At 70.5% G+C, this 45,250-nt stretch carries 31 protein-coding genes and 1 tRNA gene; 17 read left to right on the top strand and 15 right to left on the bottom strand.

Features of this window, described 5'->3' with window-relative positions:
- Nucleotides 1–59 precede the first annotated feature (59 nt).
- From ACFUN8_RS20415 to ACFUN8_RS20400, 4 genes are all read right to left on the bottom strand, one after another.
- Entirely contained in the window at nucleotides 60–1,448 is a 1,389-nt protein-coding gene (locus tag ACFUN8_RS20415; RefSeq protein WP_383639323.1) for an OFA family MFS transporter, read from the bottom strand.
- 183 nt (nucleotides 1,449–1,631) lie between these two features.
- A complete protein-coding gene (locus tag ACFUN8_RS20410; RefSeq protein ID WP_383639331.1) occupies nucleotides 1,632–3,731 on the bottom strand; it encodes an acetate--CoA ligase family protein in 2,100 nt (699 codons plus the stop codon).
- 47 nt (nucleotides 3,732–3,778) lie between these two features.
- Entirely contained in the window at nucleotides 3,779–5,053 is a 1,275-nt protein-coding gene (gene frc, locus ACFUN8_RS20405; protein WP_383639318.1) for a formyl-CoA transferase, read from the bottom strand.
- Nucleotides 5,054–5,064: 11 nt separating this feature from the next.
- Entirely contained in the window at nucleotides 5,065–6,747 is a 1,683-nt protein-coding gene (locus ACFUN8_RS20400; protein WP_382572395.1) for a thiamine pyrophosphate-binding protein, read from the bottom strand.
- A 180-nt stretch (nucleotides 6,748–6,927) separates the two neighbouring features.
- Between ACFUN8_RS20400 and sucC the strand changes: the two genes are divergently transcribed.
- The 6 genes from sucC (at nucleotide 6,928) to ACFUN8_RS20370 (ending at nucleotide 12,224) form a co-directional block, all read left to right on the top strand.
- Nucleotides 6,928–8,061: an ADP-forming succinate--CoA ligase subunit beta gene (sucC, locus tag ACFUN8_RS20395; RefSeq protein ID WP_383639314.1), complete on the top strand. Its 1,134-nt coding sequence runs from the start codon at nucleotides 6,928–6,930 to the stop codon at nucleotides 8,059–8,061.
- Nucleotides 8,062–8,072: 11 nt separating this feature from the next.
- Complete coding sequence (sucD, locus tag ACFUN8_RS20390) at nucleotides 8,073–8,960, top strand: succinate--CoA ligase subunit alpha (protein WP_383639312.1); 888 nt, start codon at nucleotides 8,073–8,075, stop codon at nucleotides 8,958–8,960.
- A 505-nt stretch (nucleotides 8,961–9,465) separates the two neighbouring features.
- Nucleotides 9,466–11,007, top strand: a complete 1,542-nt coding sequence (locus ACFUN8_RS20385; protein ID WP_383639309.1) for an aldehyde dehydrogenase family protein — start codon at nucleotides 9,466–9,468, stop codon at nucleotides 11,005–11,007.
- 113 nt (nucleotides 11,008–11,120) lie between these two features.
- The gene (locus ACFUN8_RS20380; RefSeq protein WP_383639306.1) at nucleotides 11,121–11,561 is read left to right on the top strand and encodes a helix-turn-helix transcriptional regulator; all 441 of its coding nucleotides are present in this window, start codon (nucleotides 11,121–11,123) and stop codon (nucleotides 11,559–11,561) included.
- 10 nt (nucleotides 11,562–11,571) lie between these two features.
- Nucleotides 11,572–11,982, top strand: coding sequence for a VOC family protein (locus ACFUN8_RS20375; protein WP_383639303.1), 411 nt, complete (start codon nucleotides 11,572–11,574; stop codon nucleotides 11,980–11,982).
- 154 nt (nucleotides 11,983–12,136) lie between these two features.
- A tRNA-Leu gene (locus ACFUN8_RS20370) sits at nucleotides 12,137–12,224 on the top strand.
- A gap of 204 nt (nucleotides 12,225–12,428) precedes the next feature.
- On the opposite strand, the gene ACFUN8_RS20365 is transcribed toward ACFUN8_RS20370, so the two are convergent.
- Nucleotides 12,429–13,304 (bottom strand): LysR family transcriptional regulator, encoded by an 876-nt coding sequence (locus ACFUN8_RS20365; RefSeq protein WP_383639300.1) that lies wholly within the window; start codon nucleotides 13,302–13,304, stop codon nucleotides 12,429–12,431.
- Between the two features lie 256 nt (nucleotides 13,305–13,560).
- Between ACFUN8_RS20365 and ACFUN8_RS20360 the strand changes: the two genes are divergently transcribed.
- The 3 genes from ACFUN8_RS20360 to ACFUN8_RS20350 all read left to right on the top strand — a co-directional run bounded on the left by ACFUN8_RS20360 (nucleotide 13,561) and on the right by ACFUN8_RS20350 (nucleotide 16,518).
- Nucleotides 13,561–14,202, top strand: coding sequence for a disulfide bond formation protein DsbA (locus tag ACFUN8_RS20360; protein WP_383639297.1), 642 nt, complete (start codon nucleotides 13,561–13,563; stop codon nucleotides 14,200–14,202).
- A 54-nt stretch (nucleotides 14,203–14,256) separates the two neighbouring features.
- Nucleotides 14,257–15,210 carry an EamA family transporter gene (locus ACFUN8_RS20355; RefSeq protein ID WP_383639294.1) on the top strand — a complete coding sequence of 318 codons (954 nt, stop codon included), beginning with the start codon at nucleotides 14,257–14,259 and terminating at the stop codon, nucleotides 15,208–15,210.
- A 171-nt stretch (nucleotides 15,211–15,381) separates the two neighbouring features.
- Entirely contained in the window at nucleotides 15,382–16,518 is a 1,137-nt protein-coding gene (locus ACFUN8_RS20350) for an MFS transporter (RefSeq protein ID WP_383639291.1), read from the top strand.
- 95 nt (nucleotides 16,519–16,613) lie between these two features.
- Here ACFUN8_RS20350 and ACFUN8_RS20345 read toward each other — a convergent pair whose 3' ends face one another.
- Nucleotides 16,614–17,141 carry a hypothetical protein gene (locus ACFUN8_RS20345; protein WP_383639288.1) on the bottom strand — a complete coding sequence of 176 codons (528 nt, stop codon included), beginning with the start codon at nucleotides 17,139–17,141 and terminating at the stop codon, nucleotides 16,614–16,616.
- Between the two features lie 405 nt (nucleotides 17,142–17,546).
- Here ACFUN8_RS20345 and asnB point away from each other — a divergent pair, with 405 nt between their 5' ends.
- From asnB to ACFUN8_RS20325, 4 genes are all read left to right on the top strand, one after another.
- Nucleotides 17,547–19,382, top strand: a complete 1,836-nt coding sequence (gene asnB, locus ACFUN8_RS20340; protein WP_383639286.1) for an asparagine synthase (glutamine-hydrolyzing) — start codon at nucleotides 17,547–17,549, stop codon at nucleotides 19,380–19,382.
- 253 nt (nucleotides 19,383–19,635) lie between these two features.
- The gene (locus tag ACFUN8_RS20335) at nucleotides 19,636–21,288 is read left to right on the top strand and encodes a PP2C family protein-serine/threonine phosphatase (protein ID WP_383639283.1); all 1,653 of its coding nucleotides are present in this window, start codon (nucleotides 19,636–19,638) and stop codon (nucleotides 21,286–21,288) included.
- On the top strand, nucleotides 21,285–22,412 hold the full coding sequence (locus ACFUN8_RS20330; RefSeq protein ID WP_383639280.1) for a B12-binding domain-containing protein: 1,128 nt from the start codon (nucleotides 21,285–21,287) through the stop codon (nucleotides 22,410–22,412). Before ACFUN8_RS20335 ends, ACFUN8_RS20330 begins: the two co-directional genes overlap by 4 nt.
- Nucleotides 22,409–22,807, top strand: a complete 399-nt coding sequence (locus ACFUN8_RS20325; protein WP_383639277.1) for an STAS domain-containing protein — start codon at nucleotides 22,409–22,411, stop codon at nucleotides 22,805–22,807. Before ACFUN8_RS20330 ends, ACFUN8_RS20325 begins: the two co-directional genes overlap by 4 nt.
- Before the next feature lie 63 nt (nucleotides 22,808–22,870).
- On the opposite strand, the gene ACFUN8_RS20320 is transcribed toward ACFUN8_RS20325, so the two are convergent.
- Nucleotides 22,871–23,887, bottom strand: a complete 1,017-nt coding sequence (locus ACFUN8_RS20320; protein ID WP_383639274.1) for an alpha/beta hydrolase — start codon at nucleotides 23,885–23,887, stop codon at nucleotides 22,871–22,873.
- A 260-nt stretch (nucleotides 23,888–24,147) separates the two neighbouring features.
- On the opposite strand from ACFUN8_RS20320, the gene ACFUN8_RS20315 reads away from it, so the two are divergent.
- The 4 genes from ACFUN8_RS20315 (at nucleotide 24,148) to ACFUN8_RS20300 (ending at nucleotide 28,280) form a co-directional block, all read left to right on the top strand.
- Nucleotides 24,148–24,669 carry a hypothetical protein gene (locus ACFUN8_RS20315; RefSeq protein ID WP_383639271.1) on the top strand — a complete coding sequence of 174 codons (522 nt, stop codon included), beginning with the start codon at nucleotides 24,148–24,150 and terminating at the stop codon, nucleotides 24,667–24,669.
- The gene (locus tag ACFUN8_RS20310) at nucleotides 24,666–26,243 is read left to right on the top strand and encodes a class I adenylate-forming enzyme family protein (protein ID WP_383639268.1); all 1,578 of its coding nucleotides are present in this window, start codon (nucleotides 24,666–24,668) and stop codon (nucleotides 26,241–26,243) included. Before ACFUN8_RS20315 ends, ACFUN8_RS20310 begins: the two co-directional genes overlap by 4 nt.
- A gap of 6 nt (nucleotides 26,244–26,249) precedes the next feature.
- Nucleotides 26,250–27,062 (top strand): SDR family NAD(P)-dependent oxidoreductase, encoded by an 813-nt coding sequence (locus tag ACFUN8_RS20305; RefSeq protein WP_383639265.1) that lies wholly within the window; start codon nucleotides 26,250–26,252, stop codon nucleotides 27,060–27,062.
- A gap of 324 nt (nucleotides 27,063–27,386) precedes the next feature.
- On the top strand, nucleotides 27,387–28,280 hold the full coding sequence (locus ACFUN8_RS20300; protein WP_383639261.1) for a LysR family transcriptional regulator: 894 nt from the start codon (nucleotides 27,387–27,389) through the stop codon (nucleotides 28,278–28,280).
- A 73-nt stretch (nucleotides 28,281–28,353) separates the two neighbouring features.
- On the opposite strand, the gene ACFUN8_RS20295 is transcribed toward ACFUN8_RS20300, so the two are convergent.
- The 8 genes from ACFUN8_RS20295 to ACFUN8_RS20260 form a co-directional block, all read right to left on the bottom strand.
- The gene (locus tag ACFUN8_RS20295; RefSeq protein WP_383639258.1) at nucleotides 28,354–31,803 is read right to left on the bottom strand and encodes a CARDB domain-containing protein; all 3,450 of its coding nucleotides are present in this window, start codon (nucleotides 31,801–31,803) and stop codon (nucleotides 28,354–28,356) included.
- A 284-nt stretch (nucleotides 31,804–32,087) separates the two neighbouring features.
- Entirely contained in the window at nucleotides 32,088–34,316 is a 2,229-nt protein-coding gene (locus tag ACFUN8_RS20290; RefSeq protein WP_383639255.1) for a DEAD/DEAH box helicase, read from the bottom strand.
- 379 nt (nucleotides 34,317–34,695) lie between these two features.
- A complete protein-coding gene (locus tag ACFUN8_RS20285; protein ID WP_383639252.1) occupies nucleotides 34,696–35,835 on the bottom strand; it encodes a ricin-type beta-trefoil lectin domain protein in 1,140 nt (379 codons plus the stop codon).
- A 299-nt stretch (nucleotides 35,836–36,134) separates the two neighbouring features.
- Nucleotides 36,135–37,433, bottom strand: coding sequence for a D-arabinono-1,4-lactone oxidase (locus ACFUN8_RS20280; protein WP_383639249.1), 1,299 nt, complete (start codon nucleotides 37,431–37,433; stop codon nucleotides 36,135–36,137).
- A gap of 72 nt (nucleotides 37,434–37,505) precedes the next feature.
- Nucleotides 37,506–38,999 carry a membrane-associated oxidoreductase gene (locus tag ACFUN8_RS20275; RefSeq protein WP_383639246.1) on the bottom strand — a complete coding sequence of 498 codons (1,494 nt, stop codon included), beginning with the start codon at nucleotides 38,997–38,999 and terminating at the stop codon, nucleotides 37,506–37,508.
- Nucleotides 39,000–39,048: 49 nt separating this feature from the next.
- On the bottom strand, nucleotides 39,049–41,928 hold the full coding sequence (locus tag ACFUN8_RS20270) for an NHLP bacteriocin export ABC transporter permease/ATPase subunit (RefSeq protein WP_383639328.1): 2,880 nt from the start codon (nucleotides 41,926–41,928) through the stop codon (nucleotides 39,049–39,051).
- Between the two features lie 112 nt (nucleotides 41,929–42,040).
- On the bottom strand, nucleotides 42,041–44,161 hold the full coding sequence (locus ACFUN8_RS20265; protein ID WP_383639326.1) for an NHLP family bacteriocin export ABC transporter peptidase/permease/ATPase subunit: 2,121 nt from the start codon (nucleotides 44,159–44,161) through the stop codon (nucleotides 42,041–42,043).
- Between the two features lie 194 nt (nucleotides 44,162–44,355).
- Nucleotides 44,356–45,162 carry a hypothetical protein gene (locus ACFUN8_RS20260; RefSeq protein ID WP_383639243.1) on the bottom strand — a complete coding sequence of 269 codons (807 nt, stop codon included), beginning with the start codon at nucleotides 45,160–45,162 and terminating at the stop codon, nucleotides 44,356–44,358.
- Nucleotides 45,163–45,250: the final 88 nt, after the last annotated feature.

The raw sequence follows: 45,250 nt of genomic DNA, 5'->3' as shown, positions 1-45,250 counted from the left end.
GTACGGCTGTTGGCCGTACGGGGAGCCGCCGTCTGTGCGTCAGCGGTTCTCCGACCCGCTCAGGCGTCCTCCCGCCCGATCGGGTTGGGATTCGCCTGGATCTTCTTGATGTCGGGCCTGCCCGGCGCCTTCAGGAAGGTCGCGAGGCACGCCGAGAACAGTCCGACACCACCGGCGATGATGAACGCCGTGTTGTAACCCCAGTTGCTCACCACGACTCCACCCACACCGGCACCGACGAGTCCGGAGATGAGCTTGGAGCTGTAGACCATGCCGTAGTTCGACGCGTTGTTGTTCTCGCCGAAGTAGTCCGCCGTCATGGCCGCGAACAGCGGGAAGATCGCGCCACCGCCGAAGCCGGAGATCATCGAGCAGATCAGGAACAGCGGCATGTTGCCGATCGATCCCGAAGCCAGCACGCCGAACTGCGACATGCCCAGGACCAGACAGACGAAGATCAGTGTCTGGCGGCGGCCCACCTTGTCGGATATCCAGCCGATGACGCCGCGACCCGTGCCGTTCACGATGGCCTTCAGCGACATGGCCGTGGCCACGATCCCGCCGGCGAAGCCCATTTCCTTACCGAACGGCACCTGCATCGCGATACCGAAGATGTTGATGCCCGCCGTGCAGAGCAGGCAGAACCACATCATCCACAGGACCGGGACCCGTGCCGCTTCCTTCGGTGTGTACTGCCGGACGGCCGGCGGGTTCTTCTCCAGCGCGCGCCGGATCCTCGGGTCGTCGGAGACCTTCAGCGGGTCGGCGCCCTCGGGCCACCAGAACTTCGGCGGGTCCTTGAAGAACCAGCCGGAGATCGCGACCATCGCGCAGCAGACCAGACCGGTGAAGACGAGCACGCCCTGGTAGTTGCTCAGGTCCATGTACGAGGTGAACAGGAACACGAACGGTACGGAACCGTAGGCGAAACCGCCGTTGACGAGACCGGTCTTGCCTCCCTTGCGCTCCGGATACCACTTGCCGACCATGTTCACGCAGGTCGCGTAGACCAGACCCGCGCCGATACCGCTGAACATTCCGAAGCCGATGTACGCCACGATCACGTGCGGCGCGTAGGCCAGGGAGAGGTAGCCCAGCACGGTGCCGAGCGCGCCGAGCATCATCGCGTAGCGGGCGGGCAGCTTGCCGCTCTCACGGAGCTGCCCCGCGGGGAAGGCCACGGCCGCCTGGAAGAAGATCCAGACTCCCATCAGCCAGAAGATGTGCCCGCTGTTCCATGCGTGTGCCGTGTGCAGGGTGTCCTCGGCCGCGGTGAATGCGTACTCCGAGGAGCTGATTCCCATCATGCCGATCCACGGGAAGAGCACCATCGTCCATCGCGGCCGGCCCATGATCTGCCGGTCGGACTGCCCGATCCGGTAGATACGGCCGTTGCGGTCCGTCACCTCCCTGAAGGGGACGGATGCGGAGATGTCAGTTGTCGCCATTGTCGATCGAACCCCTTGCGTCGAAGAAGTCAGGCCAGCGCCCCCTGTCCGTTCTCTTCGTGCGGGGGGCCTGCGATGAGCGGAATCCACAGGCCCCCTGGGTCGCACCGTCAGCTCATCCGGTGCCTCCCCACAGCCGCGCGATCGGTGCGGCGATCACAGAGCCCAGCCGCTGTCCGTCCCTCACAGCAGCCCCGCCGCCCGTGCCCAGCGATACTTCGCGCCGAGCACCTCGACCGGCTTCTCCGTGGTGTACGGGTACGCCACGACGCCCCGTTCGTAGAGGTACTGGCACGCGGCCTCCACCTCGACGTCGCCCGCCAGCGACGCCACCACGGGCTTCTCGATGCCGCGTTCCCTGAACTCGGCCACCACCCGCGCCGTCAGCTCGGCGAAGACCATCGGCGGGGTGACGATCGTGTGCCAGTAGCCCAGGACGAGGGAGTGGATCCGGGGATCCTCCAACCCGAGCCGGATCGTGGCCTCGTACGTCGACGGCGGTTCGCCGCCCGTGATGTCCACCGGGTTGCCCGCCGCCCCGAAGGGCGGGATGAAGGCGCGGAACGCCTCGTCCAGGTCCGGCGGGATCTCCATCAGCGACAGGCCGTTGTCCACGATCGCGTCCGACAGCAGCACACCCGAGCCGCCGGCGCCCGTGATGATGACGACGTTGTCGCCCTTGGGGGTGGGGAGTACGGGCAGCCCGCGCGCGTACTCCAGCATCTCGCTCAGCCCCGGCGCCCTGATGACGCCGGACTGCTTCAGGATGTCCTCGTACACCGCGTCGTCGCCCGCGAGGGCCCCGGTGTGCGAGCCCGCCGCCTTCGCGCCGGCCGCCGTACGCCCGGCCTTGAGGACCACCACCGGCTTCTTGGGTACGGTGGCGCGCGCCGCGGCCACGAAGGCGCGGCCGTCCTTGAGGTCCTCCAGGTGCATCGCGATGCAGTCGGTGTTGTCGTCCTCACCGAACCAGGTCAGCAGGTCGTCCTCGTCGAGGTCCGACTTGTTGCCGAGTCCGACGATGGCCGACACACCCGTCCTGGTGGTCCTCGCGAAGCCGAGGATCGCCATCCCGATGCCGCCGGACTGCGAGGTCAGCGCCACGCCGCCCTTGACGTCGTACGGGGTGCAGAACGTGGCGCAGAGGTCCTGCCAGGTGGAGTAGTAGCCGTAGATGTTCGGCCCGAGCAGCCGGATCCCGTTCTCCTCGGCGATCGTCACGATCTCCTGCTGGAGTTCGTGCTCGCCGGTCTCGGCGAAACCGGAGGGGATCAGGACGGCGTTGGGGATGTTCTTGCGGCCGACCTCGGTGAGCGCCGTGGCGACGAACTTCGCGGGAATCGCGAATATCGCCACATCAGGCTCACCGGGAACATCCATCACGCTCTTGTACGCCTTACGGCCGAGTATGTCATCGGCTTTGGGATTGACCGGGTAGATCTCGCCGGCGAAACCTCCGTCGATGAGGTTCCGCATGACCGAATTGCCGATCTTGCCGTCCTCGTTGGAGGCACCGATCACCGCCACCGAACGCGGCTCCATGAGCCGGCGCATGGAGATCAGGATCTCCTCGCGCGAGTAGGTGCGCCGTACGGCCGGCAGCTCGTCGGTGAGCAGGATCCGTACGTCGGCCGCCATGACCCCGTTCTCGGAGGCGAAGACCGGGTTGAGGTCCACCTCCGCGATGTTCGGGAAGTCGGCCGCCAACTGCGAGACCCGCACCACGAGATCTGCCAGCGCGTCCCGGTCGACGGCCGCGCCGCCCCGTACGCCGCGCAGGATCTCCGCCGCCCGGATGCCGTCCAGCATGGACAGCGCGTCGTCCTTGGTGGCCGGCGCGAGCCGGAAGGTGACGTCCTTCAGCACCTCCACCAGGACACCGCCGAGACCGAAGGCGACGACCTTGCCGAAGGTGGGGTCGGTGACGGTCCCGATCAGGATCTCGGTGCCCGCGGGCACCATCTGCTGCACCTGGACGCCGAGGATCCGCGCCTTCGGGTCGTACTTCCGGGCGTTGGAGACGATCGTGGTGAACGCGGCCCGCACCTCGGCCGCCGACTTGACGCCGATCTGCACGCCGCCCGCGTCCGTCTTGTGCAGGATCTCCGGCGAGACGATCTTCATCGCGACCGGGAATCCCAGCCGGGCCGCCACGGCCACGGCGTCGTCCGCCGACTCCGCGAGCGCCTCACCCGGCGTCGGGATGCCGTACGCGTCCGTCACCGCCTTGCCCTCGGGTGCGGTGAGGGAGGTACGCCCCTGTGCCAGCGCGGCCTTGATGATCGCGTCGACGTTGTCCTTGTCGGGCTTGAACGTACTGCTGTCCGCCACTAGATGACTCCGTTCGTCTTCAACAGGCGCAGTTCCTCGTCGCCGAGACCCAGCTCGCCGACGTACACCTCCGCGTTGTGCTCACCGAGCAGCGGAGATGCGGTGATGGTGACGGGGGAGTCGGAGAGCTTCAGCGGGCTCCCGACCGTGGTGAAGGTCCCGCGCTGCGGATGCGCGACCTCGACGACCATGTCGTTGGCCGCGAGGGATTCGTCCTCGATGATCTCCTTGGTGGAGAGGATCGGGCCGCACGGGATGTTGTGCGCGTTGAGCTTCTCCAGCACTTCCCACTTGGGGATCGTGGCGGTCCACTCCTCGATGAGCTGGAACATCTTGCCCAGCTTGGTGAGGCGGGCCTCGGGGGTCGCCCAGTCCGGGTCGTCGGCCAGTTCGGGCCGGCCGATCAGCTCGCTGACGGGCTTCCAGCCGACCGGCTGCACGATCACGTACACGTAGTCGTTGGGGCCGCCGGGCGCGCACTTGACCGCCCAGCCGGGCTGACCGCCGCCGCTGGCGTTGCCCGAGCGCGGGACCGCGTCGCCGAAGTCCTCGTTCGGGTACTCGGCCAACGGGCCGTGCGACAGGCGCTGCTGGTCGCGGAGCTTGACCCGGCAGAGGTTGAGCACCGCGTGCTGCATCGCGACGTTCACACGCTGCCCGCGCCCGGTGGCGGTCCGCTGGTAGAGCGCGGCCAGGATGGCGGCCACCGCGTGCATCCCGGTGCCGGAGTCGCCGATCTGCGAGCCCGTCGCGAGCGGCGGGCCGTCCTCGAAGCCGGTGGTCGACATCGAGCCGCCCATCGCCTGGGCGACGACCTCGTACGCCTTGAAGTTGGTGTACGGGCCCTCGCCGAAGCCCTTGATCGAGGCGTACACGATCTTCGGGTTGATCTCCTGGATCTTCTCCCAGGTGAATCCCATCCGGTCGACCGCGCCGGGGCCGAAGTTCTCGACCATCACGTCGGAGCGGCGGATGAGTTCGGTCAGGATCTCCTTGCCGCGCTCGGTCTTGGTGTTGAGCGTGACGCTGCGCTTGTTGCAGTTGAGCATCGTGAAGTACAGCGAGTCGACGTCGGGGATGTCGCGCAGCTGCTTACGGGTGATGTCGCCCGTCGGCGCCTCCACCTTCACCACGTCCGCGCCGAGCCAGGCCAGGATCTGGGTGGCCGACGGACCGGACTGCACATGCGTCATGTCGAGGACACGGACACCGCTCAGGGCCTGCGGGCTCGCGGCGTCGGGGGAGTTCTCCGGGGCTTCCACAGCCTGGGTCATCATGGCCTCCCTTACTTGTACATGGTCTGGTTCATGGTTCCGGGGGCGTACGCGTCGGGGTCGACCCAGACGTTGATCAGCGAGGGCAGTCCGGACTCGCGGGCCCGCTGGAGGGCGGGCGCGATGTCGGCCGGGTCCCGGACCTCTTCGCCGTAACCGCCCAGCATCTGGGCGAACTTGTCGTAGTGGACGTCGCCGAGGGTGTTGCCGACCCGCTCGCGCTCGTCGCCGTACTTGGCCTTCTGGCCGTAACGGATCTGGTTCATCGACGAGTTGTTGCCGACGATGCCGACGAACGGCAGGTTGTAGCGGACCAGCGTCTCGAAGTCCCAGCCGGTCAGCGAGAAGGCGCCGTCGCCGAAGAGCGCCACGACCTCCTTGTCCGGCCGTGCCTTCTTCGCCGCGAGGACGAAGGGGATGCCGACGCCGAGCGTGCCGAGCGGGCCCGGGTCCATCCAGTGGCCCGGCGACTTGGGCTGTACGACCTGGCCGGAGAAGGTGACGATGTCGCCGCCGTCGCCGATGTAGATCGAGTCCTCGGTGAGGAAGTCGTTGATCTCGCTGACCAGGCGGTAGGGGTGGATCGGCGAGCTGTCCTTCTTGAGATTCGGCAGCCGCTTCTCGATCGCCGTCTGCTCGGCGGCGCGCAGCTCCTCCAGCCACGCCTTGCGCTTGACGGAGCCGCCGTTGATCCGGCCGCTCGCCGCCTCGGTGACCGACTTCAGGACGAGGCCGGCGTCGCCGACGATGCCGAGGTCGATGTCACGGTTCTTGCCGACGGTGCGGTAGTCGAGGTCGATCTGGACGACCGTGGCGTCGGGCGAGAGCCGCTTGCCGTAACCCATCCGGAAGTCGAAGGGGGTGCCGACGATGATGATGAGGTCGGCGTTGGTGAAGGCGTAGCGCCGGGAGAGCTGGAAGTGGTGCGGGTCGCCGGGAGGCAGCGTGCCTCGCCCCGCGCCGTTCATGTACGCGGGTACGTTCAGCGTCCGTACGAGTTCGATGGCGTCGTCCGTGGCCCGTGTGGTCCACACCTGGCTGCCGAGCAGGATCGCCGGCTTCTCGGCGTGCACCAGCAGATCGGCGAGCTTCTCGATGGCCGCGGGGTCACCGGCCGAACGGGTCGAGGCCCGGTACTGGCCGGCCTTGGGTACGCGTGCTTTGTCGACCGGGACCTTCGCGTCGAGGACATCGCGCGGAATCTCCAGGAAGGACGGACCGGGAGCGCCGTTGTAGCACTCGCGGAAGGCCATGGAGACCATGTCGGCCGCGCGGGCCGTGTCGGGGACGGTGGCCGCGAACTTGGTGATCGGCGTCATCATGTCCACGTGCGGCAGGTCCTGGAGCGAACCCATCTTGTGCTGGGTGAGCGCGCCCTGGCCGCCGATGAGCAGCATGGGTGACTCGGCACGGAACGCGTTGGCGACACCGGTGACGGCGTCGGTCGTGCCCGGTCCGGCGGTGACGACGGCGCAGCCGGGCTTGCCGGTGATGCGCGCGTAACCGTCGGCGGCGTGGGCGGCGACCTGCTCGTGGCGTACGTCGACGACTTCGATGCCCTCGTCGACGCAGCCGTCGTAGATGTCGATGATGTGGCCGCCACAGAGTGTGTAGATGACCTCGACACCTTCTGCCTTGAGTGCCTTGGCGACCAGATGACCACCGGAGATGAGTTCCTGGCTGTCGTCGGGCATGAGGTTGTCTTGTCCCTTCGTAGGGGAGGCCGGGGGCTCTTGTGGGTGCGCCCGAGTACTCCCGCGATGGATTGCATACAGTCTACGAATACTGTATGAAGCTTGTTATCCCGCATTCGGCGGGTGGTGTCCAGGGGGCGTGCGGCACTTTCATTCCTTTCTGTTGCAGTGGGAGCCGGCATGGATCTGTACGAGCACCAAGCCAGAGACCTGTTCGCGGAGTACGGCATCGCCGTGCCGGAGGCCGAAACCGTCGAGTTCGCGAGGGAGGCCGCGTTCGCGGCCGAACGGCTCGGCGGCCGGGTCGTCGTCAAGGCACAGGTGAAGACCGGAGGCCGGGGCAAGGCCGGCGGAGTGAAGCTCGCGGCCGACCCGGCCGCGGCGGAACTGACCGCTCGCCAGATCCTCGGGATGGACATCAAGGGCCACACCGTCCGTACGGTGATGCTGGCCCAACCGGTGGACATCGAGACCGAGTTCTACGTCAGCTACGTGCTCGACCGCGCCGCGGGGACCTTCCTCGCGATCGCGTCCGCCGAAGGCGGCATGGACATCGAGGAGGTGGCGGCCACCCGCCCCGATGCGGTGGCACGGATCCCCGTCGACCCGGCCGAGGGCGTCACGGCGGCCAAGGCGGCGGAGATCGCGGCCGCCGCCCAACTGCCCCCGGAGACCGCCCCCGTACTCGAATCCCTCTGGCAGGTGCTGGTCAGGGAGGACGCCCTGCTCGTCGAGGTCAACCCGCTCGTCAGGACAACGGACGGCCGCATCCTCGCACTTGACGGAAAAGTGACCCTGGACGACAACGCCCAGTTCCGCCAGAGCCGTTGGGGCGACGACCAGCAGGACCCGGGCGCCGACCCGCTGGAGGCCGCGGCGGCCGCCAAGGGCCTCAACTACGTCAAGCTCGACGGCGAGGTCGGCATCATCGGCAACGGCGCGGGGCTCGTCATGTCGACCCTCGACGTCGTCGCCGGCTGCGGGGCCCGCCCCGCCAACTTCCTCGACATCGGGGGCGGCGCCTCGGCGCAGATCATGGCCGACGGACTCTCCGTCATCCTGTCCGACCCCGACGTGAAGTCCGTGTTCGTCAACGTCTTCGGCGGGATCACCGCCTGCGACGCCGTCGCCGACGGCATCGTCCAGGCCCTGGAGACCGTCCGGCTGACCAAACCGCTCGTCGTACGCCTCGACGGCAACAACGCCGCCCGGGGCCGCGCGATCCTCGCCGACCGTGCGCATCCGCTCGTGGAGCAGGTCACGACCATGGACGGCGCCGCGCGCCAGTCCGCCGTACTCGCGAACGCCGGATAAGGAGCAAAGCAATGGCGATCTTCCTGACCAAGGAGAGCAAGGTCCTCGTCCAGGGCATGACCGGCGCCGAAGGCATGAAGCACACCCGCCGCATGCTGGAGGCCGGCACCGACGTCGTCGGCGGCGTCAACCCCCGCAAGGCGGGCCGGAGCGTCGACTTCGACGGCCGGGCGGTCCCCGTCTTCGGCTCCGTCGCCGACGCCATCGCGGCGACCGGCGCGGACGTCACCGTCGTCTTCGTGCCACCGCCGTTCGCCAAGGCGGCGGTCATGGAGGCGGTGGACGCGGGCATCGGCCTCGCCGTCGTCATCACCGAGGGCATCCCCGTCCATGACGCGGTCGTCTTCCAGGCGTACGCCGAGAAGACAGCCACCCGGATCATCGGGCCCAACTGCCCCGGGCTCATCAGCCCCGGACAGTCCAACGCCGGCATCATCCCGGCCGACATCGCCACCAAGCCCGGCAGGATCGGGCTGGTCTCCAAGTCGGGCACGCTCACGTACCAGTTGATGTACGAGCTGCGCGAGATCGGCTTCTCGTCGGCGGTCGGCATCGGCGGAGACCCCGTCGTCGGCACGACACACATCGACGCCCTCGCCGCCTTCGAGGCCGACCCGGACACCGAACTCATCGTGCTCATCGGCGAGATCGGCGGCGACGCGGAGGAGCGGGCGGCGGCGTACATCGCCGACCACGTGACGAAGCCGGTGGTCGGCTACATCGCCGGCTTCACCGCGCCCGAGGGCAAGACGATGGGCCACGCCGGAGCGATCGTCTCCGGCTCGTCGGGCACCGCGGAGGCGAAGAAGCAGGCGCTCGAAGCGGCGGGCGTACGTGTCGGCTCGACGCCCTCGGAGACGGCGCGTCTGGTACTCGACAGGATCGCGATCAGCGCCTGAGCCGCACGACGGCGCGAGCCCTCAGGGCCCGGCCCGGCCGTCCTCGGCCGTCGCCGGGCGACGGCTCGCCGCCGGGCCGGCCGTCGGCGCGCGGTTCTGTTCCCGGTCGCGGGGCGGGAGATGCCTCTCCTCGTCATCGGTCACCGGCCGGGTGCCCGCTCGGTGGTCGGCCGCCGACGGGTGACGTCCGGTGCCCCCGGTCGTCGCACGACGCCGTTCCGCCCTCGGCGGCCCGGCCCGCACGGCAAGCCTGCCCGGCGCCCGAGGGTGGAGCGCGGACCCGTCCGGCGGCCACCCCGCCTTGTCCGGCGTTTGAGGACGAACCGGCCGGCACAACAGGCCCACCGCACGACACCGCGACACCGCACGACACCGCAGCACCGCACCACACCGCGGCACCGCTCCACGCCGTGGCACCGCCCCACCCCGCCATACCGGACGACCCGTGCACCTCGTCCGAGAACCGCGCTCACGCGCCCCGCCCCATCACGAGCGGAGAAGACCCATGGCACCCACCCTCATCCTGAAGCCGGGCACGGCCTGGTCCGACGCCTGGCAGCAGTGCCTCGCCGTCGCGCCCGAGGCATTCCGGGACGACCACGTCCTCAACCTCTGGTCCGCGTCCTGGCAGTCCGGCGGACGTACCCTCCCCGCCTGCAGCCCCGTCGACGGCAGCCCCGTCGTCGGCCCGCCACGGCTCGACGCCGACGCCGCCCAGCAGGCCGTACGCGCCTCGCTCGACCAGCACCGCGCCTGGCGCCATGTCCCGCTGGCCGAGCGCCGCGCCCGCGTCGGCGCCACGCTCGACGCCCTGACCGAGCACCGTGAACTCCTCGCCCTCCTCCTCGTCTGGGAGATCGGCAAGCCCTGGCGGCTCGCCCAGGCCGACGTCGACCGCGCCATCGACGGCGTGCGCTGGTACGTGGACGGCGTCGAGTCCATGCTGGAGGGCCGCAGCCCGCTGCCGGGCCCGGTCTCCAACATCGCCAGCTGGAACTACCCGATGTCCGTCCTGGTCCACGCCATGCTGGTGCAGGCCCTGGCCGGCAACGCGGTGATCGCCAAGGCGCCCACCGACGGCGGCGTCGCCTGTCTCACCCTCGCCTCCGCCCTCGCCGCCCGCGAGGGGCTGCCGATCACCCTGGTCAGCGGCAGCGGCGGGGAACTCTCCGAGGCGCTGGTCCGCTCCCCGGAGATCGGCTGCGTCTCCTTCGTCGGCGGCCGCGACACCGGCGCCCGGATCGCCACCACCGTCGCCGACCTCGGCAAGCGCCACATCCTCGAACAGGAGGGGCTCAACACCTGGGGCGTCTGGAACCACACCGACTGGGACGCGCTCACCGCCGTCATCCCCAAGCTGTTCGACTACGGCAAGCAGCGCTGCACCGCGTACCCCCGCTTCGTCGTCCAGCGCTCGCTGTTCGCGGACTTCCTCGGGGCCTATCTGCCCGCCGTACGCTCCATCCGGCTGGGTCACCCCCTGGCCGTCGAGCACCCCGACGACCCGCTGCCCGAACTGGACTTCGGCCCGCTCATCAACGCGGCCAAGGCCAAGGAACTGGACGACCAGGTGGCCGAGGCCATCGACCGCGGCGCGGTCCCCATCCACCACGGATCGCTCGCGGACGGGCGCTTCCTGCCCGGCCAGGACACCTCCGCGTACCTCGCGCCGGTGACGCTGCTCAACCCGCCGCCGTCCTCGCCGCTGCACCACGCGGAGCCCTTCGGCCCGGTCGACACGATCGTCCTGGTCGACACCGAGGCGGAACTCCTCGCGGCGATGAACGCCTCCAACGGCGCGCTGGCCGCGACGCTGGCGACCGACGACCCGGAGACGTACGCGCGCCTGTCTCCGCAGATACGCGCCTTCAAGGTCGGCCACGGCAAGCCGCGCTCACGAGGCGACCGCGACGAACTGTTCGGCGGCTTCGGCCACTCCTGGCGGGGCGCCTTCGTCGGCGGGGAACTGCTCGTGAAGGCGGTCACCAACGGCCCGGCCGGGGAACGCCCGCCGGGCAACTTCCCGGACTACCACCTCATGCCGTGACGGTGTACCCGGCACGGCCCTGAACCGGAATCGGCTGAGGTCGCCCGGACCCCTCCTCAGCCGATTCCCCCAGGTCAGCGGCGCTGTCAGTGCGCCGGTGTAGCGTCGTCACCATGAACCAGAACGATCTCGCCAACCTCGCGCACCTGCGGCGGGCACGGGATCTCATCGACCGGGAGTACGCGCGTCCCCTCGACGTGCCGACGATGGCCCGCCACGCGCTGATGTCGCCGGCCCACTTCTCCCGGCAGTTCCGCGCGGCGTACGGCGAGACGCCGTACAGCTACCTCATGACCCGCCGTATCGAGCGGGCCATGGCGCTGCTGCGCGCGGGCACGAGCGTGACCGACGCGTGCATGGCCGTGGGCTGTACGTCGCTGGGCTCGTTCAGCTCGCGCTTCACCGAGATCCTGGGCGAGACGCCCAGCGCGTACGCCGCCCGCGAGCACGGCGCCGTCACGGCCATGCCCGCGTGCGTGGCGAAGGCGCGCACCCGCCCGACCAGGGACGCACCGAGCAGGATCCGAGAAGCGGGCCGCGAGACCGCCGCCTAGCGTTGGTGCCATGACCATCGCACTCCAGTACAGCCACATCACCGTCAACGACCCGGACGAGGCGCTCACCTTCTACCGTGACGCGCTGGGCCTCGAAGTACGCAACGACGTCGCCTCGGGCGGCTTCCGCTGGGTCACCCTCGGCAGCCCGGACCAGCCCGGCCTTGAGATCGTCCTCTCGGAACCGCACGCCGGCCGCTCCCAGGCCGACGGCGACGCCCTCCAGGAACTGCTCACCAAGGGCGTCCTGACCATGGCGGTCTTCCGCACCGACGATCTCGACGCCACCTTCGAACGGGTCAGGGCCTCCGGCGCCGAGGTGCTCCAGGAGCCCATCGACCAGCCCTGGGGCCCACGCGACTGCGCGTTCCGCGACCCCTCGGGCAACATGGTCAGAATCTCGCAGGAGCCGAAGGAGTAGCCGCGGCCGAGCCGGGGCGCACGCGCCGTGGAACCAGGTCCGCGCGCCCCGGACCACACGCCCCGGACCACGGAATATGCGGGTGAAGAGCACCCCGGAGCCCTGGTATCGTTCACTACGTCGCCACGGCGGAAACGCCGGGGTTCGACCACTCGTCCGGGTGGCGGAATGGCAGACGCGCTAGCTTGAGGTGCTAGTGCCCTTTATCGGGCGTGGGGGTTCAAGTCCCCCCTCGGACACCACGGGTAGTTCACACGACTATCCAGGTTGACTTCACAGAACTCCCAGCACGGATTCGTCCGGGCTGGGAGTTCTTCGTGTGTGCGGGATGTTGTCCGGCAGAGGCCCGACGGCGGAGCCCGGCGGCGTCGTTTGACCGGTTGTTCATTCCATCGGTGTCGGCGGGGACGGAGATCCAGCGCCCCGGCTCGTACGCGCGCCTGCGTTCACTCCTCCTCGATGCCCAGTAGCTCCAGGAACGCGTTGGCCGCCGGGGCGCGGTTCTCCCGGGCCCAGATCACATACTCGGCGCGGCCCGGTGCGTCCGTGACCTCGATCGTGGTCATCCCGGCCAGGCCCTCGGCATACGAGGGCGGGAGCAGCGCCACGCCGAGGCCCGCGCAGACCAGACGGGCAAGGTAGTCCGCGTTGGTCACCTCGAAGGCGACCTCGCGGGTGAGGCCGGCGGCGGTGAAGGCCAGATCGGACTGGGCCCGGCCGGCGGTCTTCGCCGGGAGGTCCACGAACACCTCCGAGGACAGCCGACGGAGGTCGACCGAGGTCTCGTCGGCGAGCGGGTGATCCGGGGAGACCACGGCGACCAGCCGCTCCTCGGCCAGCTTCCGGGCCATGACGCCCCGGGGGCGGGCCGTGACCGGGATGCCGAGAAAGGCCACCTCGATATCGCCCTGCCTGACCTGCTCGGCCAGCTCGTCGCTCGCCCCCACACTGAGGCTGATCCGGGCCTTCGGATGGCGCTGGTGGAATTCCCTGAGGACAGCGGGAACGTCCACGGCGGCCACGGTGGGGATCAGCCCCACCGCGAGCCGTCCGCGTACCTCCCCGACGGCCGCCGCGACTTCGGCGGCGACCCGCTCCGCCGCGTCGAGGCACTGGCGGGCGGCGGGCAGAAAAGCCGCGCCCGCCGGGGTCAATCGCACCCGGCGGCTGGTGCGTTCGAAGAGCCTCGCACCCAACTCCTTCTCCAGGCGCGCGATCTGGTGGCTGAGTGCGGACTGGACCACGTGGCAGCGTTGGGCAGCCCTCGTGAAGCTGTTCATCTCGGCCACGGCGATCACGTACCGCATCTGCTGGAGCTCCATGGATCCATCGTGATACGAGATCCATCGCGTGACAAGCATGTGTTGGACTCATTGATCTCCCCGGCCCGACACTGATGACGACCGCACGGCGGGATCGTCCTCGATCGAGCCGACTCCGCCGGGCGGCCCCCGATCGGAGCCTGTCCGGCATGCCCGGAAGCTGCTCCTCGACCATCTCCCGCACCTGGGCGCACAGCGCCGAGGCATGCCCGCACGCGCCATCGCGCCCGTGACACCGAAAGGACGAGCGACCGCCATGACCACCACGCCACCGCGTTCCGAGACGACCGTCGCCGACATCTGGGTGGACCCCCGCTGCCCCTGGGCGTGGATCACCTCACGCTGGATGCTGGAGGTGGAGCAGGTCAGACCAGTGAAAACCCGCTTCCACATCATGAGCCTGTCGGTCCTCAACGAGGGCCGCGAGGTCCCGGAGACGTACCGCCAGGGCATGATCGACGGCTGGGCCTGCGCGCGCGTGTGCGTCGCGGCACAGCGGCGGCATGGCAACGAGGTGCTGCGCCCCCTCTACAACGTCATGGGCCGTCTGATCCACCACCAGAAAGCCGGGCTCGGCCACGACATGATCCGTGCCGCGCTGAAGGAGGCGGGCCTGCCCGCCGACCTCATCGAGGCCGCGGAGGACACCTCCTGGGACGAGCCGCTCCGGGCCGAGCACCACGAGGGGATGGACCCGGTCGGTTCCGAGGTCGGCACCCCCGTGATCCACGTGCCCGGCCCGGAGGGGAAGCCGCTGGCGTTCTTCGGTCCCGTACTCACCCCCGCTCCCCGTGCCGAGGCGGCCGGAACCCTCTGGGACGGCGTGCTGGCCGTGGCGGGCACGGACGGCTTCTTCGAGCTGAAGCGTGGCCGCGACCGCGACCCGATCTTCGACTGAGCAGGCCGGACGGATGTCAGGAGCCACGGTGATTCCCGCGGGACGTGAGGCGAGATGAAGAACAGACAGAAGGTGCTCACGGTGGCCCTGACCGGCCTGGCTCCGGCGGTCTGGGGCAGCACCTACCTGGTGACGACCGAGCTGCTCCCTCCGGACCGGCCGCTCCTGGCGACCACCATGCGGGCCCTGCCCGGCGGCCTGGTGCTGCTGGCCCTCGGCCGGAAACTTCCCGTCGGCAGCTGGTGGTGGCGCGCGCTGGTGCTGGGCGTGCTGAACATCGGCGCCTTCAACTTCCTGCTCTTCGTCGCGGCATACCGACTGCCCGGCGGCATCGCAGCCATGGTCATGTCCGCGCAGCCCATGCTCGTGATCATCCTCGCCGCCCTCTTCCTCGGCGAGAGGATCAGACCCGTCCACGCCCTGGCCTGCGCGATGGGCATCGGGGGAGTGGCGTTGCTCGTCTTCAGAGGGACGGCGTCGCTCGACACCACCGGACTCCTCGCCGCGGTTGGCGGAGCGCTGTGCATGGCGTCGGGCATCACACTGACCAAGCGGTGGGGCCGGCCGGAGGGCGTCGGCCTTCTCGCGTTCACCGGGTGGCAACTCACGGCGGGCGGGCTGGTCCTGCTGCCGTTCTGGCTGTCACTGGAAGACCTTCCCGACGGTCTCACCGGCTCCAACGTCATCGGATTCGCCTACCTCATCACCCTGGGCGCGATCCTGAGCTACATCGCCTGGTTCCGAGGCATCGAACGCCTGCCGGCTGTGGCGGTCTCCTTCCTCGCACTGGGCAGCCCGGTCGTGGCGACCCTGCTGGGCTACCTCGTCAAGGACCAGACGCTGTCGGCCCTTCAGATCGTCGGCATGGCCGTCATCTTCCTGGCCGTTGTGCTCGGTCAGCCGCGCCCACCCGGACCGGAGTCCGAGGGGACCCCCTCGGCTCCACCCCGCACCAACCTCTCGCACCTCCCCGACCAACCCGCTCTGAAACAGCAACGCGGTGGATAACGGTGGGCGCACCTCCCCACGCCCTGACCTCCTCGTCGGACGCCGACGCCGTGAGGCATTTCGCGAACCACGCCTGACCACATCCGGAGAGACGACATGAGCCTTCAGGACGAGACAAACTCCCCCACCACGCCACAGAAGCAAGTGTCCCCGATCCGGGGATGGTCGGGTGTGGCCGCCATCACCGCCAGTCTGTTCATCTTCCTCACCACCGAACTGATGCCGATCGGCCTGCTCACCCCGCTCAGCGCGAGCCTTGGGGTCTCCGTGGGCTCGGTCGGCCTCATGGTCACGGCGCAGGGTCTCGCGGCAGGTCTCGGTGTGCCGTTCATCGTGGCATGGACCCGGCGCGTCAACCGGCGCCGGCTCCTGACCACACTGCTGGCCGTCCTGGCCGTCGGTAACCTGATCACCTCGATCGCCCCGAACTACCCGCTGATCCTGGGCACCCGCCTGATCATGGGCTTCGCCAGCGGCGTCTTCTGGGCCATCGGCGTCAGCATGGCCATGCGCATCGTCCCGGCGAAGCACGCCAACCGCGCTGCCGCTGTCGTGATGTCCGGGATCTCGATCGCCACCGTCGTCGGCATCCCGCTCGGCACACTGCTGGAGAGCGCCGGCGACTGGCGCACCACCTTCCTGATCTGGGCCGGCCTCAGCGCTCTGGTGTTCCTCGCGGTCGCCGTCACGCTCCCGCCGCTCCCGTCGGCCAACACGGTCTCGGTCCGCGAGGTCTTCGAACTGCCCGTCAGGAACGTGCCGCTGCGTCTGGTCCTGGTCATGGTCGTGTTCTTCGTCCTCGGCCACTTCGGTGCCTACACGTTCGTGCGGCCCTACCTTGAGGACAGCACGTCCGCCACCGTCGGCTTCATCACCGTCGTCCTCATCGTCTTCGGTACCGGCGGCGCGATCGGCAACTTCATCGGCGGCCGGACCGTCGACAAGAGCCTGCGGGGCAGCTTCATCGTGGGCGGCCTGGTCATGATCGCCGCACTCGTCATGCTGCTGACCATCGGCACGTACGACTTCGGCGTGATCGCCGCCATGATCCTGTGGGGCCTCGCCTTCGGTGTCGTCCAGCTCAGCCAGATCAACATGACGCTCTCGGCGGCCCCCGAGACCTTCGAGGCCGCGATGTCGCTCAACACCATGGCCTACAACACCTGCATAGCCCTGGGCGCCCTCATCGGCGGCCTGTTCGCCGACCATGTGGGCGTCACGAGCGTCGTCTGGTTCGGCATCGTCCTGGTCGCTCTCGCCGTGATCCTCCGCGCGTCCACCGGTCGCAGGACGACGCCGGCGATCTGACCCCTGACCACCGAAGTACGGCGCGGCCCGGTCCTCACCGAGGCAGAGACGGCGGTTGATCAGCGCGTGGACCGACCTACTCCGGTGCCGGGCGTTCACCACAGCCCGACGGGTCTCCTCCGGGCCGCTCTGAGCAGAACGTCCCGCGTGGAGCCCATCGCGTACCTGTCGACGTCACTGGAGAGTTCCGCCACGTCCAGCAGGAGCGGCCCGATGTCGACACCGGCATCCCGTGCCTGCCCGCACAGAGCGTTCAGGGCGACCATCAAGTCCCGTGCGTCCCGGCCCTGATCCTCGACGGACATCTCCAGCAGCCGCTGTCGGAAGCCCTTGGCCGTGAGTTCGAGGGGCAGCGTCGTGGCCCAGCAGAACGAGTGACACCGCGCCAGGAGCGCGCGCAGGGCGGCCCGGACGTCTTCGCCGCCCTCCTCGTAACGGGACAGCACCTCCCGCAGCGCCGCCTCGGCCTCCGGGCGGATCCCCGCCTCGTCCAGCGGACGCGGGCCCTCTTCCACCTTCCGCGCCCAGTCGGGGTCCGTAAGATCCACCGGCCTCGTCGCGATGGGCTCGATACGCAGATCGATCAGCGCGACCCGCTCCTCAAGGTCCGCCAATTCGGTCACGGTGCCCCTTCCTTGTCCGAGCGTGTGCGGTACGACGAGGTCACCCGTTCTCCCCGGCGGGAGCGCGGAACGAGCACGGGACGCCACGGCCGTGGTCCGCGGACGGTTCCCCAGTATCGACGACGCGACAGGACCGACCAGCTCCACATCCCGCCCGGACGCCCGGACGCCCGGACGCGCGCCACCCCGACCGGCACGAGGCGGTGACCGGAGGGGTGGCGGGTCGTTGTCCAGGTAGTCAGTTCGCGGGCCGCGGCGACGAGGCCCGCTCGCCGGTGACGCACGCTGGGAGCAGGCTGTCGGCAACGGGCACGGTCGTCGAGACCGGTGTGGAACTGGACGGTTCACCGGAACCGCTCAACACCGAGCCCCACGCGCGGCCATCAAGGGAGAGTGCGCGACCTCATGTGCGGAATCACCGGATGGATCTCCTACGGGCGTGACCTGACCCGCGAGGGCGCCACGCTGGCCGCGATGACCGGGACCATGGCTTGCCGGGGACCGGACGACGAGGGGGTGTGGCTGGACACCCATGCCGCTCTCGGCCACCGCCGGCTGGCCGTGATCGACATCGCGGGCGGCGCCCAGCCCATGAAGGTGGACAGCGACGGGCACCCGCTCCTTGTCACCACCTACAGCGGCGAGATCTACAACTACCGTGAGCTGCGGGCCGAGTTGACCGGCCTGGGGCACCGGTTCCGTACCGGCAGCGACACCGAGGTCGCCCTGCGCGCCTACCTTCAGTGGGGCGAGGCGTTCACGGGGCGGCTGAACGGCATGTACGCCTTCGCCCTCTGGGACGTACGCCGACAGGAACTTCTCCTGGTGCGCGACCGGTTGGGCATCAAACCGCTCTACTACCACCTGACCGGCGACGGTGTCGTCTTCGGCTCCGAACCCAAGGCGATCCTGGCCCATCCGCAGGTGACCGCGGTGGTGGACGCCGAGGGCATGGCCGAACTGCTGGCGCTGACCAAGACCCCCGGGCACGCCGTCTATCGCGGCATGCGCGAACTGCGCCCCGGCCACACCCTGCGCGTGCGCCGTACGGGCAGTACCGAACATCGCTACTGGGGCCTGGAATCGTACGAGCACACCGACGACCTGCCCACGACCACCGGCCGGATCCGTGAACTGCTGGACGACATCATCGACCGCCAGCTCGTCACGGACGTCCCGCTGGGAACCCTGCTGTCCGGCGGCCTGGACTCCTCGGCGATCACCGCCCTGGCGGCCAGGACGCTGACCGCGACGGGCCGCGGACCGGTGCGCTCCTTCTGCGTGGACTTCGCCGGCCAGGCGGACAACTTCCGGCCCGACGAGCTGCGGCCCACCCAGGACCGGCCCTACGCCCACGCGCTGGCCGCCCACGTCGGCGCCGACCACCGCGACATCACCCTGGACACCGCGCAGTTGCTGGACCCGGCCAACCAGGAGCGCGTCCTGATCGCGCGCGACCTCCCCTCGGGGTTCGGCGACATGGACACCTCCCTGTACCTGCTGTTCAAGGCCGTACGTGAACACTCGACGGTGGCCCTGTCCGGCGAGTGCGCCGACGAAGTCTTCGCCGGCTACCCCTGGTTCCACGACGAGAAAGCCGTCCACGCCGACACCTTCCCCTGGCTCCACGCCGTGCGCCCCGCACTCGACGCGCGCGAGAGCCTGCTCTCGCGGTCCCTGCTCGGGGCGATCGACCTTCCCGGATACACGGAGGCTTGTTACCGCGAGGCACTGGCCGACGTCCCCGCCCTGCCGGGAGAGAGCGGCCTCCAGCGGCGGATGCGGGAGGTCAGCCATCTGCACCTGACCCGCTGCCTGCAGATCGCCCTGGACCGCAAGGACCGCGCCAGCATGGCCACCGGCCTGGAGGTCCGCGTCCCCTTCTGCGACCACCGGCTCGTCCAGTACGTCTTCAACACACCGTGGGCCATGAAGACCTTCGACGGCCGGGAGAAATCACTGCTGCGCGCGGCAGTCGGCGACGTCCTGCCCGACTCCGTCACCCACCGCGTCAAGAGCCCCTACCCCTCCACGCAGGACCCCCGCTACACCGACTCCCTCCGCCGGGAGATGAAGGACCTGCTCACCGACCGGCACGCCCCCGTCCGCCCCTTGCTCGACCTCCCCGCCGCCCACCAACTGACCACCCACGCACCCGGGTCCGTCCTGCGCAACGCGAGCGACCTCGTCCTGGCGCTCAACACCTGGCTCACCAGGTACGGGATCACGTTGACCATCTGATCGCCCCGGCCTCCTCGAACTCCGCGCGGGGCTCCGGATTGGGCTGTATGTCTCGGTTACTCGCATTAGCCGTTCCGGCAGCGCTTTCGACGGATTTGATGGTGATTGTCGGCAAAGTCGGAGGTGCGGGACGGCTTTCGGAGGGCAACCGTTCTGGTGTCGAGACGAAAGGAAAGAGACGAGGAGGCCGCGCAGCGGACCTCAAGGGCGGGGGCCGACTTCCGCGGAACAACCGACCGAGACAGGTGGTGGCATGAAGAGACCCGTTCTCCGTGTGGCGCCGTATCCGGTGCTCGTCGCGGACGAGCACGGAGTCGTGCGCTTTCTCAACGACACCGCCTCGGCCTTGCTCCCACACGCACGGCCGGGGGCGAAGGTGACCGACGCGGCGCCCGAGTGGCTGGCCGCCGCGCATCAGGCGCTGTTCGCCGTGCCGGTGGGGGGCCGTGATGTCGCGCTGCCGGCCGGGGAGGCGTCGTCCGCCGGTCGCGCCGTCCGCGGTGAGATCGGCGAGCGCAGTTTCGAGGCGCACCCCACCCATGAGGAGACCGGCGAGGTCGTGTGGTGGCTGGTGGACGACACCGATCACCTGCTGGCCCGTAGGGCGCTGCGCATGGAGCGCGAACGGACCGCCTTTCTGGGGGACGCGTCGAACGCGCTTCTGTCGTCGCTCAATCTGGACCGTTGCACCATGACGACGGCGAGGCTCGCCGCCGGGCACCTCGCCGACGCCGCCGTGGTGATCGACCAGCCCGCCCGTCGCGGGTTGGCGATGGTCCTGTGTACGCGCGACGGTGAGCCGGTGCGCCGGCAGGTAGGCGTCGAGCCCGATCTCGTACCCGGTCTCCTGGAGGCTCTCCAGGGATTTCCGCCGGTGCCGTCACGCTGGATCGACCCCGCCGCCACGCCTGCCTGGATGGTTCCCGAGGACTTCGGCACGGTCGGCTCCGTGGTGGTGACCCCACTGCCCGGCCATGGCGTGCCCGCCGGCGCCCTGGTGCTGATGCGGCGCGCGGGCGAGGCGCCGTTCACCGAGAACGAGGAGGTCTTCGCCCGGCTGTTCGCCGCCCGCGCGGGGGCCGCGCTCTCCGCGGCCAAGCTGTACGCGGAGCAGAGTTCGATCACCGAGACACTGATGCGTGAGCTGCTGCCGCCGGTGCTGCACGACGTGTCCGGTGTGGAGTTCGCCGGCGCCTACCGGCCCGCTGCCGAGAGCGATCGTGTCGGCGGTGACTTCTACGATGTCCACCCCGCGCCCGCCGACGCGGAGGGCCAGGAGTCCCTTGTCATCCTCGGTGACGTGTGCGGCAAGGGTCTGGAGGCCGCCGTTCTCACCGGCAAGATCCGCAACACGCTTCACGCGCTGCTGCCGATGGCCGACGACCATCAGCGGGTGCTCAGTCTGCTCAACGGCGCCCTGCTCAACTCGCACCACACCCGCTTCGCGACCCTCGTCCTCGCCTCGGCCGTACGCCATGCCGGCAGGGTGCGGCTGCGGCTGACCAGCGCCGGCCACCCGGCCCCGCTGATCGTGCGCGCCGACGGACATGTCGAGGAGGCACACACCCGCGGCACCCTGGTGGGCGCGTTGCCGGAGGTGACGGCCGTCACGGTGGAGGCCAGCCTCGCGCCGGGTGAGACGTGCGTGCTGTTCACGGACGGCATCACCGAGGCCAAGGGCGGCCCGCTCGGCGGTGACCTGTACGGCGAGGAGCGCCTGCACAGTGCCCTGTCCGAATGTGCGGGGATGCCGGCCGAAGCGGTGGTGGAGCATGTCCAGATGCTGGCCTCCGAGTGGGTTCGCGGTGGACGGCACGACGACATGGCCGTGGTCGCGATCACCGCCCCGCGCAACAACCACCTCAGCGCGGTAGGTGGACGCGGGCCGGGCAGGTTCACCGCATGAGTACGTCCCCGGCACACCCCGCACCGGCCGGTCCGCCCCCGTTCGGCGAGGCCGAACTCCGCGACACGGCCAGGAAGTTGTGGGAGGCGGTGTCGTGCGGCGACGAGTACGCGGCGTACGGCGTCGTCCTCGGCGCCCGTGACGCGGGCGCCGACGACGAGTCCCTCCTGATCGACGTCATAGGCACCGTCCAGCGCGAGGTGGGCGAGGAGTGGGCCGCGAACCGGATGAGCGTGGCGGCGGAGCACGCGGCGACGGCCATCAACGACCGGATGGTCGCGGCCCTCTCGGCGCACCACGTCCCGCTCCCGCCCCTGGACCGGCCCGGACGTATCACCGTCGCCTGTGTGGACGGTGAGTGGCACGCGCTGCCCGCCCGGCTGCTCGCCGAGGTGCTGCGGCTGCGCGGCTGGCACGTCGACTACCTCGGTGCCCAGGTGCCCACCCCGCACCTGATCGGCCATGTGCACCGTACGGGCCCGGACGCCGTGGCCCTGTCCGGTTCACTCGCGACCCGGCTGCCCACCGCGCACATCGCCATCACCGCCTGCCGGGCGGTGGGCGTCCCCGTGCTGGTCGGCGGCGCGGCCTTCGGTGACGACGGGCGCTATGCCCGGCTGCTGGGCGCGGACGCGTGGGCGCCGGACGGCCGCGCCGCGGCCGACCTGCTGGCGCGCGGTCCGTTGAAACGGGCGTTCACCCTCCATCAGCCCATCGACGACCTGCCGCATCTCGCGGATCAGGAGTACACGATGGTGTCGCGGGACAGCGGCCGCCTCGTACGAGTCGTCCTCGCCGCACTGGAGGATCGTTTCCCCGCCGTACGGTCCTACTCCGAACGTCGGCGCCGGCACACCGTGGAGGATCTCGGCCACATCGTCGACTTCCTCGTGGTCGCGCTCTACCTGGACCGCGAGGATCTTTTCACCCGTTTCATGACCTGGACTGCGGGCGTCCTCACCGCCCGAGGTGTCCCCGCGGCTTCCCTGCCACCCACCCTGGACGTCCTCGGGACGGAATTGAAGGAGTTTCCCCGGGCCGTCCGTCTGATCAATCACGCCCGAAAGGCGCTGAACGGCACCGCCGTTCACGCCGCACAATCCGGATCAGGAGTGCTCCGATGACGACGATTCCGCCCGCCGGCCTGCTGCTGACCGTCTCGCTGGCCGATGAGCACACCGTGTGCGTCGGCATCGAGGGCGACCTCGACTACGAAAGCTCCCAGCGGCTCATCGACGAGACGCACCGGCAGTTGGCCCGCCACACCGGTATTCGCCAACTGCGCCTGGACTGTTCCCGGTTGGGCACCTGCGACTCGATGGGCCTGGCCACGCTGCTGGCGGTCCACCGGGCCACCGGCGCGGCCGGGATGCGGCTGCACCTGGACGGGCGGCCGGCCTCCCTGGAACGCGTCCTGCGGCTGACCGGCACCCTGGAACACCTCACCGCCCCGCCGGCCGGCACCGGGGCCGGCCACGCCGAGGAGCAGCAGGACGTCCCCGGCGGCGAACACTCCTGAGCCGATCGCCGGGTGATCACGGACGACCGGCGGCCCGCCCGGCTGCCGGTCGCTCGTGCTCCCTCAACGACCGGGGGGCGCGGTTGCCTTCAGCAGCATGGGCAGTGCGTGGCGCAGTTCGCGGTGGCCGTAGGTGCCGCTGTGGGTGCCGGGGTAGAAGTGCGTGGTGACAGGGGCGTTGAGGGAGGTGAGGCGCCTCGCGAGCAGCCGTGCTTCGTCGGCGCACACCGCTTCGGTGAGGGAGACGACGCCCGGATCGGCCAGAGCGGCCCACTTCTCGGTGCCGGGGATGTGGGGGTCGGGGTCCGGTCCGTCGAGGGGGCCCGGGGTGCCGTCGCCGGAGGCCAGATACACCGGGGTACGGCGCAGGCCCTCGGCGTGGTGGTAGGGATCCCAGTCCAGCCAGACCTGCCATTGCTTCCACGGATCGCCGAAGACCTGGTAGCCGTCGATGCCGACGAACTTGGCGCCGGACAGCCACATCTCCGGGTGGCGGACGGGGTGCACCGGGGCGCCGAACGAGGCGACGGCGCCGAACAAGCCAGGGATCCGGGCGGCCATGCCGAGGGCGCCGAAGCCGCCCTGGGACTCCCCGGCCGCGGCTCGCCGGGGCCCGGCGCCGTACTCCCGCTCCATCAGCGGCAGTACTTCACGCAGGAAGTACGTCCGTACCCGGGGCGGGCCGTCGTCGCCGTGGTTCCACCAGTCGGTCCAGAACCCGAACAGCGGCATACCCGGCATGACGACCAGGACATCACGCAGCTCGGGCAGGTCCTGCACCCGGAACAGTGTCGTCCATGTCGACTGGTCGCCGTCGCCACCTGCCAGCAGATAGAGGGTGGGCCAGCGGTCCCCGGGCCGGCGCCGGTCCCAGCCACGTGGGGTCAGCAAGGCCACGGTGGCGAGTGCGCCCAGGGCCGGGGAATCGAAGGTCAGTTCCACCAGCCGCTCGCCCAACCGCCGCTGCCCCACCACTCGTTCCGCCGCCCCGGCGGACGACGGACCCGGCAGTGCTGTTCCGCCCGCACCCAGCGACACCGCGCCGGCGAGCAGCGTGCGGCGGGAATACGCGTATGACATACCCCCGCTTTCGGCAGCGAGCCCGCGGAACTTGAGCGCGGCCGCCACTCTCCCCCCGCCGACCGACTCGTGCTGACGCCGCCTCACCCGGATGGCCCACCGGGTGAGTTGGACGGAAACGGCCGTCGCGTAAAGTGCTCTCCCGGTCGCAGTAAGTGACTTTACGTTTCTTCTTCATCGCCGAGGTAGTTGTGTCATCTGCGCAGGCGCCGAAGAGGCCCCACCTGCATGCGCCCCACCCTTCCGGCCTCCATACGCGGGTGACTCAGTTCCTCTCCCCGGTCACCCGGATACTGCTGGTCAGCGAAGGTCTCACCACACCACTGCTGCAAGCGGCCTCGGACGGCCAATTGCGGGCCCAGGTCTGGTCGTTGCGGGAGGTCGCCGCCGACCTGATCGACCCGGGAGCGCGCGAGTTGTTGCGGCTCTCGGGCGGGGAGCGGTGCCTGGTGCGGCACACCGGGCTGGTTCTGGCGTGCGGCACCCTGGTGTCCGACAACGTGGTGGTGGCGCGGCTGGGAGTGGACCCGCGGGTGGACCAGGTCGCGGGCGACAAGGGGCGGCCACTGGGGTTCGCCCTGGCCGACGCCGGGGTCGTGCTGCAGCGGCGGGTCCACTGGGTCGGCCGGCGGCGCTGGCGCGGCGGCGACCCGTGCGCCGGCAAGGCGTACACCCTGCACGCCGCCACCGGCCCGCTGGTGCACGTCGAGGAACTGTTCAGCCCCCAGGTCGTTCCGGCCGACATCCGTGTTCCCCACTTCTCGCAAGGACATCCGGCATGAGCGTGTTCCGAACGGCCCTGCTGTCGGCCGTGGCCGACGGCGGTGGCCGCCCTGCCGTCATCGAGGACGACGTCACCCGTTCGTACGCCGATCTCGACCGGTGGTCCTCGGTCCTGGCCCGGTCGCTGGCCCCGTCACCGGCCCGGCCGCCCGTCCGGCCGGCGCGGGACGAGCGGCAGTGCGCGGCACTGCTGCTGCCCAACGGCGCCCCCTGGCTGGCCGCGTATCTGGCGGTGCTCAAGGCGGACATGGTGGCCGCTCCGCTGAATCCCGCCCTGACCGGCGCCGAGATCAGCCGCGTCCTGGAACACACCAGGCCCCGGCTGGTGCTGTGCTCTCCGGAACGCGAGCCGGAGGTACGGGAGTTGGTGGCCGGGCTGAGTCCGGCCCCGCCGCGGGTACGGACGATCGGCCCGGTCCCGCCCGATGCCGACGCCGCGCCCGACGCCCCCGCCGTGGACGCGTCCTGGCAGTGCGTGGACCGCGGACCGCGGACGCCCTGCCTGGTGATGCACACCTCCGGGACCACCGGCAGCCCCAAGGCGCTGGTGCAGACCGAGCAGGCACTGCACCTCACCACCGGCTACTGGCGCGATCTGCACCGCACCGCGAACGACGTGGTGGCACTGCCCATCCCGCTGGCGCACACCTACGGCCACCTGGTGGCCGCCGCCACCCTCCTCGCGGGGGCCGCGCTGATCGCCGTCCCCGAAGCCTTCGACCCGCGGCGCTGGGCCGCCAGACTGACCCGTCGTCGGGCCACCGTCCTGGAAGGTGTCCCCGCCCTCTACGCGCGGCTGCTCACCGCCGACGCTCCCGCCGTCTCCGGAGGCCGACTCCGCCGCTGTCTGTCCGCGGGGCAGCAGGCACCGGCCGACCTGCGCCGCTCCTGGGAGCGGCGGACCGGGGTGCCGTTGCTGGAGAGCTGGGGCATGACCGAACTGGCCGGCCCCGGGCTGGGCCCGTTCCCCGGGACCTGCCGGGGCAGCGCGGGCGTCCCGGTGCCGGGGCTGCGTACCCGGCTGGTCGCCGTCGGCAGGGACGGTACGACCACGGACGGCGCGATCGCGGAGCCGGGCACGGCCGGCGAACTGTGGGTACGAGGACCGCAGGTCACTCCCGGCCACCGCACCGACGCCGGGGGCGTCGTGCCGGTCTGCGACGAGCAGGGCTGGCTGCGCACCGGCGACCTGGCGGTCCGGGACGAGCACGGCTGCGTCACGCTGACCGGGCGGATCAAGGACGTGATCATCACGCGCGGCTACAACGTCCACCCCGCCGAGGTCGAGGCGGCGCTGCGGGAACACCCCGGCGTCGCCGACGTGGCAGTGGTCGGCCGCGCCGACCCCGAGCGCGGCGAGGAGGTGCCGCACGCCGTCGTGGTCGCGGCTCCCGGGAGCCCGGCCGTGTCCGTGGGGGAGTTGCGCGAGCACTGCCTCAGCCGGCTCGCCCGCTACAAGGTGCCCCGGACCATGGAGTTCGTCCGGAGGCTGCCCGTCTCCGCCACCGGAAAGCTCGACCGGGCCGCGCTGCGCGGGCCCGTCGCCACCACCACCGTGGTCAAGGAAGGCTGAGCCGCCGTGACACCGTCCGATCGTCCTGTCGTCCTGCTCACCGGAGCGACCGGCGGCCTCGGCAGCGCCATCGCCACCGCGCTCGCCGCCGACGGGGCACGCCTGACCCTGACCGCCCGCACCACGGAGGCCGTGGCGAAGCTCGCCGACGAACTACGGGCCGCCGGCGGTGAGGCGCTGCCGCTCCCGGCGGACATCACCGATCCGTCGGCGGCCGGCGCCGTCGCGCGGCGCACGGTCGAGGCATTCGGCCGGATCGACGTGCTGATCGACAACGCCGGGGTGGAGGGCCCGGTCGGCCCGTTCTGGGAGGTGCCGCTCGACGACTGGTGGGAGACGGTACGCGTCAACGTGATGAGCACCGCCGCGGCGGCTCACGCCGTGCTGCCCTTCATGGTCGGGCAGAGCGGCGGACGCATCGTCAGCATCAGCAGCGCGGCCGGACAGAGCCGCTGGCCCACGCTCTCCGCCTACTCGGTCTCGAAGGCGGCGGGCATCAAGTGCATGGAGAACATCGGTTACGAGGCGAGGGAACACGGCGTCAGCACCTTCAGCCTGCATCCCGGCATCGTGCCGACCGGACTGACCACCGCGGCCGTCACCGACGACGCCCTGGCCACGTCCTGGCACGCACGCAGACGTGACTGGCTGCTGAGGCAGCTCGGTGAAGGGCGGGGCACCTCGGTCGAGCGTGCTGTCCGGGCGGTCGCCGCACTTGCCGCCGGCACCGCCGACCACCTCTCCGGCCGTTATCTGACCGTCGACGACGTCCTCGGCGTCCCGGAACCGGACCAGCGTCCGGACCTGGCGCCGCGCTGACCCTGACCGGTGCCGCGCTGACTCCCCGCCCGGCTCGGCCCTGCCCGGATCGGTCCGGCCCTGCCCGGATCGGGCCGGGAGTTCCGCCGTGTCAGGGTCGGGGCGCCGTACGTTCCCCGGCGGCGAGGGCGACATGGGCGGCAGGCCCCAGGACCCGGCGGGGCGGCCGAGGTCCAGGGGTCCGACCGCGTACGGCGGGCCGTTCGCCCGCCTGCGCCCCGTAGGGCGGCGTACCAAGCGTCCGCCAGGCCGGCTCATCGTGTCCAACGATCACAAGTGTTGGGCCCCATCGATCCGAGCGATGACTCTCCCTAGACTCACGCCATGGAGATCCGTGAGCTGGAGTACTTCCTCGCCTGCTGCGAGACCGGGAGCTTCACCGCCGCGGCCCGCAAGACGCACATCGTGCAGTCCGCGATGTCCAGCGCGATCGCCCGGCTGGAGCGGGACTTGGGCGTGGCGCTGTTCGACCGCTCGGTCACGCCCGTCGCCGTGACCGAGCACGGCGAGGCTCTGCGTACCGCCGCGCAGCGTGTGCTGGACGCCGTGCGCGGCGCGCGGGACGAGGTCCACGCCGTGTCGGGCCGGGTGCGGGGGACGGTCGTGCTCGGCAGCACGTTCAGCACCGGACCGCTCGACCTCGCCACGGTGCTCACCGGCCTACGGACGCGCCATCCGGAGGTCGTTGTCCAGTTGCGCCAGTCGTCGGAGGGCTCCACGGGCAACCTGCGGGCGATCCTGGACGGTTCGCTGGACATCGCGCTGACGGTCGGTGACGAGCGGCCGCCCGACGGGATCGTGTTCAGACCGCTGATCGAGGAGCCGTTGGTGTTCGCGTGCCGTGCGGACCACCCACTGGCCGGGCACGCCACGATCACGCCGTCCGACCTGGCGGACGAGTCGATCCTGCGTTTCCCACCGGGCTGGGGAATGCGGCACACCGTGGACCGGGTGCTCGGCCCGGCGCGGGCGGCGACCGAGGTCGCCGACTACGGGCTGATGGCCAAGCTCGTCGGCGGCGGTTTCGGTACGACGCTGATGCCCGCCTCGGCGGCGGGCACCGGCGACGACCTGTGCGTGATTCCTCTCGACGGACCGGAGCTGACGTGGCGGCTGTCCGCGGCCGTCAGCGCCCGCCGTCGTCCCGCGGCGGCCACCGAAGCCCTCCTCGACGCGCTCGGCGCCGCGGCGAACGCCGCCGCCCACTCCCGTGGCTGAATGCCTGTTTCACGCGAACAGGTGCGGATCGGGGGTGAGTCCGATCCGCACCTGTCCTCGCTCTACGGCGTGGTTAGCGTCGGCCACCGCCCGTCAGTTTGCTCGGGGCGCGGGCCGCCGCCGGGCCGCCCGTGATCACGAAGCCCGAGCCCGGCTGGGTGACGATGTCGCCGTCCGCCGAGTCGGTGATGGTCACGTTCGTCAGGGCCGCGCTGCCGCGGGCGCCGCTCATCGCCAGGATGCCGGCGCCGTTGTTGGATTTGTCGATCTTGACGTTGTTGATCACGACGCCCGGCATGGTGCCGCCGCCCGTCTTGAACTGGATGCCGTCGTACGTCGAGTCGTAGATGTCGGTGTCCCTGATCGTGACGCCGGGGATGTCCCGGCTCGCCGCGAACAGGGTGATCGCACCGAACTCCTGGTCCTCGTTCCAGAAGGCACCGCCCGTGCGGTGGAGCGCGTTGTTGGCGATCAGGGTCTGCCCGGAGAAGGGCAGGGGGTCGTGGTCGGTCGCCAGCATGATGCCCGGGTAGTTCGCCGTGTCGGAGACGATGTTGTTCTCGATCTTGTTGCCGTAGCCGCCGTAGACCGCGATGCCGGTCGCGCGCCAGGGCAGTTGGATCGTGTTGTTGGTGAACGAGTTGTCGTGCGCGACGTCGACCGACGTGTCCTTGACGTACCGGTTGGCCCAGACCGCCAGGGAGTCGTCGCCGGTGGTGCGGAACGAGGAGTTGAACACCTTGGAGTTCCGCGTGCCGTTGGTGAAGTTGATGCCGTCCGCGTACGTGTTGCGGATCCGCATGCCGGTGAATTCGAGGCCGTCGGCGGGGCCCCAGAGGGACGGGATGTTGTCGTAGTCGCGGCCGACCCAGGCACCCACGTTGGCGTGCTCGATCCACACGTTGGAGATCTTGGTGTTCTTGCCGAACCGGCCGTTCAGACCGACGCCGCCCTCGGCGTTGCCGTCACCGCCGCGGATCCGGCCGGAGCCGAAGATGGCGATGTCGGAGATCTTCGTGTTGTCGTCGATGTCGAAGCCGAAGTTGCCCTCGTGCGGGTGGTTGATCCCGCCCGCGTTCTGCGGCTCGGTCAGGGTGTAGAGCTGTGAGTGCCACATACCCGCGCCGCGGATGGTGACGTTCTTGATGCCGATCTGGTTGAACTGCCCCTGGTTCAGCGGGTCGTCGGTCAGGATCTTCTTCTCCTGACGCCACTGGCCCGCCGGGATCCAGACGCACGCGATGGTGCCGTTCTGGTCGGCCGTGACGGCCGACTGGATGGCGGTCGTGTCGTCGATCCCGTCGCCCGGCACCGCGCCGTAGTCCGTGATCGAGGTGCACTCGGCCGGCTTGGCCGCCGGAGCCGCCACCTGCTCCAGATCGATCAGGTCGATGTAGTAGAAGGAGGCGCTGTCACCGGCGTCGCGCTGGAGCTTGAACTTGGTGCCCGCCGGATAGGTCGTGGACAGCAGGGAGTTGGCCTCGTCGAACAGCCGACGGGCGTCGGCCTGCGGCGTGTTGGTCAGGGCCTCGGGGCCGTCCGTGTTGCCGTACAGCCAGCTGTGCTTCGAGGAGAGGTTCAGCTTCTTCACGAAGGTGTCGTTGGCGTACAGGCTGATCGTCGCCTCGGTGCCGCCGCCGTTCGGGGCGTCGGGGATCGAGTTGCGTACGACGATCGAGTTCGCCGGGTTGGTGGACGTGAACTCCACGAACTGGCCTGTGCTGTTGAGGCGTACCGACTTACGGCCGGAGGACTCGGAGCCGAAGTTGGTGTGCCCGAAGGTGCGTACGGCGTCGGCCTCCACCAGGGTGCCCTGGTACCGGCCGGCCTCGGCCTCGTACTCGACGTACGGGACCGCGGCCCCGCGCCCGACCACGATCGAGCGGGAGAACGAGTTGTTGGTCTCGTTGGTCTCCGTCACGACGTTCGTCGCGTCGGCGGTGGCCACGATGTTGGCGCCGCCGCTGGTGGCGGTCCAACTCCCGTTGACGCTCACGTTCGTTGTCGCGCCGGCCGCGATCGACGCGGTGTTGGTGTTCAGCGTCGTACCGCCCACCGCCACCCTGGTGACCGTGGTGGCGCCGGAGGCGGTCGTGCCGCGGTTCTGCACGGCCACGGTGAAGCTGACCGAGGCCCCGACGGCGGGGTTCTGCGGCGTCGAGCTGACGCTCAGCACCTGCAGGTCGGGCCCGGGGGCCTGTCCCACGACCAGTGAACCGGCCGCGGTGAAGCTGTTGTTGTCGTTGTCCTGCTCGACGACCGTGTCGGTCGGGTCCACCACCGCCGTCACCCGGTAGCTGCCCTCGGCGCGCTTGCCCGCGGCGACCTGGACGGTCTGTGAGGCGCCTGCCGCGAGAGCGCCCACGGAGGCGCTGCCGGCGACCGTGCCGCCGATGCTGACGTTGACGGTCGTCGGGCCGGAAGCGGCCGTGCCGATGTTGCGCACCGACGCGCTCACGGTGGTCGCGTCGGTCTCCACCGGGGCGGTGGGGGACCACGAGAGCGCCGTGACGGTCAGGTCCGGGTTGGGCGCGGGCACCCCGATGACCTGGAGTTCGGCGACCTGGCCGCCCTGTGCGCCGGTGTTGGAGAAGATCTGGAGCTGCAGGTCGGCGACGCGCCCGGTGACCGGGATCCGTACCGAGTTCTGGTTCGTCGCCGGGTTGAAGCTGTAGTCGGCGCGCGCCTTGAGCGAGGTGAAGCCGGTCGCGCCCTGGGCGCGGCCGAGCACCTGGATGTTCTGGGTACGGGCGCCCCACGCCGCGTCGGGGTTCAACTTGACCACGACGGAGGTGATGTCGGCCTCGGCCCCGAGCTTCACCGTCAGGTTCGACGGGTGTCCTGCGGACTCCCAGTACGTGTTCAGCTTGTCGTCGTTGGCGTTGGCCGCGACGAACGTGTGGATCGTGGAGGACGCCTCGATCGGCTTGCCGCGCGCCAGGTCGGTGCCGTCGTCACCGGGGTCGGGGTCGCCCGGGTCGCCGGGGTCCTCGCCCGCGGGGCCGTAGATCCCGAACTCGGAGATCTGCGCCGCCGGCCAGCCCGTGTTGCCCGTGATGTTCAGCCGTACGTAACGGACGCTGCTGGACGGGAAGTCGATGGTGACCGTGTTCGCGGACGAGGGGTTGAACAGCCGTCCCTGCGAAGCGGAGAGGGTGTTGTAGGTGTTGCCGTCGGTGCTGCCCTGGACGCTGAGGGCCTGGGTGCGGGCCTCCCAGGTGGTCGGGAGCTTGAGCACCACCTGATCGACGGCGACGTTCGCGCCGAGGTCGATCCGGAGGGTCTGGGGGAACGCGTTGTTCGGACCCTCCCAGTACGACGCCTGGTTGCCGTCGGTGACGTTGGAGGCGGGGTGGTTCCCCTCGGACCCACTCGCCGACACGCTCTTGCCGGTCGACTGGTTGGGGCGTTCGGCCGCCGTGGCCGAGAGGGGGGTGAGCCCGACGGCGATCAGACCGGCCATGACGATGCCGGTGATCAGTCGCCAACTGAGCTGTCTGGGTCTGAGTTGCTTCCGTCTCATGTGGTCCTCTGTTCGGTTGGAACGAGGGGGCAGGGGTGGCGCGCTGCCATGAAGTTGCGAGAAGAGACTTAAGAAATTGAGCCACTTGCTTACTTTTTTGCGATTCACAGGTTGCAATCATGTCAACGGCTTGTCAACGGTTTTCGCAGAGGTAACACGGCGGTTGTCCGGGGGAGTTGGGCACGGCAGCCGTACAGGCGAGTTGGGCGCGGGAGTCGGGCACGCGACGTGCGCGGGGTACGACAACGCCCCCGCCGGTCACGGCAGGGGCGTCGGACGGTCCGTCAGAGGGCGGGAGCGGCGGGGCCCGGCAGGAGCGCCATGCGCTCCTGCTCCTCCGCGACGATCTGCCGGGCCAGCGACTGCTCCGAGATGTCGACCGCGTCGGGCGTGGACTCCGCGACGTCACTGTGCCGGGCGTACGCGTCGAAGAGGCGCTGCTTCGTGCCCAGCAGGTGCAGCATCCGCTGGTCGACACTGTCGGCGGTCAGCAGCCGGTGGACCTGGACATGGCGTATCTGCCCCATGCGGTGGGCGCGCGCGACGGCCTGGCTCTCCAGCGTGTGCGTGACCTGCGGCTCGCACAGGATGACCACGGACGCGGCCTGCAGATTGAGGCCGGTGCCGCCCGACTGGATCTGGCTGAGCAGGACCGCGTGCCCGGACGCCTCGGCGAAGCCGTCCACCAGCTCCTGCCGCCGGGCGGTGGGCACCCGGCCGTTGAGCGGACCGAAGACGGTGGGAGGGGAGCCGGCGGCGGAGGCCGGGCGCAGTGCTTCCTCCGCGGCCGTCAGCACCTCACGGAAGAAGGAGAAGACGACGACCTTCAGACCGTTCGACGCGGCCTCGGCGACGAGTTCGCGCAGCCGCCGGAGCTTGGCCGACGTGGCGGGATCGGCGTACGCCGCGCGCCGCATCGCCATGAAGTTCCCGTCCGCCACGGCCTGCCGGTAGGCGGCGCGCGCGGCGGGGCTGAACTCCTCCCACTCGTCGACCTGTTGCAGCTCGGGCAGCTCGGTGAGGACGTCCTGCTGATTACGGCGCAGATACGCGGGCGCGACCGCCTGGCGGAAGATCTCGGAGCCGATGGCCGCGTCGCCGTCACGGATGCCGGGCAGCAGCTCGGGCCGCAGATGGCGCACCAGATTACGGAACTCGTCGACCCGGTTCTCCATCGGCGTCCCGGTCAGGAACAGGACATGGTCCGTGCGCGCCGCCCAGCCCTCCACGGTCCGGGAGCGCCGGGTCTCGGGATTCTTCACATAGTGCGCCTCGTCCACGACGAGCATCCCGACCGGCACGTCGTCGGGGACCGTGAGGGAGCCGAGGATGTCGTACGTCGTGACCGCGACGTCCCCGTGCCGCGTCCACTGCCCCAGGGCCACCGACCGGTCCTGCCCGTGCACCCGGTACGCGCGCAGCGTGCTGCGGGACTCGATCTCGCGGATCCAGTTGATGACGACGCTGGCCGGGCAGACCACCAGGAAGTGCGTACGGCCTTCGGCCTTGAGGTGCGCGAGGGCGGCGATCGCCTGGATGGTCTTGCCCAGACCCATCTCGTCGCCCAGGATCACCCGGCGCTGGGCCAGCGCGAACCGGGCCCCGAACGCCTGATAGCCGCGCAGTGACACCCGCCGGTGGGTGTCGTCCAGCCGCTGTGTGCGCACGCGCTCCGAGAGGTCTCCGGGCAGGAAGCCCTCGGCCGCGTCGACGTCCGGGGTGACGTCGGAGAGTTCGGCCAGGAGGACGAGATAGTCGGCGGGACGCACCTGGAAGTCGAGCCACGCCTCGTCCGCCGGGAGGACGGGCCGCAGCAGATCCGTGGCCGCCTGGGCGAGCAGGAGCGGGATCTCGCGATCGGCGGCGTCGTCGAGGAACGCGTCGACCAACTGGACGGCCCGCTGGGCCAGTTGTCTGCGCCGCTTGCCGGTGAGCAGCATGCGCAGCCGGTCGCCGGCCGGGCGCGCCTGCGGCAGCAGCGGGGCGAGTTCGGCGTCGATCCGGGCCGCCGCCGCGAGGGCGCGGGGGATGTCGGGGCCCGCGTTCACCAGCCGGCTCACCGCGGTGACCAGGGTCGTCGCGTGCGGATCGTCGATGTCGCCGGCGTCCAACCGGACGGCCACATGCTCCGCCATCGCCTCCGCGAGACGCCGCGCGGCGGCGATGGCGTGACCCGCGCTCTGTGTGCCGATGCCGGGCACGGCGCGAAGCTCGTACGCCGTCGCGCCGAGCACCTTCCCGACATCGGTGTACCCGGCCTGTTCGAGCGTGCCCAGCCGGAGCCTGCCCTCGGTGACATCGGCCAGCCGCGAGACGGGGATGCCCGCCAGTTCCTGGCGGACCAGGGCGTCGCGGAGCGGGGTGATGGCGCTCAGGACACCGCCCCGTACGACGGCGTGATCGGCGGTCACCCGGCGCGCCGAGGCCAGCAGGCGGTCGGCCCGGTCGAGCACGGCGCGCGCGCCGCCGCCCACCGGCACCGGCTTCCCCTCAGGCCCCGCTCCGTCGCCCATGACGCCTCTCGTGGTTCACCGCGACCGGCCGAACTCCGGTCGAGTTCCGGTCGAGCGACATGATTCCACGGGGGTACGACATCGCCGGGCGGCCGATTTCGGCGCGCCCGGCGATATCGGGCCGGCGGTGCGGTGGGTCCCGGGGTCGGCGGTGCGCTGGATCGTGCACCGAGGTGAACCGCCGCGCCGAACCGCCTTGGAACTAGGACCTGTCTTCAAAGTCCCGCCTGGCGCGCGACGCCTGGTACGGCACTTCGCCGCGTTGTCGGAGTCATGCGAGTACGCCCGGTACGAGCATGATCCTCCGCCTTGCGACGCACCGCACCAGACGCCGCGCGCCCCGCCCTGCGGGCGGACGACGCTACTTTGAAGACAGGTCCTAGGCGGCCATGGTCCACCGCTGGCCGGCGCCGCCGCCGCAGGTGCGCAGCTCCAGCTTCGTACCGTTGGCCGTTCCGCCGGCCGTCGGCGTCAGGCACTTGCCGGAGGCGACGCCGACGACGGTGCCGTCCGTGTTGACGCGCCACTGCTGATTGGCCGTGCCGCGGCAGTCCCAGATGATGACCGGGGTGCCGTCGGCCGTGGCGGCGCCGCTCGCGTCCAGGCAGCGGTTGCCGTACACGCGCAGCTCGTTGGTGGCCGTACGGGCCCACTGCTGGTTCGCCCTGCGGTGGCAGTCGTAGACGACCGTCCGGGTGCCCGTGGTCGTCACGGCGCCGTCGACGTCGAGGCAGCGGCCCGACTGCGCGTTGACGAGCGTGCCCTGACCGGTCGCCGCGAGCGGGACGAGGCTGGCGGGCACCGAGCGCAGCGCGTTATACCAGACGGTCGCCATCTTGGCGTAGCCCCCGGCGTTGGGGTGCACGCCGTCGGCGAGGTCGGCCACCGTCAATGCCCTGTACATGTCAACCAAGTGGACGCGCGGACCCTTGCTGTTGACGATGGCGGGCAGCGCCGCGTTGAACGTCTTCACCCGGGCTTCGAGGTCGGGGCTCGACTCCGGCGTGATCGTCGCGACGAACAGCTCGATCCGCGGCTTCTGTTGGAGGATGCGGTCGATGAGGTCGGAGAGCCGGGCCGGGGCGTTGGCCAGGTCGTAGTTCTGGTTCACGTCGTTCGTGCCGATCTGGAGCATGATCGTGCGCGGGTCGCTCGCGGCGAGCCAGCCGTCGATGTTCGAACGGAGCTGGTCGATGCGCCAGCCCGAGTGGCCCTGGTGGTCGTGGTCGCCCAGCTCCGGCGGTCCGTTGACCTGTGAGCCGACGAAGTCGACCGTGTAGCCGCCGCCGGCGAGATGCTGCCAGAGGTTGATGCGGTAGCCGCCGGGGATGTTGTGCCCGTGGGTGATCGAGTCGCCCAGCGGCATGATCCGCACGCCGCCGTTGGACTCCGTGGGAGCGGCGGGGGCGGCCGGTGCGGCGCTCGCGGGGGCCTGGACGAGGGTCATGAGTGCCGCCGTGACGGCGAACACGATGAGGCTGAGGAGAGCTTGCGTACGGCGTGAGGCACTTCTTCGCAAGGCAGGTCCTTCCTACGGGCCGCCGAGGAATGGGGGGTGCGCGTGGTGCGTCCGGTGGTGCGTGTGCGCATGGAGGGAGGTGCGGGGGGTGAGTGGCGGCCATGTTGTAGATACCACCGGCCGGTGCCTTCGGCGAGGGATTGCGCAACGATGTTGGCAAATTGGCGGTGTTCGGCCACTGCCCGACGCCCTTCCGGCCAGGAACGAAGGCGAAACGAAAGCGAAACGAAGGCGAAGGGCCAGGGAACGGAGGCGTGTGATCGGTTCTCGTGATCAGTCCTCGTAGTCAGTCTTCGTAGTCAGTCTTCGAACAGCAGCCGGCGCAGGAAGTTGTTCATGAACTTTCCCGCCGGGTCCAGGGCGGCCCGCAGCGCCAGGAAGTCCGCCATACGCGGGTAGCGGCCCCGCAGCTCGGCCGGCGCCGTCGTGAACACCTTGCCCCAGTGCGGCCGCGCGTCGAGACCTTCCAGCGCCGCTTCGAGCCGCGTGATCACCGGCACCACCGAAGCCGTGTCCTTGATCCAGGTGAAGTGCAGCGCGACCGTGTCCCGGCCCTCGGCCGGACTCAGCCACAGCTCGTCGGCGGCCACGGTGCGCACCTCGCAGACCTGGAGCACGGGCGCCAGTACCGGCCCCAGTCCGGCCACCGCCCGCAGCGCCGCGACGGCGTGCCGGCGCGGGACCAGATACTCGGACTGCAGCTCCTCCCCGTTGCTGGGGGTGAACTCGGCCCGGAAGTGCGGCAGTCGGGCGTGCCACGGCCCCCGCACCCCGCGCTGCTCGGTGCAGTACGTGGCGGGCATGCCGGGCACGGGGTGCATGGGCTCGGTCGCGGGTTCGGCCCAGGGGAAGTCCGGTTCGGGGGAGTCGGACGCAGGTGATTCGGACGCGGGGGAGTCCGGCGCTGGGGCGGCGAGGCGCTTCAGCCAGACCTGACCGAAGCGCGGGGCGCTCCAGTCGGTGAACAGGCTCACGCTGTACGCCGCCGAGGTGATCGCGTCGAAGTGCTCCTCCAGCACGTCCAGCGGCAGCCCGGTGTGGACGGACTGCCGTACGTCGAAGGCCGGAACCAGGTCCAGGGTGAGCGAGGTGACCACCCCGAGCGCGCCGAGGGCCACCACGGAACCGGGGAAGCGGTCGGCGTCCCGCTCCCGGTCCAGCGTCAGCGAGTCGCCGTCCGCGGTGACCAGCTCCACGGCGCGTACGGCGGTCGCGAGCGAGCCGGAGGCGTCACCGGACCCGTGCGTGCCGGTGGCGACCGATCCCGCCACCGAGATGTGCGGGAGGGACGCCATGTTGTGCAGGGCGAGACCCCGGTCGTGCACCTTCCGGGCCAGTTCCGCGTACCGTACGCCGCCCGCGACGCGTACCGTACCGGCGGCCGTGTCGACGTCCACGGTCCGCGGCAGCTCGGTGAGCGAGACGAGGGCGCCGTCGGTGTCGGCGATGCGGTTGAACGAGTGCCCGCTGCCGAGCGCCCGTACGCGCGAGCTGCCCGCGACGAGCGCGCGCAGCTCGTCGAGCGTGGCCGGGCGGTGCACCCGGTCGGCGGAGAAGACGATGTTCCCCGCCCAGTTCGATCCCGCGCCGTCAGCCACCGGCCGCCCTTCTCTCGGATGTCCGAGTCGATTCGACCACGCCCCCGCCCCGCACCCGCACGCGCCCCCCGCTCACTGACGGCTGACCGCCCGCGACACACCGGCGATGATCGTCGTGGCCAGGATCCAGCCGGTGATGATCAGGACGTACGAGAGCCCCTGATGCCAGCCGCCCTCCGGTGTGAAGGCCCGCTCCTGCCCGAAGTCGATGATCGGCAGCAGCAGGTCGAGACTGTAGAAGACGGGGTTGAAGTCCGGGGACTCGTCGGCCTTCAACGGGCGGGGTCGGCGCACCGTGTACGCGACCGAGGCCACCATCAGCAGCGACAGCATCCAGGCCACGGCGCGCATGGGCCGGAAGCCATAGCCGACGGTGAGGTCCTGGACATGCCCCCAGAGCCGGGCGTACCAGGCGAGCCCCCGGCGCTGCCTGCGCTGCTTCGCGAGCTGTACGGTCCGAGCCGCGGCGTCGTCGCCGATCCTGCGGTACGAGGCGGTCAACTGCTCGTAGGCGTAGGGCACATAGTCGTCGCCGTCCCGTTCGAGGACGGCCAGTCGCCGCTCGGCCGGCTCGTGCGGCGTGAGCGCCCCGTACGTCAGCCCGTCGAGCTGGACGCTGTCGGGCCAGACCTCGGGCGCCACGTGCAGCAGCTCGACCTGGGAGCGCCGCAGATTGACCGAGCCCTCGACGGGGGCGGCCTCGCGCAGCCACAGCTCGCCGACGACACAGCTGCTGGCCCGCAGGGCCACCCCGCCGGGCTCCGACAACTGGGCGTATGCGAGGTTGAGTTGGCCGGGGATACGGGCTCCACGCAGATTGACCCGGCCTTGAACGCGCAACCGCATCGCCCTGAGGTCCGTCCCTACGGCCAGCGTCTCCGCGTCGAGGGCCGTACGGCCCGGCGCGGTGAGGACGGCGTCGTCCAGGTTCACCGTTCCCGTCACCGTGGCCCCGGCGAGCCGTAGCCGTCCGTCGACGTGCAGACCGGGCGCCCAGAGATCGTCGCCGAGGGTGGCCCGGTTGAACTGGAGCAACGCCTCTTGTTCAGTTCCGTCGGCCGGATCGGAGTCGGGGTTCGCCGAGGTAAACCGAGCGCCGTCGAGATACACGGTCCCGGAGATCTGCGCCGCCCCGAACCTGGCGGGGCCGAGGATACGACAGTCGATCAACAACAGCTGACCGTCGATCCGTACCGTCGCCGCGATCATCCCGGGCAGCACGGACTCGCTGAGGTTGAGGTGCCGGAACTGCGCACCGTACAGATTGGGCACCTCATCGAAGAAGCAGCCGCCGAACAGGATGGCGCAATCGACTGTCCCGTTGCGCAAGTTGAGCGCGCCGGTGATCCGCGCTCCGACGATCCGCAGCGCGGGTATCTCCCCGTCCCGCCGCGCCCCGCCGAGCAGGACGGCGCGCACCACCTCGGCCCGCACACTCCGCTCGGGCCCCCACCGCTCACCGAGTGCGGGGTCCGGGGCGTCGGTCGTACGGAAGTCCACGACCTCGCCCGTCGCGAACGCGTCCCACACGCGTCGCTCGGCCGCCGTCAGTGTGTTGATCTCCATTGCCGCGACTTTCGCGTGGCGGCGGGGAGGTGTCAACACACCCTCGCGATCAGGCCAGCTGACGCCGTACCAGTTCGTGCAGCCTGCCGCCGGCGTCCGCCAACAGAGCGGCGGGCGGGCCCTGTTCGACGATCCGTCCCGCGTCCATGACCAGTACGCGGTCCGCGTCCAGGACCGTCGACAGCCGGTGGGCGATCACCAGGCGGCCCGCGTTCAGCTCGCGAGTGCTTTCGATCACGATCCGCTGGGTCTCGTTGTCCAGCGCGCTGGTGGCCTCGTCCAGGAAGAGCAGCCGTGGGCGGCGGACCAGTGCCTGGGCGATCATCAGGCGCTGGCGCTGGCCGCCGGAGATGGCGCCGCCTCCGGCGATCATGGTGTGCAGGCCCATCGGCATGCGCTTGATGTCCGCCGCCAGCCCCGCCATCTCGACGGCCTCCCACACCTCCTCCTGCGTGAACGTCTCGGCGCCGCAGACGCAGTCCCAGATGGAGCCGGTGAGCGGCTGCGCGTTCTGCAGGACGACACCGCACTGGCGCCGTACGGCCGCCCGGTCGAGAGCGGCCAGGTCCTGGCCGTCGTACAGCACGCTTCCCGTGACCGGCCGGTCGAAGCCGATCAGCAGCCGCAGCAGTGTCGACTTGCCACAGCCGCTGGGGCCGACGACCGCCACGAACTCGCCGGGCTCCATCCGCAGCGACACGTCGTCGAGCACCAGCGGGCCGTCGTCGGTGTAGCGGAAGGAGAGCTTCCGGGCCTCGATCCCGCCGGTCAGCACGCCGGGCTGGGCGCCCGTGTCACCGACCTCGGGCGCCTCGTCCAGGACCGGCTTGAGCTGTTCGAACATGGGCAGCACGGCGGCCACCGACACGAGCGCGCCGGTGAGCTGGGTGACGGAGGTCAGCAGCATGGTCACGGCGGTGTTGAAGGTCAGGAACTCGGCGGCCGACATCGTGCCGCGCGCCGGTCCGGCCAGCAGCATGAACATCACGAGGGAGCAGAACGGCAGATACACCGCGTCCAGCACCGTCGTCAGATTCTTGATCCGGCCCGCCCGCTGCTGGAGTTCGCGCGAGCGGGCGAAGCCGCGCGCCCAGGCCGCGTAAGCGAAGCCCTCGGCCGCGGCGACCCGCAGCTTCGGGAGCCCGCGCAGGGTCTGGAACGCCTGGTTGTTGAGCTTGTTGCCGAGTACGACCAACTGCCGCTGCCAGCGCAGTTGCCACAGCCCCATGCCGAGGAACACGGCGCCGATGACGACCAGCATGCCCATCGCCGCCAGGGCGAGCGGGACACTGTGGACCAGCAGCAGCACGAGGCTCATCGCGCCCACCGCCGTCGATTGCACGATCACGGGACCGAGGCCCGACAGCACCCGGCGGATCGCGCTGACGCCCATCGCCGCGCTCGCGAGTTCACCGGTGGAACGCTCGGCGAAGAACTTCGTCGGCAGCCTCAACAGCCGGTCCCACACGGCGGGTTGCAGCGTGCTCTCGATACGGCCCTCCATCCGCAGGATGGTGAGGCTCTGCGTCAGCATGAAGGAGGCGGAGACGATGCCGGTGATCATGACGGCGAGCGAGACCTGCGTGATCAGATCGGTCCGGGCACTCGGCACGTACTCGCCGAGCACCCGCCCGGTCGCGAGCGGCACCAGTGCGCCGAGACCCACGGTGACGAGGGTGGTCAGCACCAGGTAGCGCAGATCCACAGCGTTGCCGCGCAGGCCGAAGCGGAGCAACCGCCAAGGTGTCATGGGCTCTTCGGGCAGCGGGCGGTAGAACATCTCGGCGCGCGGCTCGAAGTCGTCGGCGTTGTGACCGCCGACGCGCAGCCGCGCCCCGGTGGCCGGATTGACCGCCTCGTAACGGCCGCGCCGCCGGAGCAGCGCCACCGGGGCGCCGGACTTGGCCCGTCGGCCCACCAGCGGTCCGGAGTCGGTCCGCCACCACGGGCCGTCGAGCCGGACGGCGCGGGTACGGACCCGGGAGGCGATCGCGATGCGTTCGACCGGGCCGACGCGGTCGTCGAGCGGGGTTCCCGCGCTGCGGGAGTGGTCGGAGAGGGTGATGCCGGAGGCCGCCGCGACCAGCCGGCAGACCGCGAACGTCGCGTCGCGGGCGGCGTCGCCACCGGCCGCGCCCGCGTCGTCGGACCCGCTGCCGGGGCGGCCGATGGACGCCACCAGCGCCTCGTCCGCCCGCGCCCGAACCGCCTCACCGGCCTTGATCCCGGCGGCGGTCCGGTCCTCGTGCGCGCGCTCCTGCCGCTCGATCCAGTGGTCGACGGCCGACAGCAGCCGGTGCTGCTGGTTGATCATCCGCTGCCACATCGCGCCGTCGACGAGCAGATCGCCCGCCGCGTCCGCGCTGTACGAGGCGCCGTACCGCACGCTGCCTGGCGAGACCGGCATCCACAGCACGTCGTCGTCGGACACGGCGCCGTCGGTGGACGGGCGGGTGTCGAGCGGCGTCTGGAAGAGCGCGCCGAGGCCGCGCGCGGCGCCGAGTGCGAAGGCATGCTCCAGCGGGGTCGGGACCGGGGCTCCGTACGGGTCGGTGTGCGTGCCGGTGTACGGGTCGGCGTACGGGTCGGTGTACGCGCCGGAGTACGTGTCGGAGTACGGATCCACGTACGCGGCCGGCGGCGGCGCGTACAGCTCCCGCAACGCGATCCGCCGCAGCGCGCAGTCCTGCGAGGGCCTGCTCAGCAACGTGTGCCGGGGGCCCTCGACCGGCCCGAGGAGCAGCGTCCCCGCTTCCAGACGGCCGAGGAAATGCCACTGCCCCCGCTCCGCCGCGTCGACGGCGAACAGGTCGAGCACGCCCCCGACGACGAGCCACAGTACATGCGGGCCCTCCAGCGGCACGTTGCGCAGACCGGCGCAGTCGACCGGGGTGCCCAGCGCACCGAGAGCGTGGATCACCGGGTCGATACCCGCCGTACCCGTACCCGTACCCGCACCCGCGCCTGCGCCTGCCGTGCCCTCCCCGGCTCCTGCCCCTGCCGTCGCTCCGGCTCCCGTGCCCGCCGTCGGGGAGGCCACGTCAGTACTCCTTCACCAGGTGTGCGTACGTCCCTCCGGCGGCCACCAGTTCCTCGTGCCTGCCGCGTTCCACGACCGTCCCGTGGTCGAGCACCACGATCTCGTCGCTGTCGCGCACCGTGCTCAGCCGGTGCGCGATCACCACGCACGCGCAGCCGCGCCGCCGCAGGTTGTCGATGATCACGCGCTCCGTCTCCGCGTCCAGCGCGCTCGTCACCTCGTCGAGGACCAGAATGCTCGGGCGCCTGACCAGCGCGCGGGCGATCTCCAGCCGCTGGCGCTGACCGCCGGAGAAGTTCCGGCCGTCCTGCTCGACCCTGCTGTGGATGCCCTCGGGGCGGCGCGCGATCACGTCGTCGTAAAGCGCGGCGTCCTTGAGAGCGGTGACGACGGCGTCGTCCGGTATCGAGGGGTCCCACAGCGCGACGTTGTCCCGGACGGTGCCCTCGAAGAGGAAGACGTCCTGGTCGACGAAGGACACCGACGCGGCGAGCGCGCTGCGGGACAGGTCTTCCAGGCGCTGCCCGTCGATGCGGATCGTGCCCTCCCACGGACTGTAGAGACCCGAAATGAGCCTGGAGACCGTGGACTTGCCGCTCCCGGAACCGCCGACCAGCGCGACCTGCTGCCCCGGCCCCACCGTCAGCGAGAAGCCGTCGAGCAGCGGTGCGTCCAGCGGGCTGTAGCCGAACACGACACTCTCCAGCTCCACATGGCCCGTCAGCCGGCGTGTACTGGCGTCCGGCCGCTGCCGCGAGTAGAGCGGGTCGACGGGAAAGCTCTCGACGTCCTTCAGCCGGGCCACGTCGGCGGCGAAGTCCTGGATCCGGCCCGCCACCCCGTTCAGCCGGGTGATCGGCGCGGTGAACCGCACCACCAGCGCCTGGAACGCGACGAGCAGACCGATCGAGATGGCCCCCTCCACCGCCCGCAGCCCGCCGATCCAGAGGATCAGCGCGCTGTTGAGCGTCGCCAGCGTGGGTGCGACCACCGCCAGCGCGGCGCTGGGCACACCGAGCTTCTGCTGCTCCTCCAGCGTCGTCGCGTGCTGCCCCGCCCACCGCCTGAAGTACCCGTTCTCGCCGCCGGTCGCCTTCATCGTCTCGATCAACTGAAGGCCGGTGTACGAGGTGTTGGTGAGCCGCGCGCTGTCCGCCCGCAGCTTGCGCGTACCGGTGGAGCGCAGCTGGATCACGATACGCATCGCGACCACGTTGAGCAGCGCCATCAGCACGCCGACGACGGTGAGTTGGGGGTCGTACGACCACAGCAGCGCCGCGTACAGGATCACCACGACCCCGTCCACACCCGCCGCCGCCAGGTCGCGCGCGAGTGTCTCGGTCACCGTGTCGTTGGACTGGAGCCGCTGGACGAGGTCGGCGGGGCTGCGCTGCGCGAAGAACGTGACCGGCAGCCGCAGCAGATGCCGCAGGAACCGGGCGCCGCTCAGCGTGGACGAGATGACGCGCCCGCGCAGCAGGTTCGCCTGTTGGAGCCCGGTCAGTACGGCGGTGAGCACCACCATCGTCGCCATCGCCGCGAACAGCGTTCCCAGGAGGGACGTCTGACCGCCTATCAGGAACATGTCGATGTACGTACGGCTCAGCGCGGGCACCGCCGCGCCGACCGCCACCAGCAGCAGGCTGGCGAGCAGCGCGGCCAGCAGGGTGGCGGCGGTGCCGCGCAGGCGCGCGGGCATGGCGCTCATGATTCCGGGCTTACGGCCGCCCCGGCGGAAGGCGGCGGTCGGCTCGAAGACGAGGACGACGCCCGTGAAGCTGGTGTCGAAGTCCTCCGCGGAGACGAAACGACGCCCCTTGTCGGGGTCGTTGATGTGCACACCCCGGCCGCCGGGCCTGCGGCCCATGCCGTCGTACACCACGTAGTGGTTGAACTCCCAGAACAGGATCGCGGGTGCCCGGACCCCGGCGAGGGCTTCCGCCTCCATCTGCATGCCCTTGGCCTGGAGGCCGTAACTACGCGCCGCCTTCAGGAGATTGGAGGCACGCGAGCCGTCGCGCGACACACCGCACGCGATGCGCAGCTCCTCCAGGGGGACATGGCGGCCGTAGTGGGCCAGCACCATGGCGAGGGAGGCGGCGCCGCACTCCAGGGCCTCCATCTGGAGGACGGTGGGGGTGCGGACGGCCTTGGGCCTGGGCGTCCCGGCGGTTGTCCGGGAACGCTTGGCGGCACGGCGCCGTCCGGGCGGCTGCTGGTGCTGCTGGTGCTGCTGGTGCTGCTGGTGCTTGCGTTGCTGGTGCTTGCGTTGCTGGTGCTTCCGCGGGGCCCGGGGAAGCTGGTGCCGGTGCGGGCTCACGGGAGCAGCCAATCGATCGGGTGCTGTTCGGCCAGCCGGATGGAGCCGGTGGCCAGGGTCATGGACTCGACGGCGTACGGCGGCCCGTCCGGCGAGGACCAGGCGTAACCGGACTTGGTGGCTGACGACTCGTCAAGTCGCACCAGTACGGCGACGGGTGGGCCCTCGCGGGAGAACTGCTCGCCCAACTGCGTGCTGCCGAGGAACCCCGTGATGCGCCTGCTGGTCTCGGCGACCCGGCCGACGGCTTCGACCCGGCCGCGCAGCACGCCGTACCGCTGCTTCGGCACCGACTGGACGGTGACGTCGACGGAGGCGCCGACGGGTACGGTCGCTCCGCTCCCGGCGGGCGCGTACAGCATCACGCTCAGCGGGTCGTCGGCCTTCTCGACCCGTTCGACCGCCGCGACATCGGCGCCGGTGGTGATCACGGAGCCCACGGCGGCCACCAGGGTCGTCAGCCGTCCGGCGGCGAGGGTGCGGACGACGGTGCTGCCCTCGGCGGTACGGACCTCGACGAGCGGGGAGTTGGCGGACACCCGCTCGCCCTCCTCGGCGAGTACGTCCGTGATCTGGCCGGCGACGGGGCTCTGGAGGACGTAACTGCCCTGCGCGTGGGTGAGGATGCCGGGGGCGCCGAGGGTGGACGAGACGCTGCCGGTCACGGCCCAGACGGCGGCGGCGGTCATGACGACGACCGTGACGGCCAGGACGAGACAGCCCTGGGGCCGCGCGAAGCGGACCGGCAGGTCGATCTCCTCGGGCGACTGCAGCTTGGAAAGGGCCTGTTGGCGAAAGTGCACGACGCCTTCCCTCATTGCTCGGTGTTCCGACGCTCACGTCCGTTCGCCGGCGTGGGCCACGACCAACGCCGCGTCGGCCGTGTGCCCG

Source organism: Streptomyces sp. NPDC057307 (genome assembly GCF_042667665.1).
GTDB lineage: Bacteria > Actinomycetota > Actinomycetes > Streptomycetales > Streptomycetaceae > Streptomyces.
Note: the sequence above shows the minus strand (reverse complement) of the source record. Positions and strands in the feature narration are given on the sequence as shown.

Excerpts from the sequence above, each read along its gene's own strand:
- ACFUN8_RS20415 (WP_383639323.1), bottom strand. The coding sequence starts at position 1,448 with ATGGCGACAACTGACATCTCCGCATCCGTCCCCTTCAGGGAGGTGACG.
- frc (WP_383639318.1), bottom strand. The coding sequence starts at position 5,053 with ATGACCCAGGCTGTGGAAGCCCCGGAGAACTCCCCCGACGCCGCGAGC.
- ACFUN8_RS20400 (WP_382572395.1), bottom strand. The coding sequence starts at position 6,747 with ATGCCCGACGACAGCCAGGAACTCATCTCCGGTGGTCATCTGGTCGCC.
- sucC (WP_383639314.1), top strand. The coding sequence starts at position 6,928 with ATGGATCTGTACGAGCACCAAGCCAGAGACCTGTTCGCGGAGTACGGC.
- sucD (WP_383639312.1), top strand. The coding sequence starts at position 8,073 with ATGGCGATCTTCCTGACCAAGGAGAGCAAGGTCCTCGTCCAGGGCATG.
- ACFUN8_RS20385 (WP_383639309.1), top strand. The coding sequence starts at position 9,466 with ATGGCACCCACCCTCATCCTGAAGCCGGGCACGGCCTGGTCCGACGCC.
- ACFUN8_RS20380 (WP_383639306.1), top strand. The coding sequence starts at position 11,121 with ATGAACCAGAACGATCTCGCCAACCTCGCGCACCTGCGGCGGGCACGG.
- ACFUN8_RS20375 (WP_383639303.1), top strand. The coding sequence starts at position 11,572 with ATGACCATCGCACTCCAGTACAGCCACATCACCGTCAACGACCCGGAC.
- ACFUN8_RS20365 (WP_383639300.1), bottom strand. The coding sequence starts at position 13,304 with ATGGAGCTCCAGCAGATGCGGTACGTGATCGCCGTGGCCGAGATGAAC.
- ACFUN8_RS20360 (WP_383639297.1), top strand. The coding sequence starts at position 13,561 with ATGACCACCACGCCACCGCGTTCCGAGACGACCGTCGCCGACATCTGG.
- ACFUN8_RS20355 (WP_383639294.1), top strand. The coding sequence starts at position 14,257 with ATGAAGAACAGACAGAAGGTGCTCACGGTGGCCCTGACCGGCCTGGCT.
- asnB (WP_383639286.1), top strand. The coding sequence starts at position 17,547 with ATGTGCGGAATCACCGGATGGATCTCCTACGGGCGTGACCTGACCCGC.
- ACFUN8_RS20335 (WP_383639283.1), top strand. The coding sequence starts at position 19,636 with ATGAAGAGACCCGTTCTCCGTGTGGCGCCGTATCCGGTGCTCGTCGCG.
- ACFUN8_RS20330 (WP_383639280.1), top strand. The coding sequence starts at position 21,285 with ATGAGTACGTCCCCGGCACACCCCGCACCGGCCGGTCCGCCCCCGTTC.
- ACFUN8_RS20325 (WP_383639277.1), top strand. The coding sequence starts at position 22,409 with ATGACGACGATTCCGCCCGCCGGCCTGCTGCTGACCGTCTCGCTGGCC.
- ACFUN8_RS20320 (WP_383639274.1), bottom strand. The coding sequence starts at position 23,887 with ATGTCATACGCGTATTCCCGCCGCACGCTGCTCGCCGGCGCGGTGTCG.
- ACFUN8_RS20310 (WP_383639268.1), top strand. The coding sequence starts at position 24,666 with ATGAGCGTGTTCCGAACGGCCCTGCTGTCGGCCGTGGCCGACGGCGGT.
- ACFUN8_RS20300 (WP_383639261.1), top strand. The coding sequence starts at position 27,387 with ATGGAGATCCGTGAGCTGGAGTACTTCCTCGCCTGCTGCGAGACCGGG.
- ACFUN8_RS20295 (WP_383639258.1), bottom strand. The coding sequence starts at position 31,803 with ATGAGACGGAAGCAACTCAGACCCAGACAGCTCAGTTGGCGACTGATC.
- ACFUN8_RS20290 (WP_383639255.1), bottom strand. The coding sequence starts at position 34,316 with ATGGGCGACGGAGCGGGGCCTGAGGGGAAGCCGGTGCCGGTGGGCGGC.
- ACFUN8_RS20275 (WP_383639246.1), bottom strand. The coding sequence starts at position 38,999 with ATGGAGATCAACACACTGACGGCGGCCGAGCGACGCGTGTGGGACGCG.
- ACFUN8_RS20265 (WP_383639326.1), bottom strand. The coding sequence starts at position 44,161 with ATGGAGGCCCTGGAGTGCGGCGCCGCCTCCCTCGCCATGGTGCTGGCC.